At 70.7% G+C, this 55,781-nt stretch carries 65 protein-coding genes (1 of these 65 running past the window's edge); 60 read left to right on the forward strand and 5 right to left on the reverse strand.

The annotated features are described in order from the left end of the window. From OGL89_RS02315 to OGL89_RS02550, 48 genes are all read left to right on the forward strand, one after another. A partial coding sequence (locus OGL89_RS02315) for a M15 family metallopeptidase (RefSeq protein ID WP_263118235.1) occupies positions 1–579 on the forward strand: 579 nt, incomplete at its 5' end. A gap of 84 nt (positions 580–663) precedes the next feature. Beyond that, positions 664–1,101 carry an OsmC family peroxiredoxin gene (locus OGL89_RS02320; protein ID WP_263118236.1) on the forward strand — a complete coding sequence of 146 codons (438 nt, stop codon included), beginning with the start codon at positions 664–666 and terminating at the stop codon, positions 1,099–1,101. A 90-nt stretch (positions 1,102–1,191) separates the two neighbouring features. Next, positions 1,192–1,416, forward strand: coding sequence for a FeoA family protein (locus tag OGL89_RS02325; RefSeq protein WP_263118237.1), 225 nt, complete (start codon positions 1,192–1,194; stop codon positions 1,414–1,416). Further along, positions 1,413–3,311, forward strand: a complete 1,899-nt coding sequence (gene feoB, locus OGL89_RS02330; RefSeq protein WP_263118238.1) for a ferrous iron transport protein B — start codon at positions 1,413–1,415, stop codon at positions 3,309–3,311. The genes OGL89_RS02325 and feoB overlap by 4 nt, the downstream gene beginning before the upstream one ends. 4 nt (positions 3,312–3,315) lie before the next feature. Continuing rightward, entirely contained in the window at positions 3,316–3,579 is a 264-nt protein-coding gene (locus OGL89_RS02335) for a FeoC-like transcriptional regulator (protein ID WP_263118240.1), read from the forward strand. Positions 3,580–3,661: 82 nt separating this feature from the next. Beyond that, the gene (locus tag OGL89_RS02340) at positions 3,662–6,487 is read left to right on the forward strand and encodes an FAD-binding and (Fe-S)-binding domain-containing protein (protein ID WP_263118363.1); all 2,826 of its coding nucleotides are present in this window, start codon (positions 3,662–3,664) and stop codon (positions 6,485–6,487) included. Between the two features lie 13 nt (positions 6,488–6,500). Then, on the forward strand, positions 6,501–7,007 hold the full coding sequence (locus OGL89_RS02345) for a GNAT family N-acetyltransferase (RefSeq protein ID WP_263118241.1): 507 nt from the start codon (positions 6,501–6,503) through the stop codon (positions 7,005–7,007). 228 nt (positions 7,008–7,235) lie between these two features. Next, positions 7,236–7,766, forward strand: coding sequence for a 50S ribosomal protein L10 (rplJ, locus tag OGL89_RS02350; RefSeq protein ID WP_263118242.1), 531 nt, complete (start codon positions 7,236–7,238; stop codon positions 7,764–7,766). Between the two features lie 83 nt (positions 7,767–7,849). Next, a complete protein-coding gene (gene rplL, locus OGL89_RS02355; RefSeq protein ID WP_263118244.1) occupies positions 7,850–8,239 on the forward strand; it encodes a 50S ribosomal protein L7/L12 in 390 nt (129 codons plus the stop codon). A 386-nt stretch (positions 8,240–8,625) separates the two neighbouring features. Beyond that, a complete protein-coding gene (locus tag OGL89_RS02360) occupies positions 8,626–9,663 on the forward strand; it encodes a hypothetical protein (RefSeq protein ID WP_263118245.1) in 1,038 nt (345 codons plus the stop codon). A gap of 241 nt (positions 9,664–9,904) precedes the next feature. Further along, entirely contained in the window at positions 9,905–13,408 is a 3,504-nt protein-coding gene (gene rpoB / locus OGL89_RS02365; protein WP_263118246.1) for a DNA-directed RNA polymerase subunit beta, read from the forward strand. 118 nt (positions 13,409–13,526) lie between these two features. After that, entirely contained in the window at positions 13,527–17,393 is a 3,867-nt protein-coding gene (locus OGL89_RS02370) for a DNA-directed RNA polymerase subunit beta' (RefSeq protein WP_263118247.1), read from the forward strand. A 401-nt stretch (positions 17,394–17,794) separates the two neighbouring features. Then, a complete protein-coding gene (gene rpsL, locus OGL89_RS02375) occupies positions 17,795–18,163 on the forward strand; it encodes a 30S ribosomal protein S12 (protein WP_169166356.1) in 369 nt (122 codons plus the stop codon). A gap of 4 nt (positions 18,164–18,167) precedes the next feature. Continuing rightward, positions 18,168–18,638 (forward strand): 30S ribosomal protein S7, encoded by a 471-nt coding sequence (gene rpsG / locus OGL89_RS02380; RefSeq protein ID WP_263118249.1) that lies wholly within the window; start codon positions 18,168–18,170, stop codon positions 18,636–18,638. 42 nt (positions 18,639–18,680) lie between these two features. Continuing rightward, positions 18,681–20,783: an elongation factor G gene (gene fusA / locus OGL89_RS02385; RefSeq protein WP_263118250.1), complete on the forward strand. Its 2,103-nt coding sequence runs from the start codon at positions 18,681–18,683 to the stop codon at positions 20,781–20,783. A 111-nt stretch (positions 20,784–20,894) separates the two neighbouring features. Further along, the gene (gene tuf / locus OGL89_RS02390; RefSeq protein ID WP_263118251.1) at positions 20,895–22,085 is read left to right on the forward strand and encodes an elongation factor Tu; all 1,191 of its coding nucleotides are present in this window, start codon (positions 20,895–20,897) and stop codon (positions 22,083–22,085) included. A gap of 135 nt (positions 22,086–22,220) precedes the next feature. Further along, a complete protein-coding gene (locus OGL89_RS02395) occupies positions 22,221–22,901 on the forward strand; it encodes a hypothetical protein (protein WP_263118252.1) in 681 nt (226 codons plus the stop codon). A gap of 324 nt (positions 22,902–23,225) precedes the next feature. Beyond that, positions 23,226–23,534 carry a 30S ribosomal protein S10 gene (gene rpsJ / locus OGL89_RS02400; protein ID WP_012867945.1) on the forward strand — a complete coding sequence of 103 codons (309 nt, stop codon included), beginning with the start codon at positions 23,226–23,228 and terminating at the stop codon, positions 23,532–23,534. Between the two features lie 22 nt (positions 23,535–23,556). Further along, positions 23,557–24,216 carry a 50S ribosomal protein L3 gene (gene rplC / locus OGL89_RS02405; protein WP_263118254.1) on the forward strand — a complete coding sequence of 220 codons (660 nt, stop codon included), beginning with the start codon at positions 23,557–23,559 and terminating at the stop codon, positions 24,214–24,216. Positions 24,217–24,221: 5 nt separating this feature from the next. Further along, a complete protein-coding gene (rplD, locus tag OGL89_RS02410; protein WP_263118256.1) occupies positions 24,222–24,911 on the forward strand; it encodes a 50S ribosomal protein L4 in 690 nt (229 codons plus the stop codon). Then, entirely contained in the window at positions 24,908–25,210 is a 303-nt protein-coding gene (gene rplW, locus OGL89_RS02415) for a 50S ribosomal protein L23 (protein ID WP_168630714.1), read from the forward strand. The genes rplD and rplW overlap by 4 nt, the downstream gene beginning before the upstream one ends. Positions 25,211–25,243: 33 nt before the next feature. Further along, positions 25,244–26,080, forward strand: coding sequence for a 50S ribosomal protein L2 (gene rplB, locus OGL89_RS02420; RefSeq protein WP_169166348.1), 837 nt, complete (start codon positions 25,244–25,246; stop codon positions 26,078–26,080). Positions 26,081–26,095: 15 nt separating this feature from the next. Further along, complete coding sequence (gene rpsS, locus OGL89_RS02425) at positions 26,096–26,377, forward strand: 30S ribosomal protein S19 (protein ID WP_168630716.1); 282 nt, start codon at positions 26,096–26,098, stop codon at positions 26,375–26,377. 56 nt (positions 26,378–26,433) lie between these two features. Then, positions 26,434–26,799: a 50S ribosomal protein L22 gene (gene rplV, locus OGL89_RS02430; RefSeq protein WP_169166347.1), complete on the forward strand. Its 366-nt coding sequence runs from the start codon at positions 26,434–26,436 to the stop codon at positions 26,797–26,799. Positions 26,800–26,801: 2 nt separating this feature from the next. Continuing rightward, on the forward strand, positions 26,802–27,635 hold the full coding sequence (gene rpsC / locus OGL89_RS02435; protein ID WP_263118258.1) for a 30S ribosomal protein S3: 834 nt from the start codon (positions 26,802–26,804) through the stop codon (positions 27,633–27,635). A gap of 3 nt (positions 27,636–27,638) precedes the next feature. Then, entirely contained in the window at positions 27,639–28,055 is a 417-nt protein-coding gene (gene rplP / locus OGL89_RS02440) for a 50S ribosomal protein L16 (RefSeq protein WP_169166345.1), read from the forward strand. Beyond that, positions 28,055–28,294 (forward strand): 50S ribosomal protein L29, encoded by a 240-nt coding sequence (gene rpmC, locus OGL89_RS02445; protein ID WP_034625876.1) that lies wholly within the window; start codon positions 28,055–28,057, stop codon positions 28,292–28,294. The genes rplP and rpmC overlap by 1 nt, the downstream gene beginning before the upstream one ends. A gap of 7 nt (positions 28,295–28,301) precedes the next feature. After that, on the forward strand, positions 28,302–28,592 hold the full coding sequence (rpsQ, locus tag OGL89_RS02450; protein ID WP_263118261.1) for a 30S ribosomal protein S17: 291 nt from the start codon (positions 28,302–28,304) through the stop codon (positions 28,590–28,592). 83 nt (positions 28,593–28,675) lie between these two features. Continuing rightward, positions 28,676–29,044 (forward strand): 50S ribosomal protein L14, encoded by a 369-nt coding sequence (gene rplN, locus OGL89_RS02455; RefSeq protein ID WP_263118262.1) that lies wholly within the window; start codon positions 28,676–28,678, stop codon positions 29,042–29,044. Positions 29,045–29,046: 2 nt separating this feature from the next. Next, a complete protein-coding gene (gene rplX / locus OGL89_RS02460; RefSeq protein ID WP_263118263.1) occupies positions 29,047–29,394 on the forward strand; it encodes a 50S ribosomal protein L24 in 348 nt (115 codons plus the stop codon). Beyond that, positions 29,394–29,960, forward strand: coding sequence for a 50S ribosomal protein L5 (rplE, locus tag OGL89_RS02465; protein WP_263118264.1), 567 nt, complete (start codon positions 29,394–29,396; stop codon positions 29,958–29,960). Before rplX ends, rplE begins: the two co-directional genes overlap by 1 nt. Before the next feature lies 1 nt (position 29,961). Next, positions 29,962–30,147 carry a type Z 30S ribosomal protein S14 gene (locus OGL89_RS02470; protein ID WP_168630725.1) on the forward strand — a complete coding sequence of 62 codons (186 nt, stop codon included), beginning with the start codon at positions 29,962–29,964 and terminating at the stop codon, positions 30,145–30,147. Positions 30,148–30,239: 92 nt separating this feature from the next. After that, a complete protein-coding gene (gene rpsH, locus OGL89_RS02475; RefSeq protein WP_263118266.1) occupies positions 30,240–30,638 on the forward strand; it encodes a 30S ribosomal protein S8 in 399 nt (132 codons plus the stop codon). Between the two features lie 26 nt (positions 30,639–30,664). Continuing rightward, positions 30,665–31,204, forward strand: coding sequence for a 50S ribosomal protein L6 (gene rplF, locus OGL89_RS02480; RefSeq protein ID WP_263118267.1), 540 nt, complete (start codon positions 30,665–30,667; stop codon positions 31,202–31,204). A gap of 3 nt (positions 31,205–31,207) precedes the next feature. After that, positions 31,208–31,579 carry a 50S ribosomal protein L18 gene (gene rplR, locus OGL89_RS02485; protein ID WP_263118268.1) on the forward strand — a complete coding sequence of 124 codons (372 nt, stop codon included), beginning with the start codon at positions 31,208–31,210 and terminating at the stop codon, positions 31,577–31,579. Between the two features lie 37 nt (positions 31,580–31,616). Further along, positions 31,617–32,255: a 30S ribosomal protein S5 gene (gene rpsE, locus OGL89_RS02490; RefSeq protein WP_263118269.1), complete on the forward strand. Its 639-nt coding sequence runs from the start codon at positions 31,617–31,619 to the stop codon at positions 32,253–32,255. Beyond that, positions 32,255–32,437 carry a 50S ribosomal protein L30 gene (gene rpmD / locus OGL89_RS02495; RefSeq protein ID WP_168630730.1) on the forward strand — a complete coding sequence of 61 codons (183 nt, stop codon included), beginning with the start codon at positions 32,255–32,257 and terminating at the stop codon, positions 32,435–32,437. Before rpsE ends, rpmD begins: the two co-directional genes overlap by 1 nt. A 2-nt stretch (positions 32,438–32,439) precedes the next feature. Continuing rightward, on the forward strand, positions 32,440–33,102 hold the full coding sequence (gene rplO, locus OGL89_RS02500) for a 50S ribosomal protein L15 (protein WP_263118270.1): 663 nt from the start codon (positions 32,440–32,442) through the stop codon (positions 33,100–33,102). A 191-nt stretch (positions 33,103–33,293) separates the two neighbouring features. After that, positions 33,294–34,592 carry a preprotein translocase subunit SecY gene (secY, locus tag OGL89_RS02505; RefSeq protein ID WP_263118271.1) on the forward strand — a complete coding sequence of 433 codons (1,299 nt, stop codon included), beginning with the start codon at positions 33,294–33,296 and terminating at the stop codon, positions 34,590–34,592. A 55-nt stretch (positions 34,593–34,647) separates the two neighbouring features. Beyond that, positions 34,648–35,223 carry an adenylate kinase gene (locus OGL89_RS02510; RefSeq protein ID WP_263118272.1) on the forward strand — a complete coding sequence of 192 codons (576 nt, stop codon included), beginning with the start codon at positions 34,648–34,650 and terminating at the stop codon, positions 35,221–35,223. 1 nt (position 35,224) lies between these two features. Continuing rightward, positions 35,225–36,061, forward strand: a complete 837-nt coding sequence (gene map, locus OGL89_RS02515) for a type I methionyl aminopeptidase (RefSeq protein ID WP_263118273.1) — start codon at positions 35,225–35,227, stop codon at positions 36,059–36,061. A gap of 228 nt (positions 36,062–36,289) precedes the next feature. Further along, complete coding sequence (gene infA, locus OGL89_RS02520) at positions 36,290–36,511, forward strand: translation initiation factor IF-1 (RefSeq protein ID WP_013770189.1); 222 nt, start codon at positions 36,290–36,292, stop codon at positions 36,509–36,511. 69 nt (positions 36,512–36,580) lie between these two features. After that, positions 36,581–36,694: a 50S ribosomal protein L36 gene (gene rpmJ, locus OGL89_RS02525; protein ID WP_013117849.1), complete on the forward strand. Its 114-nt coding sequence runs from the start codon at positions 36,581–36,583 to the stop codon at positions 36,692–36,694. Positions 36,695–36,881: 187 nt separating this feature from the next. Beyond that, positions 36,882–37,262 carry a 30S ribosomal protein S13 gene (rpsM, locus tag OGL89_RS02530; RefSeq protein WP_263118276.1) on the forward strand — a complete coding sequence of 127 codons (381 nt, stop codon included), beginning with the start codon at positions 36,882–36,884 and terminating at the stop codon, positions 37,260–37,262. 83 nt (positions 37,263–37,345) lie between these two features. After that, entirely contained in the window at positions 37,346–37,747 is a 402-nt protein-coding gene (gene rpsK, locus OGL89_RS02535) for a 30S ribosomal protein S11 (protein ID WP_168630736.1), read from the forward strand. 134 nt (positions 37,748–37,881) lie between these two features. Further along, positions 37,882–38,892, forward strand: coding sequence for a DNA-directed RNA polymerase subunit alpha (locus OGL89_RS02540; protein ID WP_263118278.1), 1,011 nt, complete (start codon positions 37,882–37,884; stop codon positions 38,890–38,892). A 66-nt stretch (positions 38,893–38,958) separates the two neighbouring features. Continuing rightward, positions 38,959–39,486 carry a 50S ribosomal protein L17 gene (rplQ, locus tag OGL89_RS02545; RefSeq protein ID WP_263118280.1) on the forward strand — a complete coding sequence of 176 codons (528 nt, stop codon included), beginning with the start codon at positions 38,959–38,961 and terminating at the stop codon, positions 39,484–39,486. Between the two features lie 77 nt (positions 39,487–39,563). Further along, positions 39,564–40,298, forward strand: coding sequence for an alpha/beta hydrolase (locus OGL89_RS02550; protein WP_263118281.1), 735 nt, complete (start codon positions 39,564–39,566; stop codon positions 40,296–40,298). Here the strand turns inward: OGL89_RS02550 and OGL89_RS02555 are convergent. Further along, a complete protein-coding gene (locus OGL89_RS02555) occupies positions 40,258–41,028 on the reverse strand; it encodes an ROK family protein (protein WP_263118283.1) in 771 nt (256 codons plus the stop codon). The genes OGL89_RS02550 and OGL89_RS02555 overlap by 41 nt on opposite strands. 41 nt (positions 41,029–41,069) lie before the next feature. Between OGL89_RS02555 and OGL89_RS02560 the strand changes: the two genes are divergently transcribed. Both OGL89_RS02560 and truA read left to right on the forward strand, forming a co-directional pair. Next, positions 41,070–42,338 carry an ADP-ribosylglycohydrolase family protein gene (locus OGL89_RS02560; RefSeq protein WP_263118285.1) on the forward strand — a complete coding sequence of 423 codons (1,269 nt, stop codon included), beginning with the start codon at positions 41,070–41,072 and terminating at the stop codon, positions 42,336–42,338. Continuing rightward, a complete protein-coding gene (gene truA, locus OGL89_RS02565) occupies positions 42,335–43,234 on the forward strand; it encodes a tRNA pseudouridine(38-40) synthase TruA (protein WP_263118286.1) in 900 nt (299 codons plus the stop codon). Before OGL89_RS02560 ends, truA begins: the two co-directional genes overlap by 4 nt. A gap of 30 nt (positions 43,235–43,264) precedes the next feature. Here truA and OGL89_RS02570 read toward each other — a convergent pair whose 3' ends face one another. Then, entirely contained in the window at positions 43,265–43,687 is a 423-nt protein-coding gene (locus OGL89_RS02570; protein WP_263118288.1) for a DUF5709 domain-containing protein, read from the reverse strand. A gap of 89 nt (positions 43,688–43,776) precedes the next feature. Here OGL89_RS02570 and OGL89_RS02575 point away from each other — a divergent pair, with 89 nt between their 5' ends. The 7 genes from OGL89_RS02575 to OGL89_RS02605 all read left to right on the forward strand — a co-directional run bounded on the left by OGL89_RS02575 (position 43,777) and on the right by OGL89_RS02605 (position 50,497). Next, a complete protein-coding gene (locus tag OGL89_RS02575) occupies positions 43,777–45,477 on the forward strand; it encodes an ATP-binding cassette domain-containing protein (RefSeq protein ID WP_263118290.1) in 1,701 nt (566 codons plus the stop codon). A 200-nt stretch (positions 45,478–45,677) separates the two neighbouring features. Continuing rightward, positions 45,678–46,124: a 50S ribosomal protein L13 gene (gene rplM / locus OGL89_RS02580; protein ID WP_168630743.1), complete on the forward strand. Its 447-nt coding sequence runs from the start codon at positions 45,678–45,680 to the stop codon at positions 46,122–46,124. Between the two features lie 38 nt (positions 46,125–46,162). Further along, the gene (gene rpsI / locus OGL89_RS02585) at positions 46,163–46,648 is read left to right on the forward strand and encodes a 30S ribosomal protein S9 (protein ID WP_263118291.1); all 486 of its coding nucleotides are present in this window, start codon (positions 46,163–46,165) and stop codon (positions 46,646–46,648) included. A 104-nt stretch (positions 46,649–46,752) separates the two neighbouring features. Then, a complete protein-coding gene (gene glmM, locus OGL89_RS02590; RefSeq protein ID WP_263118292.1) occupies positions 46,753–48,105 on the forward strand; it encodes a phosphoglucosamine mutase in 1,353 nt (450 codons plus the stop codon). Further along, complete coding sequence (locus tag OGL89_RS02595; protein ID WP_346770661.1) at positions 48,102–48,803, forward strand: peptide deformylase; 702 nt, start codon at positions 48,102–48,104, stop codon at positions 48,801–48,803. Before glmM ends, OGL89_RS02595 begins: the two co-directional genes overlap by 4 nt. Positions 48,804–48,995: 192 nt before the next feature. Further along, positions 48,996–49,700, forward strand: coding sequence for a DedA family protein (locus OGL89_RS02600; protein ID WP_263118293.1), 705 nt, complete (start codon positions 48,996–48,998; stop codon positions 49,698–49,700). 209 nt (positions 49,701–49,909) lie between these two features. Continuing rightward, a complete protein-coding gene (locus OGL89_RS02605; protein WP_263118294.1) occupies positions 49,910–50,497 on the forward strand; it encodes a hypothetical protein in 588 nt (195 codons plus the stop codon). On the opposite strand, the gene coaA is transcribed toward OGL89_RS02605, so the two are convergent. Further along, positions 50,498–51,454 (reverse strand): type I pantothenate kinase, encoded by a 957-nt coding sequence (gene coaA / locus OGL89_RS02610; RefSeq protein ID WP_263118295.1) that lies wholly within the window; start codon positions 51,452–51,454, stop codon positions 50,498–50,500. It lies immediately after the preceding gene. 83 nt (positions 51,455–51,537) lie between these two features. Between coaA and glmS the strand changes: the two genes are divergently transcribed. From glmS to OGL89_RS02625, 3 genes are read left to right on the forward strand one after another with little or no spacing between them, the layout of a single operon-like run. After that, entirely contained in the window at positions 51,538–53,391 is a 1,854-nt protein-coding gene (glmS, locus tag OGL89_RS02615; RefSeq protein ID WP_263118296.1) for a glutamine--fructose-6-phosphate transaminase (isomerizing), read from the forward strand. Positions 53,392–53,398: 7 nt separating this feature from the next. Further along, complete coding sequence (locus OGL89_RS02620; RefSeq protein WP_263118297.1) at positions 53,399–53,761, forward strand: MazG nucleotide pyrophosphohydrolase domain-containing protein; 363 nt, start codon at positions 53,399–53,401, stop codon at positions 53,759–53,761. Continuing rightward, positions 53,758–54,111 carry a holo-ACP synthase gene (locus OGL89_RS02625; RefSeq protein ID WP_263118298.1) on the forward strand — a complete coding sequence of 118 codons (354 nt, stop codon included), beginning with the start codon at positions 53,758–53,760 and terminating at the stop codon, positions 54,109–54,111. Before OGL89_RS02620 ends, OGL89_RS02625 begins: the two co-directional genes overlap by 4 nt. A gap of 50 nt (positions 54,112–54,161) precedes the next feature. Here the strand turns inward: OGL89_RS02625 and OGL89_RS02630 are convergent, their stop codons facing one another. Beyond that, on the reverse strand, positions 54,162–54,698 hold the full coding sequence (locus OGL89_RS02630; RefSeq protein WP_263118299.1) for a hypothetical protein: 537 nt from the start codon (positions 54,696–54,698) through the stop codon (positions 54,162–54,164). 581 nt (positions 54,699–55,279) lie between these two features. Next, on the reverse strand, positions 55,280–55,781 hold the 3' portion of the coding sequence (locus OGL89_RS02635; protein ID WP_263118300.1) for an LLM class F420-dependent oxidoreductase. Its footprint extends 485 nt past the window's final position; only the last 502 of its 987 coding nucleotides appear in the window; its start codon lies off the right edge, out of view; it ends in the stop codon at positions 55,280–55,282.

A 55,781-nucleotide genomic window follows, 5' to 3' on the forward strand; every position in this document is an offset into this window, starting at 1 on the left:
GCGCGCGTCCGTGCCGCCGCCCTGGCCGTCGAGCACCGTGCCGCCGATCTCCGGGCCGCCACCGCCGCTGCCGAGGAGGCCGCCAGGGTCGCGGCGGAGGCGGAGGCCCGACGCCAGGCCGAGGAGCTCGCCGCCGCCCGGGCCGAGGCCGAGCGCAAGGCCGCCCAGGCCGCCTCGCTGGACGCCTACCCGAACGGTGAGGTCCCGGCCGAGGCACTGTGCGCACTCGGCTTCGCCCCTGGCCAGCGGCTGCGCTGCGACGCCGCCGAGGGCCTGGAGGGTCTCAACGCCGCCTACCGTGCGGAGTTCGGCACCGATCTGCCGATCACGGACTCGTACCGGTCCTACGCCGCGCAGGTCGCGTGCCTCGCCGCCAAGGGCACGCTCTGCGCGACCCCGGGCACCTCGAACCACGGCCGCGGCACCGCCGTGGACCTCGGCGGCCCGCTGTCCCGGTTCGGCAGCACCGCGCACGGCTGGCTGCTGGACCACGCCCCGGAGTTCGGCTGGGACCTGCCGTCCTGGGCCCGGGCCAACGGGTCGAAGCCGGAGCCGTGGCACTGGGAGTTCACCCCCTGACCTGCGGGTGCGATCCCGCGCGCGGCGACCTAGCGTGAGTGCGGCGGCCGGACGGTCGCCTGCGTCCCAGCGTGAGGAGTCACCATGCCCACCCGTACCGCCCGCACCGCCTGGAACGGCACCCTGAACGAGGGCTCCGGGCAGGTCGAGCTCACCAGCTCCGGCGTCGGCACCTACGACGTCTCGTTCCCCAAGCGGGCCGCCGACGACGCCCAGGGCACCACCAGCCCTGAGGAGCTGATCGCCGCCGCGCACACCTCCTGCTACGCCATGCAGCTGTCCGCCCTGATCGGCGAGGCGGGCGGCACCCCGGTCGCGCTGCACGTGACCGCCGACGTCACGCTCGGCCCGGACAGCGACGGCGGCTTCCGGATCAGCGGCATCGCGCTGACCGTCCGCGGCGAGGTCGAGGGGCTGGACGAGTCCGGCTTCCTGCAGGCCGCGCAGGCCGCGAAGGCCACCTGCCCGGTGTCCAAGGCGCTGACCGGCACCGAGATCACCCTGGACGCCGCGCTCGACTGAGCATCCCGCCCGACCGTGGCCGCGTGGTCCCGGGCCACGGTCGGGACCGGAGTCCCATGGACAGCCTCACCTCAGTTCTAGCCTCACGGCATGGACCTCGCGCAGCTCGCGCCGATGACGGACGGCCGGGTCGCCACCGTCACCCTGCCCACGTCGCAACGGCTGCGGCTGGCCGAGATGGGCCTGCGTCCCGGGGCGGTCCTGCGGGTGACGCAGCGCGCAGCCTTCGGGGGCCGGGTGGTCGCGCTGGGGGCCGAGCGGTTCGCGGTGGACGCCGCCACCTGCGCGCTGATCCAGGTCGAGGCCGCGCGATGAGCTGTCACGACGCACCGGCGCCGCGCGGGGAACTCCTCACCTCGTCCCCGGTGATCGCGCTGGTCGGCAGCCCGAACGTCGGCAAGTCCACCCTGTTCAACGCGCTCACCGGCGCCCGCCAGCGGGTGATGAACGCCCCCGGCACCACCGTCGAGCTGCAGACCGGCACCTGGCGCCAGGGGGAGAGGCGGCTGCGGCTGCTCGATCTGCCCGGCACCTACTCCCTGCTGGCGCGGTCGCCGGACGAGCAGGTGACCGCCGACGCGGTCGTCGGTGCCGGTGCCCTGGCGGCGCCGGATCTGATCGTGGTCCTGCTGGACGCCACCGCGCTGTCCCGCTCGCTGTATCTGCTCGGCCAGGTCGCCCGCACCGGTGCGCCGCTGATCGCCGCGCTCACGATGAATGACGTGGCCCGGGCCCGTGGCGTGGACGTCGACCCGGCGGTGCTGGCCGACCGGCTCGGGGTCCGGGTGGTCGCGGTGGATCCGCGGGCCGGACGGGGGCTGCGTGCCCTGGGGGAGACCGTCGCCGACGCGCTCGCCGCAGGCGTCCCCGGCGTACGCGACCTGGCGGCGGATGCCGACGCCGACCAGGTCTTCGACTGGGCCGAGGGCGTGCTCGGGAGTCTGGGCGACCGGCCGCGCACCCCGCACCGCACCCGTTCCGACCGGGTGGACCGGGTGCTGCTGGACCCGTGGTGCGGCATCCCGGTGTTCCTCGCGGTGATGTGGGCGATGTTCCAGCTCACCACCACCGTGGCCGGACCCCTGATCGACGCCGTCGACTCCGCGGTCAACGGCACGGTGGCCGACTGGGTCTCCGGCTGGCTGCCCGGACCCCCGCTGGTCGGCGCCGTCGTGGTCGACGGCGTCCTGGTCGGGGTGGGCACCGTGCTGTCCTTCGCGCCGTTGATGGCGCTGGTCTTCCTCGCCTTCGCGCTGCTGGAGGACTCCGGCTACCTGGCCCGGGCCGCGTTCGTCGCCGACCGGGCGATGCGCGCGATCGGGTTGGACGGCCGGGCGATGCTGCCGCTGGTGATCGGCTTCGGCTGCAACCTGCCCGCTCTGTCGGCCGCGCGGACCCTGCCGAACGCGCGGGGACGGCTGATGACCGGTCTGCTCATCCCGTACACCGCCTGCCCGGCCCGGTTGTGGGTGTTCATCCTGTTCGCCGGGGTGTTCTTCCCCGAGCACGCCGGCACGGTGATCTTCGCGCTGTACTGCACGTCCATCCTGCTGGTGGTGCTCGGCGGTCTGGCTCTGCGCGGGGTGCTGTTCCGCGACCTGGCCCGTGAGCCCCTGGTGCTGGCCCTGTCCGCCTATCAGCGACCCCGGCTGCGCGCCCTCCTGGTCAGCACCTGGACCCGGGTCCGCTCCTTCGTGGTCAAGGCCGGCACGGTGATCGTCGCCACCCTGGTCGTGGTGGCCGCCTTGCAGGCGGTCCCGGTCACCGGGGAGCACCCGGTCGGTGACGTCCCGGTCGAGGACAGCGCGTACGGCGCGGTGGCGGAGGCGATCGCCCCGGTGTTCGCCCCGGCCGGGTTCGACGACTGGCGGATGTCCGCGGCGCTGGTCACCGGGTTCGTCGCGAAAGAGGTCGTGGTCGGCTCGCTCGCGCAGTCGTACCACGTCGCCGAGCCCGAGGACGCGGCCGCCGCCGGGGGACTGGGCGAACAGATCCACATCACGCTGGAGCGCACGTCGGGCGGGCACGGCGCCGCGGCCGCCCTGGCGTTCATGTTGTTCGTGCTGGCCTACACCCCGTGCCTGGCGACCGTCGGCGAACAACGGCGGCTGTACGGCGGTCGGTGGGCGACCGGCGCGGTGCTGGTCCAGCTCGCGGTGGCCTGGGTGCTGGCGGTGGCCGTGTTCCAGAGCTTCCGACTGCTGTGGTGACGCGATGAGCCTGCTCACCGATGTGCTGCGCGAGTCCCGGGACGGCGCGCGTCCGGGTGCCATCGCGGCCCGGCTGGACGCGGACCTCGGTCTGGTCGAGGCGGCGATCGACCACTGGGTGCGCCTGGGGGAGATCACCACCGTCGCGGCGCTCGGGCTCGGCTGCGGCACCTGCACTCCGGGCGCCGCCTGCGGCGGCTGTGCCGGCCCGTCCGCCGGGCCGGTCCACCTGGAACTGCGCCCGGCAGGTGGACCGGACCGCCCATGACGTGTTCCGGGGTGGAACACTGACCGCCGTGTCCGCCCCCACGACCGCCAGCACGGACCTGACCCACGCCCTGCGCGCGGTGATGCGCGGTGACGTCGACAACTCGACCCGCCGACGCGCCGAGTACTCCACCGACGCCTCGAACTACCGCGTGGTGCCGCAGGTGGTCGCCTTCCCCCGCGACGTGGACGACGCCCTCGCTGCGCTGGAGACCGCACGGGGGCTCGGCATCCCGGTGACCTCACGCGGTGGCGGCACCTCGGTGGCGGGCAACGCGGTGGGCACCGGACTGGTGCTCGACTGGTCCCGGCACGTGAACCGGGTGCACAGCATCGACCCGGAGGCCGGCACCGCCCGGATCGATCCGGGCGTGGTGATGGCCATGCTCCAACGCGAGGCCGCCCCGCACGGGCTGCGCTTCGGGCCGGACCCGTCGACCCAGGCCCGCGCCACGCTCGGCGGGATGATCGGCAACAACGCCTGCGGCCCGCGCGCGGTCGCCTACGGCCGCACCGCGGACAACGTCCTGGAGCTCGACGTGGTGGACGGCCGGGGCCGTCGGTTCACCGCCGGGAAGGGCCTGGGCCCGGTGCCCGGCCTGGACGCCCTGGTCCGCGGCGAGCTGGAGCTGCTGCGCACCGAGCTCGGCCGCTTCGGCCGGCAGGTCTCCGGCTACTCCCTCGAGCATCTCCTGCCCGAGCGCGGCGCCGACCTGGCCAAGGCCCTGGTCGGCACCGAGGGCACCGTGGTGACCCTGCTCGGCGCCACCGTCCGGCTGGTGCCGATCGCGGCCGCCCCGGTCCTGGTGGTCCTCGGCTACCCGGACATGCCCGCCGCCGCGGACGCCGTGCCCGCGCTGCTCGCGCACGGCCCGTTGGCGATCGAGGGGATGGACGCCCGCCTGGTCGACGTGGTCCGCCGGGTCAAGGGCGCCGCCGCGGTCCCGCCGCTGCCCGAGGGCGCGGGGTGGCTGATGGTCGAGGTCGGCGGGGCGGATCTGACCGAGGCGATGGACCGGGCGACCGCGCTCGCGGCGGATGCCGGGACCGCCGCGGTGGGCGTCTTCCCGCCCGGACCCCAGGCCGCGGCCATGTGGCGGATCCGGGAGGACGGCGCCGGGCTGGGCGGCCGCACCCCCTCGGGCGCTCAGGCCTGGCCGGGCTTCGAGGACTCCGCGGTCCCGCCGGAACGACTGGGCGGCTACCTGCGCGAGCTGGAGGCGCTGATGGCCCGGCACCAGGTGGACGGCCTGGCCTACGGACACTTCGGCGACGGCTGCCTGCACCTGCGCCTGGACGTGCCGATGGAGCGCTCCGGCGAGGCGTTGCGCGCGTTCATGACCGACGCCGCGCACCTGGTCGCCGAGCACGGCGGCTCGTTGTCCGGCGAGCACGGCGACGGCCGGGCCCGCTCCGAGCTGCTCCCGGTGATGTACTCCGAGCGCGCCATCCGGGTGTTCGAGGCGTTCAAGGACCTGCTCGACCCGGACGACCTGCTCAACCCCGGCGTCCTGGTCCGGCCGCGTCCGCTGGACGCCGACCTGCGCCGCCCGCACGCCCACCCGCTGCCCGCGGCCTCCGGATTCGCCTTCGAGCACGACGCCGGTGACTTCACCACCGCGGTGCACCGCTGCGTGGGTGTCGGCAAGTGCCGGGCGGACTCCACCGCCACCGGTGGATTCATGTGCCCGTCCTACCTGGCCACCCGGGACGAGAAGGACTCCACCCGCGGCCGTGCCCGGGTGCTGCAGGAGATGGCCAACGGCTCGCTGGTCTCCCGGGGCTGGTCGTCGCCGGAGGTGCACCAGGCCCTCGACCTGTGCCTGTCCTGCAAGGCGTGCTCCTCGGACTGCCCGGCCGGGGTGGACATGGCGCAGTACAAGGCCGAGGTGCTGCACCGCACGTACCGCAGGCGACTGCGCCCGATGAACCACTACGCGCTGGGCTGGCTGCCCCGCTGGGCCCGGTGGGTGACCGGCGTGCCCGGACTGGCCCGGCTGGCCAACGCGGCACTGGGCGTACGGCCGCTGGCCAAGGCCGTCCTGGCCGCGGGCGGGATGGACACCCGACGGAAGATGGTCACCTTCGCCCCGACCCCGTTCCGCTCGGCGGTCCGGCGCGGCCAGGTGGACGTCACCCGGGAGCCCGCCCCGACCGGACTCACGATCGGCAGCCGGCCCCGGGTGCTGCTCTGGACCGACTCGTTCAGCGACACCCTCGCCCCCTCGGTGCCCGCCGCAGCGGTCACGGTGCTGCGGGCCGCCGGGTACGAGGTGCTGGTCCCGGACCACGACGCCTGCTGCGGTCTGACCTGGATCTCCACCGGCCAGCTCGACGGCGCCCGGGATCGGCTGCGCCACCTGCTGGAGGTGCTCGGTCCGTATGCGGTGAACGGCATCCCGATCGTCGGCCTGGAGCCGTCCTGCACCGCGGTGCTCCGCTCCGACCTGCTCGACCTGCTGCCCGGGGACCCGCGCGCGGTCGCCGTGGCCCGCTCGACCCACACCCTGGCCGAGCTGCTCACCGCCCCCGCGCCCGTCGGCCCCGGGGACCGCTGGCAGCTGCCGGACCTGTCCGACGTCACCGCCGTGGTCCAGCCGCACTGCCACCACCACGCCGTCATGACCTACACCGCGGATCGCGGGCTGCTCACCGACGCGGGCGCGACCTTCTCCACGCTGGCCGGATGCTGCGGGCTGGCCGGGAACTTCGGCATGGAGAAGGGCCACTACGACGTCTCGGTCCAGGTCGCCGAGAACTCCCTGCTGCCCGCCCTGCGCGCGGCGGCCCCGGGTGACGTCTACCTGGCCGACGGCTTCTCCTGCCGGACCCAGGCCGAGCAGCTCGCCGACGTCCGTGGGGTGCACCTGGCCGAACTGCTCGCCGATCACCTGCCCGCCCGGGCGTGACACCCTGGTGCCCATGAGTGCTGACGTCCGGCTGTTCCGCGCGGAGGACGCCGAGCCGCTCACCGCGCTGCTGCACCGGGCCTACGCCGACCTGGCGACCGACGGTCTGAACTACACCGCCGCCACCCAGGACGTCGACACCACCCGGCACCGGGTCGAGGGCGGTCGGTGCTGGGTGGTCGAGTCGGACCACACGCTGATCGCCACCCTCACCGTCTCGGTCCCGCCCGGCCACGGCATCCGGGCCCTGACCCCGGTGGCCCGGGAGCCGCACCGGGCCTGGCTCAACCAGCTGGCGGTCGACCCCGAGCACCAGGGGAACGGACTGGCCCGCTCGCTGTGGGCCGGCGCGCTCGACTGGGTGCGCGCCCAGGGCCTGACCGCGATCGGCGCCGACACCGCGATCAGCGCGGAACGCCTGGTCGGGATGTACACCCGCTGGGGCTTCGACCACGTCGACACCGTGCACTGGGCGGGCAAGTCCTACGACTCCGCGGTCCTGCTCCACCAGGCGATTTGAGTCCCGGCCCGACTTCTGCCTAGACTTCACGCGCCCAAGACCGCAGGTCGCTGGCCGCCGTTCGTTCGGCGGCCGCCCGAAGTCCCGCTCCGGCGGAGGCCCGCGCAGGTGAGGAATCGATGGTCGCACGCTCCGGCGTGCGGGATGCGAGCCCCGACCTGCGTCGGGGCTCTTCTCATGTGCGGGGTCGACGGTGACCTGCGGCACCACCATCGGAAGGATTGCCACATGGCGAGGCCGGACAAGGCAGCCGCCGTCGCAGAGCTCACGGACCAGTTCCGTGACTCGAACGCGGCCGTGCTGACCGAGTACCGCGGGCTCTCCGTCGCCCAGCTCAAGCAGCTGCGGCGGTCGCTCAGCGGCAACGCAACCTACGCCGTGGTGAAGAACACGCTGACCGCGATCGCGGCCAAGGAAGCCGGTATCGAGGGTATCGCCGACGGTCTCAAGGGCCCGTCCGCCATCGCCTTCGTCTCCGGTGACCCGGTCGAGGCCGCCAAGGGTCTGCGTGACTTCGCCAAGGCGAACCCCGCGCTGGTCATCAAGGGCGGTGTCCTCGACGGACGCGCCCTGACCGCCGAGGAGATCACCAAGCTCGCGGACCTCGAGTCCCGCGAGGTTCTGCTGGCCAAGGCGGCCGGTGCCATGAAGGCCAAGATGTTCCAGGCCGCGTACATGTTCACCGCCCCCGCCGCGCAGGCCGTGCGCACCGTCGAGGCGCTCCGCGTCAAGCAGGAGTCCGTCGACACCGCTGCCTGAGCCACCAGGGCTTCGGCGTCACTCGAACAACTCTCCCGCCGGTCGGCGTGACCGACGGGAACCGAACGGAAGGAACCGCCATCATGGCGAAGCTCAGCACCGAGGAGCTCATCGAGCAGTTCAAGGGTCTGACCCTGATCGAGCTCTCCGACTTCGTGAAGGCCTTCGAGGAGGTCTTCGAGGTCACCGCTGCCGCGCCGGCCGCCGTCGCCGTCGCCGCCCCCGCGGGTGGCGCTGGTGAGGCCGCTGCCGAGGAGGAGAAGGACGAGTTCGACGTCATCCTCGAGGCCGCTGGCTCCGGCAAGATCGCCGTCATCAAGGAGGTGCGCACCCTGACCTCCCTCGGCCTGAAGGAGGCCAAGGACCTCGTCGACGGTGCCCCGAAGCCGGTCCTCGAGGCCGTCAACAAGGAGACCGCGGAGAAGGCCAAGGCTGCCCTCGAGGGCGCCGGCGCCACCGTCACCGTCAAGTGACGCGCGCCCGGATCACTCGCTGATCCGGACCTCTCGCACGAGGCCCGTCCCGCAGCACGCGGGGCGGGCCTCGTGTCATGTCGAACCGCCTCAGCCGCAGCGTCGGGTAGCCGCCGGAGCGACGGCGCCGTCGCTCCGACCCCGCGCCCATCCCCGGTGACGTGCCGCCGCCTCCGCGTAGAGCCGAGTAGGTCGACCCGGGGTCGGGTGGTGCTGGGTGACCGTGGTGACATGGTCCGGGTGGACCCGGGTGCGGGCGAGCGGCGTCGAGTGGCGCACGTCCGGGTCGCTCGTCGGCCCGGACCCTCGTGGTGTCCTGGGTGGGGTCCACCCAGGACCACCGGGGGGCCGCTGAGTGCCGTCGGGCCGGGCTAGGTTCCCCGCTCGTGACCGACACCCGCCTGATCCTGCGCACCGGCCGCCCCGCTCTCGATGCCGCCGCGGTGTCCGCCGACGGGCTGGACCTGGTGGTGCTGGACGACTGCGGTGACCTGGTCGGGGTGGACCTCGGCACGGGGGACCAGCGGGTGCTGTGCCGGGTGGAGCTGCCGCCGCTCCGGCAGCAGCCCGGCGACCGGCGGTTCACCCCCGAGGGCGTGCGGCTGTCCGTCACCGCCGACGCCGCGCTCGCGGTGCTGGTCCGGGACGGTGGCCGGGACGGGATCGTGGTCGACCTCGCCGTCGGGACGGTGCTCCGCCGCCTGGTGAACGACGGCCACCACTGCGCCACCGTGCGGTTCGCCGCCGCGCTGACCCGGCACGGGGACCGTCGCCTGCTGGTGCACCGCACGGCCTGGAACCGGCTGGACGCCTCGGACGCGCTGACCGGCGAGCTGCTCACCGGCCGGGCACTCCCGGACGGGTCGGCCGGAAAGGACCCGGAGCACGATCTGGACTACTTCCACGGCTCGCTCGCGATCAGTCCCGGCGGTCGGTTCGTGGCGGACGGCGGCTGGATGTGGACGCCGATCGGCATCCTGCGGACCTGGTCGCTGCCGGACTGGCTGACCCGGAACCCCTGGGAGTCGGAGGACGGCCCGTCGGTGCGGCAGTCGGTGCTGAGCGACGACTGGGATCTGCCGATGACGTGGGTGACCGACGATCTGCTCGTGCTGGCCTGCCCGGGGGACTGGGACGACGAGGAGTTCGAGCAGATCCCGGCACCGCACCTGCGGCTGGTCGACCCGGCCGCACCCGAGGACGCCCCGCGACGCCGCATCCCGGTCGACCCGCTGCCCACCGCCCTGCTCACCGACGGGCGGCTGATCCTCGGCACCGTGGACGGCACCGCCACCGCCTGGGACCCGGACACCGGTGCGGTCGCCTGGCACTGGTCCGATCTCGCCCCGACCGTGATCGACCACCGGGGCCGCCGCGCGGTCCGCGTCGACGGCACCACGATCACGGTCCGCGACCTGCCCTGAGCTGCGCCGCGACGTCACCCGGCGCGCCGAGGTGACAGCTCGCGGGGGGCGCGTCTATCCTGCTCTGGACTTCCAGCGGAGTGTGGGCTACGCTAGCGCTTTGCGCTGGCCTGTGCCCGCGGCACTAGATAACCCGGACCCTCCCGACATCGTCATGGTCGAGGTCGGAAAGTCCGAGGCGGGGTGCCGTGGAACGCCGGGTCAGATCGCAGGGAACTCGATCTGCTGGGAAGGACCCCTCTTGGCTGCCTCGCGCACCCCTACTTCCATCTCCGAAGCCATCGCGAATCGTACGGCTTCCCGCCGTGTCTCCTTCGCCCGGATCGACGAGCCGCTGGAGGTCCCGCACCTCCTCGGCCTGCAGACCGAGAGCTTCGACTGGCTGCTCGGCAACGAGCGGTGGCAGGCGCGAGTCGCCGCCGCCGTCGAGGCCGGACGCCAGGACGTCCCGGAGACCGCCGGTCTGGAGGAGATCTTCGAGGAGATCTCCCCGATCGAGGACTTCGGCGGGACGATGTCCCTGTCCTTCCGTGAGCACCGCTTCGAGCCGCCGAAGTACACGGCCGAGGAGTGCAAGGAGAAGGACTTCACCTACGCCGCGCCGCTGTTCGTCACCGCGGAGTTCGTGAACTACACCACCGGTGAGATCAAGTCGCAGACCGTCTTCATGGGTGACTTCCCGCTCATGAGCGACCGCGGCACGTTCATCATCAACGGCACCGAGCGTGTCGTGGTGTCCCAGCTGGTCCGTTCCCCCGGCGTCTACTTCGAGCGCACCCCGGACAAGACCTCCGACAAGGACGTCTTCTCGGTGAAGGTCATCCCGAGCCGTGGCGCCTGGCTCGAGTTCGAGATCGACAAGCGCGACAACGTCGGCGTGCGCGTCGACCGCAAGCGCAAGCAGAACGCCACCGTGCTGCTGAAGGCTCTCGGCATGACCGAGTCGGAGATCCGCGAGGAGTTCTCCCAGTTCCCGGCCGTCATCGACACCCTGGAGAAGGACCACGTCCAGACCCAGGACGAGGCCCTGCTCGACCTGTACCGCAAGATCCGTCCGGGCGAGCCGCCCACGGTCGAGGCCGGTCGCGCGCTGATCGAGAACTTCTACTTCAACCCCAAGCGCTACGACCTCGCGAAGGTCGGCCGCTACAAGGTCAACAAGAAGCTCGGCATCGACGTCCCGCTCGCGGACTCCGTGCTGTCCAAGGACGACATCGTCGCCGCGATCAAGTACATGGCCGCCCTGCACGCCGACGTGACGACCCTCCCGGGCCGTCGCAACGGCGAGGCGGTCGAGGTCCGCGTCGAGACCGACGACATCGACCACTTCGGCAACCGCCGGATCCGCGCCGTGGGCGAGCTGATCCAGAACCAGGTCCGCACCGGCCTGTCCCGGATGGAGCGCGTCGTCCGCGAGCGGATGACCACCCAGGACGTCGAGGCGATCACGCCGCAGACCCTGATCAACATCCGCCCCGTCGTGGCCTCCATCAAGGAGTTCTTCGGGACGAGCCAGCTGTCGCAGTTCATGGACCAGAACAACCCGCTCGCCGGTCTGACGCACAAGCGTCGTCTGTCCGCGCTGGGCCCGGGTGGTCTGTCCCGCGACCGCGCCGGCATGGAGGTCCGTGACGTCCACCCGTCGCACTACGGCCGCATGTGCCCGATCGAGACCCCCGAGGGTCCGAACATCGGCCTGATCGGCTCGCTGGCGACCTTCGCGCGGATCAACCCGTTCGGCTTCGTCGAGACCCCGTACCGCAAGGTCGAGCACGGCCGGATCACCGACGACGTGCACTACCTGACCGCCGACGACGAGGACCGCTTCGTCATCGCGCAGGCCAACGCGACCATCGTCGACGGCCGGTTCGCCGACGAGACCGTGCTGGTCCGGGTCAAGGGCGGCGACACCGAGGACGTCCCGGCCGACATCGTCGACTACATCGACGTGTCCCCGCGCCAGATGGTGTCCGTCGGCACCGCGCTGATCCCGTTCCTGGAGCACGACGACGCGAACCGCGCGCTCATGGGCGCGAACATGCAGCGTCAGGCCGTGCCGCTGGTCCGCTCCGAGGCGCCGCTGGTCGGCACCGGCATGGAGTGGCGTGCGGCGGTGGACGCCGGTGACACCATCGTCGCCACCAAGGCCGGCGTGGTCACCGAGGTGTCCGCCGACCTGATCACCGTCGCCAACGACGACGCCACCACCACCACCTACCGGGTCGCGAAGTTCCGCCGCGCGAACCAGGGCACCTCCTACAACCAGCGTGTGCTGGTCGACCAGGGCGCCCGGGTCGAGGTCGGTTCAGTGCTCGCCGACGGCCCCGCCTCCGACGAGGGCGAGCTCGCCCTGGGCCGCAACCTGCTGGTCGCGCTCATGTCGTGGGAGGGCCACAACTACGAGGACGCGATCATCCTGTCGCAGCGCCTCGTGCAGGACGACGTCCTGTCCTCGATCCACATCGAGGAGCACGAGGTCGACGCCCGCGACACCAAGCTCGGCCCGGAGGAGATCACCCGGGACATCCCGAACGTCTCCGAGGACGTGCTGGCCGACCTGGACGAGCGCGGCATCATCCGCATCGGTGCCGAGGTCTCCGCCGGCGACGTGCTGGTCGGCAAGGTCACCCCGAAGGGTGAGACCGAGCTGACCCCGGAGGAGCGCCTGCTGCGCGCGATCTTCGGCGAGAAGGCCCGCGAGGTCCGCGACACCTCCCTGAAGGTGCCGCACGGCGAGTCCGGCACCGTGATCGAGGTCCGCACCTTCAACCGTGAGGACGGCGACGAGCTGCCCGCCGGCGTGAACGAGCTGGTCCGGGTGTACATCGCCCAGCGACGCAAGATCACCGACGGCGACAAGCTGGCCGGTCGTCACGGCAACAAGGGCGTCATCTCCAAGATCCTGCCGGTCGAGGACATGCCGTTCCTGCCCGATGGCACCGCGGTGGACATCATCCTGAACCCGATGGGTGTCCCCGGCCGGATGAACGTCGGCCAGGTGCTGGAGGTCCACCTCGGGTGGATCGCCAAGCAGGGCTGGAACGTCGAGCTGGCCGAGGGCGACCTGTCCTGGATCAGCCAGGTGCCGGAGATCGCGCGGGCGTCCGAGCCCGGCAACCCGGTCGCCACCCCCGTGTTCGACGGTGTGCCGGAGGAGACCCTCACCGGTCTGCTCGGCGCGACGCTGCCGAACCGTGACGGCGAGCGGATGGTCGGCACCAACGGCAAGGCGCGGCTGTTCGACGGCCGCTCCGGCGAGCCGTTCCCGGAGCCGGTGTCGGTGGGCTACATGTACATCCTGAAGCTGCACCACCTGGTCGACGACAAGATCCACGCCCGGTCCACCGGTCCGTACTCGATGATCACGCAGCAGCCGCTGGGCGGTAAGGCGCAGTTCGGTGGCCAGCGCTTCGGTGAGATGGAGGTGTGGGCCCTGGAGGCGTACGGCGCCGCCTACACGCTGCAGGAGCTGCTCACCATCAAGTCGGACGACATCCCCGGCCGCGTCAAGGTGTACGAGGCGATCGTCAAGGGCGAGAACATCCCCGACTCGGGCATCCCGGAGTCGTTCAAGGTGCTGCTCAAGGAGATGCAGTCCCTGTGCCTGAACGTCGAGGTGCTGTCCAGCGACGGCGTCTCGATCGACATGCGCGAGAACGACGACGAGGTCTACCGGGCGGCCGAGGAGCTGGGCATCGACCTGTCCCGCCGCCCGAACGCCGCGAGCTCCGTCGACGAGATCTGACGCCGAGCCCCGACGGGCCGGACCCCCACCGGTCCGGCCCGCCGGGCGCCGACACACCGACTTTGAGATTCCTCCGGGCGGGGACACCCCCACCGGAACGCGAAGGAAGTAGGACCCCTTGCTCGACGTCAACGTCTTCGACGAGCTGCGTATCGGCCTGGCCACCGCCGACGACATCCGTGCCTGGTCGCACGGCGAGGTCAAGAAGCCCGAGACCATCAACTACCGGACCCTGAAGCCGGAGAAGGATGGTCTGTTCTGCGAGAAGATCTTCGGTCCCACCCGGGACTGGGAGTGCTACTGCGGCAAGTACAAGCGCGTGCGCTTCAAGGGCATCATCTGCGAGCGCTGCGGCGTCGAGGTGACCCGTTCCAAGGTGCGCCGCGAGCGGATGGGCCACATCGAGCTCGCCGCCCCGGTCACCCACATCTGGTTCTTCAAGGGTGTGCCGTCCCGCCTCGGCTACCTGCTCGACCTCGCCCCGAAGGACCTGGAGAAGGTCATCTACTTCGCGGCCTACATGATCACGTGGGTCGACACCGAGGGCCGTCAGGAAGACCTCCCCAACCTCCAGAACGAGATCGACCTGGAGCGCAAGGAGATCTCGGACCGCCGGGACAACGACATCAACACCCGCGCGTCCAAGCTCGAGGCCGACCTGGCCGAGCTGGAGGCCGAGGGTGCCAAGGCCGACGCGCGCCGCAAGGTCCGCGACTCCGCCGAGCGCGAGATGGCGCAGCTGCGCAAGCGTGCCGACGCGGAGATCGACCGCCTGGACACCATCTGGGACCGGTTCAAGAACCTGAAGGTCGCCGACCTCGAGGGTGACGAGCTGCTCTACCGCGCCCTCCAGGACCGGTACGGCAACTACTTCGAGGGCTCGATGGGCGCCGCGGCGATCCAGAAGCGCCTGCAGAACTTCGACCTGGAGGCCGAGGCCGAGTCGCTGCGCGAGATCATCCGCACCGGCAAGGGCCAGCGCAAGACCCGCGCCCTCAAGCGCCTCAAGGTCGTCAACGCGTTCCTCACCACCACCAACTCGCCGACCGGCATGGTGCTGGACGCCGTCCCGGTCATCCCGCCGGACCTGCGTCCGATGGTGCAGCTGGACGGTGGCCGGTTCGCGACCTCCGACCTGAACGACCTGTACCGCCGCGTGATCAACCGGAACAACCGCCTCAAGCGGCTGCTCGACCTGGGCGCGCCGGAGATCATCGTCAACAACGAGAAGCGGATGCTCCAGGAGGCCGTCGACTCGCTGTTCGACAACGGCCGCCGCGGTCGTCCGGTCACCGGCCCGGGCAACCGGCCGCTGAAGTCGATCTCCGACATGCTCAAGGGCAAGCAGGGTCGATTCCGCCAGAACCTGCTGGGCAAGCGTGTCGACTACTCGGGCCGTTCGGTCATCGTGGTCGGCCCGCAGCTGAAGCTGCACCAGTGCGGTCTGCCCAAGCAGATGGCGCTCGAGCTGTTCAAGCCGTTCGTGATGAAGCGCCTGGTCGACCTGAACCACGCGCAGAACATCAAGTCCGCCAAGCGGATGGTCGAGCGTGCCCGTCCGGTCGTGTGGGACGTGCTGGAAGAGGTCATCACCGAGCACCCGGTGCTGCTGAACCGTGCGCCGACCCTGCACCGCCTGGGCATCCAGGCCTTCGAGCCGCAGCTGGTCGAGGGCAAGGCCATCCACCTGCACCCGCTGGTGTGTGGCGCCTTCAACGCGGACTTCGACGGCGACCAGATGGCCGTGCACCTGCCGCTGAGCTCCGAGGCCCAGGCCGAGGCCCGCATCCTGATGCTGTCCTCGAACAACATCCTGAAGCCGTCGGACGGCCGCCCGGTCACCATGCCCTCGCAGGACATGATCATCGGTCTGTTCCACCTGACCTCGGACCGCGAGGACCCGATCGGCGCCGGTCGCGCCTTCGGTTCCGTGGCCGAGGCGATCATGGCCTTCGACCAGGGCAGCCTGGACCTGAACGCCGTGGTCAAGATCCGGATGGACGGTCTGGTCTTCGCCGAGGGCACCGAGCCCGAGGGCTTCGTGGCCGACAAGCCGTACCTGTTCGAGACCTCCCTCGGCCGCGCGCTCTTCAACGAGCTGCTGCCGGTGGACTACCCGTACGAGAACGGCGTCGTCGACAAGAAGCGCCTGTCGGTCATCGTCAACGACCTGGCCGAGCGGTACCCGAAGGTCGAGGTCGCGGCCTCGCTGGACGCGCTGAAGGAGGCCGGCTTCCGCTGGGCCACCCGGTCCGGCGTGACCATCGCGATCTCCGACGTGGCGGCCCCGTCCGGCAAGGCGGAGATCCTGACCGAGCACGAGGCGCGTGCCGCCAAGGTGCAGGGTCAGTTCGACAAGGGTCTGATCACCGACGACGAGCGCCGTCAGGAGCTCATCGAGATCTGGACCCAGGCCACCGACAAGGTCGCCAAGGCGATGCAGGAGAACTTCTCCGCCCGGAACACCGTGTTCCGGATGGTCGGCTCCGGCGCCCGTGGTAACTGGATGCAGGTCCGTCAGATCGCCGGTATGCGTGGTCTGGTGGCCAACCCGAAGGGCGAGATCATCCCGCGCCCGATCAAGTCCAACTACCGCGAGGGCCTGTCGGTCCTGGAGTACTTCATCGCGACGCACGGTGCCCGTAAGGGTCTGGCGGACACCGCGCTGCGGACCGCCGACTCGGGGTACCTGACCCGTCGTCTGGTGGACGTCTCCCAGGACGTCATCGTCCGCGAGGACGACTGCGGCACCGAGCGTGGTCTGACCATGCCGATCGGGGTCAAGGTCGGTGACGGCTACCGCCGGCACGACAAGGTGGAGACCTCGGTCTACGCCCGCACCCTGGCCACCGACGTCGAGCTGGACGGCGAGATCGTCGGCCGCGCCGGCGAGGACGTCGGCGACGTCATGCTGGACCGCCTGATCGCGGCCGGCGTCACCGAGATCAAGGTCCGTTCCGTGCTCACCTGTGAGTCCCGGGTCGGCACCTGCGCCCGCTGCTACGGCCGCTCGCTGGCCACCGGCAAGCTGGTGGACATCGGCGAGGCCGTCGGCATCATCGCGGCGCAGTCGATCGGTGAGCCGGGCACGCAGCTGACCATGCGTACCTTCCACACCGGTGGTGTCGCCTCCGCGGAGGACATCACGCAGGGTCTGCCCCGTGTGCAGGAGCTCTTCGAGGCCCGTACCCCGAAGGGCGAGAGCCCGATCGCGGAGTTCTCCGGCCGGGTCGTCATCGACGACTCCGAGCGGATCCGCAAGATCGTGCTCACCCCGGACGACGGCTCGGAGGAGATCGCCTACCCGATCACCAAGCGGTCCCGGCTGCTGGTGAACGACGGCGACCACGTCGAGGTCGGCACCCAGCTGGTCCAGGGCGCCGTGGACCCGAAGAAGGTCCTGCGCATCCTCGGCCCGCGTGCCACCCAGAAGCACCTGGTGGACGAGGTCCAGGAGGTCTACCGCTCCCAGGGCGTGGACATCCACGACAAGCACATCGAGGTCATCGTGCGGCAGATGCTGCGGCGCGTGACCGTGCTGGACTCCGGCGAGACCGGCCTGCTCCCGGGTGAGCTGGCCGAGCGCGGCCGGTTCGAGGACGCCAACCGCAAGGCCGTGGCGGAGGGTGGCCAGCCGGCCTCCGGCCGTCCGGAGCTGATGGGCATCACCAAGGCGTCGCTGGCCACCGACTCGTGGCTGTCGGCGGCGTCCTTCCAGGAGACGACCCGCGTCCTCACCGAGGCCGCGATGTCGGGTCGCTCCGACCCGCTGCTCGGCCTGAAGGAGAACGTCATCCTCGGAAAGCTCATCCCCGCCGGCACGGGCCTGCCCCGGTACGGCGACGTGGTGGTCGAGCCCACCGAGGAGGCGAAGGCCGAGCTGTACCCGTCCTTCGGCTACGACGAGATCGACTTCCCCGCCCTGGGCCTCGGCTCGGGCGAGGCGATCCCGCTCGAGGACATCGACTTCGGCGACTTCCGCTGACTCGATGACCTGATCGCCTGACGGCAGCCGAGGGGCTCCCCACCCGCGTGGTGGGGAGCCCCTCGAGCATGTCCGGCGGTCGACGAGCCGGTGACGACGACGTGGCCCGGACCTGCGCAGTCGGCCCACAGCCGAACTGCTTTGATTCTGCGGTCAGGCGCGGGTAACGTAGGACACCGTGCCCGCGCCGTCGGGCTCTCGCGCGCGCTCGCGCAATCGATCGGTTCCTCGCAGGATCGGTCGAGTGTGGAGCACCGGACGACACGCCCGGGCGCGGGGGTCGGTGGCGGGACGCAAGACCACTCCGGGGTAGCTGCACGACGGGCAGCGATCCGGGACGAGCCGGCCGTCCAGGGTGACGGGTGCCGGTCAGACCAACTCATCAACAAGACGGAGACGTAGTGCCTACGATCCAGCAGCTGGTCCGCAAGGGCCGGCAGGCCAAGACCAAGAAGTCGAAGACGCCTGCTCTGAAGAGCTCCCCGCAGCGTCGTGGCGTGTGCACCCGCGTGTACACCACCACCCCCCGTAAGCCGAACTCTGCCCTGCGGAAGGTCGCCCGTGTGCGCCTCTCGACCGGCATCGAGGTCACCGCTTACATCCCCGGCGAGGGCCACAACCTGCAGGAGCACTCCATCGTGCTCGTGCGCGGCGGCGGCGTGAAGGACCTCCCCGGTGTGCGTTACCAGATCATCCGTGGTGCCCTGGACGCTCAGGGCGTGAAGAACCGTAAGCAGGCTCGTAGCCGCTACGGCGCGAAGAAGGGCTGAACCGATGCCTCGTAAGGGTCCGGCCCCTCGTCGGCCGCTGATCGTCGACCCCGTCTACGGGTCCCCGGTCGTCACGCAGCTCATCAACAAGATCCTCCTGGACGGCAAGAAGTCCGTCGCGGAGGCCATCGTCTACGCCGCCCTCGAGGGCGTGCGTGAGAAGACCCAGTCCGACCCGGTGGTCGTGCTGAAGCGTGCGCTGGACAACGTCCGGCCGTCGCTCGAGGTCCGCTCCCGCCGCGTCGGTGGCGCCACCTACCAGGTCCCGGTCGAGGTCCGCCCGGTCCGCCAGACCACTCTGGCGCTCCGCTGGCTGACCGACTTCTCCCGCGCCCGTCGTGAGAAGACGATGACCGAGCGCCTGATGAACGAGATCCTCGACGCCTCCAACGGCCTGGGTGCCGCGGTGAAGCGTCGCGAGGACATGCACAAGATGGCCGAGTCCAACAAGGCGTTCGCCCACTACCGCTGGTAATCCCAGCGGCTGAGCGAGCTCGATAATCGAGGGGCTGAACCTGTGGCACTGGACGTGCTGACGGACCTGAACAAGGTCCGCAACATCGGCATCATGGCGCACATCGATGCTGGCAAGACCACCACCACCGAGCGGATCCTGTTCTACACCGGGGTCAACTACAAGATCGGTGAGACGCACGACGGCGCGTCGACGATGGACTGGATGGAGCAGGAGCAGGAGCGCGGCATCACGATCACGTCGGCCGCGACGACCTGTTACTGGAAGAACAACCAGATCAACATCATCGACACCCCGGGCCACGTGGACTTCACGGTCGAGGTGGAGCGCTCGCTCCGCGTCCTCGACGGTGCGGTCGCGGTGTTCGACGGCAAGGAGGGCGTGGAGCCCCAGTCGGAGACCGTGTGGCGGCAGGCGGACAAGTACGACGTCCCGCGCATCTGCTTCGTCAACAAGATGGACAAGCTCGGTGCGGACTTCTACTTCACCGTGCAGACCATCAAGGACCGTCTCAAGGCCAAGCCGCTGGTCATCCAGCTGCCGATCGGTGCCGAGAACGACTTCATCGGCGTCGTCGACCTGATCGAGCAGCGCGCTCTGGTCTGGCGCGGCGAGACCGCCCTGGGCGAGAAGTACGAGATCGAGGAGATCCCGGCCGACCTGGTCGAGAAGGCGGAGCAGTACCGCGCCGAGCTCCTCGAGTCGGTCGCCGAGGCGGACGAGGAGCTGCTGGAGAAGTACCTGGGTGGGGAGGAGCTCACGGTCGCCGAGATCAAGTCCGGCATCCGCAAGCTCGTCATCGCCACCGAGGCCTTCCCGGTGCTCTGCGGCTCGGCGTTCAAGAACAAGGGCGTGCAGCCCATGCTCGACGCCGTGATCGACTACCTGCCGACCCCGCTGGACGTCCCGGCCGTCGACGGTCACGACCCGAAGGACGAGGAGAAGGTCCTGCAGCGTCACCCCGACGCCTCCGAGCCGTTCTCCGCGCTGGCCTTCAAGGTCGCCGTGCACCCGTTCTTCGGTCGCCTGACCTACGTCCGGGTCTACTCCGGCAAGGTCGCCCAGGGCGACATGGTCCTCAACGCGACCAAGGGCAAGAAGGAGCGCATCGGGAAGCTCTTCCAGATGCACTCCAACAAGGAGAACCCGGTCGACTCGGCGCACGCCGGTCACATCTACGCGTTCATCGGCCTGAAGGACACCACCACCGGTGACACCCTGGCCGCCCAGGACGCGCCGATCGTGCTCGAGTCGATGACCTTCCCCGAGCCCGTGATCGACGTGGCCATCGAGCCGAAGACCAAGGGCGACCAGGAGAAGCTCTCCACCGCCATCCAGAAGCTGTCCGAGGAGGACCCGACCTTCCGGGTCCGTCTGGACGACGAGACCGGCCAGACCGTCATCGGCGGTATGGGCGAGCTCCACCTGGACGTGCTGGTCGACCGGATGCGCCGTGAGTTCAAGGTCGAGGCCAACGTGGGCAAGCCCCAGGTGGCCTACCGCGAGACCATCCGCCGCAAGGTGGACAAGATCGACTACACGCACAAGAAGCAGACCGGTGGTTCCGGCCAGTTCGCCAAGGTGCAGATGTCCTTCGAGCCGCTGGTGTCGGACGAGGGCGAGATGTACCAGTTCGTGAACGCCGTCACCGGTGGTCGCATCCCGCGTGAGTACATCCCCTCCGTCGACGCCGGTATCCAGTCGGCGATGGAGCAGGGCGTGCTGGCCGGCTTCCCGCTGGTCGGGGTCAAGGCCACGCTGCTCGACGGCGCCTACCACGACGTCGACTCCTCGGAGATGGCGTTCAAGATCGCGGGTTCCATGGTCCTGAAGGAGGCGGCCCGCAAGGCGGACCCCGCGCTCCTCGAACCGATCATGGCCGTCGAGGTCCGTACGCCCGAGGAGTACATGGGCGACGTCATCGGCGACATCAACTCGCGTCGCGGCATGATCCAGTCCATGGAGGACGCGACGGGCGTGAAGGTCATTCGCGCCCAGGTGCCGCTCTCGGAGATGTTCGGGTACGTCGGGGACCTGCGGTCGAAGACCCAGGGCCGCGCCGTGTACTCGATGCAGTTCGACAGCTATGCCGAGGTTCCTCGGAATGTTGCCGACGAGATCATCAAGAAGACCCGGGGCGAGTAGTCCCACAGGTCGTCATTACCATCAACAACCCGACCCGTAGGACCGTTCGTCCGTGGGGCCACCAGCCCCACGTCGACCGGCAATCTCTACACCAGTCCTGAGGAGGACACAGTGGGCAAGGCCAAGTTCGAGCGGACCAAGCCGCACGTCAACATCGGGACCATCGGTCACGTCGACCACGGCAAGACGACGCTGACCGCTGCGATCTCGAAGGTGCTGCACGACAAGTACCCGGACCTGAACCCCTTCACGCCGTTCGACGAGATCGACAAGGCGCCGGAGGAGAAGCAGCGCGGTATCACGATCAACATCGCGCACGTCGAGTACGAGACCGAGAAGCGCCACTACGCGCACGTCGACGCTCCGGGTCACGCTGACTACATCAAGAACATGATCACCGGTGCCGCCCAGATGGACGGCGCGATCCTGGTGGTCGCCGCGACCGACGGTCCGATGGCCCAGACCCGCGAGCACGTGCTGCTCGCGCGTCAGGTCGGCGTGCCCTACCTGCTCGTGGCGCTGAACAAGTCCGACATGGTCGACGACGAGGAGATCCTCGAGCTCGTCGAGATGGAGGTCCGTGAGCTGCTGTCCTCGCAGGGCTTCGACGGCGACAACGCCCCCGTGGTGCGCGTCTCCGGCCTGAAGGCCCTCGAGGGCGACGCCGAGTGGGTCAAGTCGGTCGAGGACCTGCTGGACGCCGTGGACGAGTCCGTCCCGGAGCCGGTCCGTGACATGGACAAGCCGTTCCTCATGCCGATCGAGGACGTCTTCACCATCACCGGTCGTGGCACCGTCGTCACCGGCAAGGTCGACCGCGGCAAGCTCGCGATCAACTCCGAGGTCGAGATCGTCGGTATCCGTCCGGCGCAGAAGACCACGGTCACCGGTATCGAGATGTTCCACAAGCAGATGGACGAGGCGTGGGCCGGCGAGAACTGTGGCCTCCTGCTCCGCGGCACCAAGCGTGAGGACGTCGAGCGCGGTCAGGTCGTCGTGAAGCCGGGTTCGATCACCCCGCACACCGACTTCGAGGGCCAGGTCTACATCCTGACCAAGGACGAGGGTGGGCGTCACAACCCGTTCTTCTCCAACTACCGTCCGCAGTTCTACTTCCGGACCACCGACGTCACCGGCGTCATCACGCTGCCCGAGGGCACCGAGATGGTCATGCCGGGCGACAACTCGGAGATCAGCGTCGAGCTGATCCAGCCGATCGCCATGGAGGAGGGCCTCGGCTTCGCCATCCGCGAGGGTGGCCGCACCGTGGGCTCCGGCCGGGTCACCAAGATCGTCAAGTGATCCCGCGCCCCTAGGGCACACCGTCTGACCCGAGAGGGCCCGGACATCCGTCGAGGATGTCCGGGCCCTCTCGCCGTACGTCCATCTGGCGTACAGCGGGCGCACCAGGGTCTCTGTGTATGCCACGCTTCGCCCATGAAGATGTCGCTCGAGGAGTTCCGCCGGATCGCCGTGGTCCCGCGCAAGGTGGCCGGGTTCGCGACCGTGGTCGGCGGCATCCTGCTGCTGTTGCTGCTGAACAACGCCCGCTCGGCCTGGGAGTCGATGGACCGGAACCCGGGGGCCTCGTTCTGGGACCTGTTCTGGACCACGACCGGCACCGCCGGGAAGACCGACCCGATCCTGATCGCCCTGGTCTGGGGGCCGGTGGTGCTGCTGCCGATCATCCTGGTGCTGGTCGTCGTCGACCTGCTGACCCACGAGGGCCGGGTCGACAAGGCGTACCAGCGGTATCTGCAGGACGGGTGGCTGGCCGAGCAGATCCCGACCGGGCTGACCGTGAAGGCGGGCCGGGCGCAGATCGAGGTCGTGGTGCTCTCCGGCCCCGGGCAACCCGCCTCCGGATTGGCCGAGGGCGTCGCACGGGTGGGGGCCCGGGTCTCGGCGATGGACAAGAAGCAGCGACGGGCGTGGGACGCCGCGGTCGCCGGGCGGGTGCAGACGGGGTTCGCGGTGGGGGAGCTGATGCCCGAGCTGCCGCCGATGGTCTTCGCCTGCGCGCGGCAGGGCAAGACGCCGCACGCGATCGTGATCGGTGGCGCGGACGGCCTGACGATCCTGGCCGTCAAGGAGACCCCGGCGGTCGCCCCGGCCTGAGCGCGGGACGGGCCGCCCGGAGTGTGACGAAGGACCGGATTGGCTTGATCACGGGGGATCTGGCACACTAGACAAGTTGCCCGAGGACGGGACTGTCTGTGTGCATGCGCACGGACCGGTCAACCGCGGCGGGCAGGGACGCGTTGTGAGTTCGAGAGGGGCCGGGGTCACCCGGTACCGGGCTCCCACATCACCATCGATCCCATCAGAGTGTGTCGCCCCCGGGCGCCGCTGTGACCAGCGCAAAGGTACGTCGCTAACGCGACACGCCCGAGTGCGGGGGTCGGACAGAAGCAGTTCGAAGAGAGAGAAGTAGACGACGCCATGGCGGGACAGAAGATCCGCATCCGGCTCAAGTCCTACGACCACGAGGTCATCGACAGCTCGGCGCGCAAGATCGTCGACACGGTGACTCGCGCTGGTGCGACGGTCGTGGGCCCGGTGCCGCTGCCGACGGAGAAGAACGTCTTCTGCGTCATCCGGTCGCCTCACAAGTACAAGGACAGCCGTGAGCACTTCGAGATGCGCACGCACAAGCGGCTGATCGACATCATCGATCCCACGCCGAAGGCGGTGGATTCGCTCATGCGTCTCGACCTGCCCGCGGACGTGAACATCGAGATCAAGCTCTGACGCTGGGAAGGAACTGATCTTCATGGTTACCCAGCAGAACGCGCGCCCCGTGACGGCGGTGCTCGGGACCAAGCTCGGCATGACTCAGGTGTGGGACGCCGAAGGGCGTCTCGTCCCGGTCACGGTCGTGCAGGTCGGCAGCAACGTCGTCACCCAGGTGCGCTCCGCTGAGGCTGATGGCTACTCCGCGGTCCAGCTGGCCTTCGGCCAGATCGACCCGCGCAAGGTCACCAAGCCGCTCAAGGGCCACTTCGAGAAGGCCGGGGTCACCCCGCGCCGTCACGTGGCCGAGATCCGCACGACGAACGCGGCCGAGTTCACCCTCGGTCAGGAGATCACTGCCGAGGTCTTCGAGGCCGGGCAGCTGGTCGACGTGATCGGCACCACCAAGGGCAAGGGCACCGCCGGTGTCATGAAGCGCCACGGGTTCTCCGGTGTGGGCGCCTCGCACGGTGCGCACCGGAACCACCGCAAGCCCGGTTCGATCGGTGGCGCCTCCACCCCGTCGCGCGTCTTCAAGGGTCTGCGCATGGCCGGCCGCATGGGCCACGTCCAGCAGACCACTCAGAACCTGACCGTCCACGCGGTCGACGCCGAGAAGGGCCTGCTGCTGCTCAAGGGCGCAGTTCCCGGCCCCAAGCGCGGCGTCGTCGTCGTGCGTACCGCCGTGAAGGGGGCATGACCGTCATGACCACCCAGACTGTCGACGTGCTCGACACCACGGGCAAGAAGGCCGGCACCGCCGACCTTCCCTCCGAGGTGTTCGACGCGCAGACGAACATCCCGCTGATCCACCAGGTCGTCGTGGCGCAGCTCGCCGCGGCTCGCCAGGGGACCCACTCCACGAAGACTCGTGGCGAGGTCCGCGGTGGCGGCAAGAAGCCGTACAAGCAGAAGGGCACCGGCCGCGCCCGTCAGGGTTCGACCCGTGCGCCGCAGTTCGCCGGTGGTGGGACCGTCCACGGTCCGCAGCCGCGTGACTACTCGCAGCGGACCCCCAAGAAGATGAAGGCCGCGGCGCTCCGCGGTGCTCTGTCCGACCGGGCCCGTGCGGGTCGCGTCCACGTCGTCACCGGTTTCGGTATCGACCAGGCGCCGTCCACCAAGGCCGCTCTGGCCGTGCTCGGGCAGCTGTCCGAGCGCAAGCACATCCTGGTCGTGGTGGAGCGTCAGGACGAGCTCGCCCTGAAGTCGCTGCGCAACGTCGAGCGGGTCCACCTGCTCGTCGCCGACCAGCTCAACACCTACGACGTGCTCGTCTCGGACGACGTCGTGTTCACCCAGGGTGCGCTCGACACGTTCCTGGCCGGCCCCGCCAAGGGCAAGTCGGTCACGGCCGTGGCGTCGTCCGCTGAGGTCGAGGAGGACACCAAGTGACCACGGTCGCCAAGGACCCGCGCGACATCCTGATCGCGCCGGTCGTCTCCGAGAAGAGCTACGGCCTGATCGACGAGGGCAAGTACACGTTCATCGTGGACCCCCGCGCCAACAAGACCGAGATCAAGATCGCCGTGGAGCAGATCTTCGGCGTGAAGGTCTCCTCGGTGAACACCGCCAACCGGAAGGGCAAGGCGCGTCGGACGAAGTTCGGCATCGGTCGTCGTAAGGACACCAAGCGCGCCATCGTCACCCTCCGCGAGGGCACGATCGACATCTTCGGCGGGCCGGTCGGCTGACCGGGCCTGAGAGCAGAACGAGGACAGATCCCCATGGGAATCCGTAAGTACAAGCCGACGACGCCGGGCCGCCGCGGTTCGTCCGTCGCCGACTTCGTCGAGATCACGCGCTCGGAGCCGGAGAAGTCGCTGGTCCGCCCGCTGCACAAGACGGGTGGTCGCAACTCGACCGGCCGCGTCACCGTGCGGCACCACGGCGGTGGCCACAAGCGCGCCTACCGAGTCATCGACTTCCGTCGCCACGACAAGGACGGCGTGCCGGCCAAGGTCGCTCACATCGAGTACGACCCCAACCGCACCGCTCGCATCGCCCTCCTGCACTACGCGGACGGCGAGAAGCGCTACATCATCGCCCCGAACAAGCTGTCTCAGGGCGACATCGTCGAGGCCGGTCCCGGCGCCGACATCAAGCCCGGCAACAACCTGCCGCTGCGCAACATCCCGACCGGTACGGTCATCCACGCGATCGAGCTGCGGCCCGGTGGCGGTGCGAAGATCGCCCGTTCGGCCGGTGTCTCCGTGCAGCTGGTGGCGAAGGACGGGCCCTACGCGCAGCTGCGCATGCCCTCCGGCGAGATCCGCAACGTCGACCTGCGCTGCCGCGCCACGGTCGGCGAGGTGGGCAACGCCGAGCAGTCGAACATCAACTGGGGCAAGGCCGGCCGCATGCGGTGGAAGGGCAAGCGCCCGACCGTCCGTGGTGTGGCGATGAACCCGATCGACCACCCGCACGGTGGTGGTGAGGGCAAGACCTCCGGTGGTCGCCACCCGGTCAGCCCGTGGGGCCAGCCCGAGGGTCGTACTCGCCGGCCGAACAAGCCGAGCGACAAGCTCATCGTCCGTCGCCGTCGCACCGGCAAGAAGCGCTGATAGGAGCCGGGAGACATGCCTCGCAGCTTGAAGAAGGGGCCCTTCGTCGACGGGCACCTGCAGAAGAAGGTCGACGCGCAGAATGCGGCCGGCTCCAAGAACGTCATCAAGACCTGGTCCCGTCGTTCGGTCATCACGCCGGACTTCCTGGGCCACACGTTCGCGGTGCACGACGGTCGTAAGCACACGCCGGTGTTCGTGACGGAGGCGATGGTCGGGCACAAGCTCGGCGAGTTCGCCCCCACGCGGACGTTCCGCGGCCACGAGAAGGACGACCGGAAGGGCCGTCGCCGCTGACCCCCGGGTCAGTGAAGCGACAGCCTGGACGGCTGAGACAAGAAGGCAGGACAGCAATGGAAGCCAAGGCGAAGGCGCGGTTCGTCCGCGTCACGCCCCAGAAGGCCCGGCGCGTCGTGGACCTCATCCGTGGCAAGCAGGCCGGCGAGGCCGTGCAGGTGCTGAAGTTCGCACCGCAGGCCGCGGGTGAGACGGTCCTCAAGGTCGTCGAGTCCGCGATCGCCAACGCCCGTGAGCTCGCGAAGCGGGACGGGGAGCGATTCGACGAGGGCACCTTGTACGTCGCAGAGGCGTTCGTCGACGAGGGTCCGACCCTCAAGCGGTTCCGCCCCCGGGCACAGGGCCGCGCGAGCCAGATCCTCAAGCGGACGAGCCACATCACCGTGGTCGTCGCTGAGCGTGAGACGAAGGGAAGGGCCTGACAGTGGGACAGAAGGTCAACCCGCTCGGGTACCGCCTGGGCATCACGACCGACCACCGTTCGCGGTGGTTCGCCGACTCGACCAAGCCGGGTCAGCGGTACCGCGACTACGTCCGCGAGGACGTCCAGATCCGGAAGCTCATGAGCACCGGCCTGGAGCGCGCGGGCATCGCCAAGGTGGAGATCGAGCGCACCCGTGACCGGGTTCGCGTCGACATCCACACCGCGCGTCCGGGCATCGTCATCGGTCGCCGCGGCGCCGAGGCGGACCGCATCCGCGGCGAGCTGGAGAAGCTCACCGGCAAGCAGGTGCAGCTGAACATCCTCGAGGTGAAGAACGCCGAGATCGAGGCTCAGCTGGTCGCCCAGGGCATCGCGGAGCAGCTCGCTTCCCGTGTGTCCTTCCGCCGTGCGATGCGCAAGGGCATGCAGTCCGCGCAGCGCGCCGGTGCCAAGGGCATCCGGGTGCAGGTCTCCGGCCGCCTCGGCGGCGCGGAGATGAGCCGTACCGAGTTCTACCGCGAGGGGCGCGTGCCGCTGCACACCCTCCGCGCGAACATCGACTACGGCTTCTACGAGGCCCGCACCACCTTCGGCCGGATCGGCGTGAAGGTCTGGGTCTACAAGGGCGACATGACCGAGCGCGAGTTCGCTCGCGAGCAGGCGTCGCAGGCACCGCGTTCCCAGGGCCGTGGCCGTGGCGAGCGCAGCGACCGCGGCGGCGACCGTGGCCCGCGTGGCGGTGGCCGTCGCACCGAGCGTTCCGACGCTCCGCGCGCGGCGCAGTCCGAGGCCCCGGCCGAGACCGCCGCTCCTGAGACCGGAACGGAGGCCTGAGCCGTGCTGATCCCGCGTCGGCTGAAGCACCGCAAGCAGCACCACCCGAAGCGCTCCGGCGCTGCCACGGGTGGCACCACGATCGCGTTCGGCGACTTCGGCATCCAGGCTCTCGAGCCCGCCTACGTCACCAACCGGCAGATCGAGGCTGCTCGTATCGCCATGACCCGCCACATCAAGCGTGGCGGAAAGGTCTGGATCAACATCTACCCGGACCGTCCGCTCACCAAGAAGCCCGCCGAGACCCGCATGGGTTCCGGTAAGGGTTCCCCGGAGTGGTGGATCGCCAACGTCAAGCCCGGTCGAGTGATGTTCGAGCTCGCCGGTGTCCCGGAGCCGCTGGCTCGCGAGGCTATGCGCCGCGCGCAGCACAAGCTCCCGATGAAGACCCGTTTCGTGGTTCGCGAGGGTGGTAACTGATGGCTATCGGCACCAAGGACCTGGCTCCCAGCGAGCTGGACGCCTTTGACGACGAGCGCCTCGTGGCCGAGCTGAAGAAGGCCAAGGAGGAGCTGTTCAACCTGCGGTTCCAGTCGGCCACCGGTCAGCTCGAGAGCCACGGGCGCCTCAAGGCCGTGCGTCGCGACATCGCCCGGATCTACACGATCCTGCGCGAGCGTGAGCTCGGCATCCGGACCGCCCCGAGTGCGAGCGAGTGAGGACTCGATGAGCGAGAACAGCAACGAGACCACTGCCGCCGTCGAGGCGCGCCCGTACCGCAAGACGCGGCGCGGCTACGTGGTCAGCGACAAGATGGACAAGACCGTCGTGGTCGAGGTCGAGGACCGGGTCAAGCACCCGCTCTACGGCAAGGTCATCCGGCGGACCAGCAAGGTCAAGGTCCACGACGAGGCCTCGCAGGCCGGCATCGGTGACCTGGTCGTGATCATGGAGACCCGCCCGCTGTCCGCCACCAAGCGGTGGCGTCTGGTGGAGATCCTCGAGAAGGCGAAGTAGGCCTTCCCTCTTCTCCCCCCTTATCCGTTCGGCCAGGCTCGCGCCTCGCGGCGTGAGAACCGGCAGACGACAGGAGTTAGTCAATGATTCAGCAGGAGTCGCGACTTCGGGTCGCCGACAACACGGGTGCCAAGGAGATTCTCTGCATCCGCGTTCTCGGTGGATCCGGTCGTCGCTACGCCGGTATCGGTGACGTCATCGTCGCCACCGTCAAGGACGCGATCCCGGGCGGCAACGTGAAGAAGGGCGACGTCGTCAAGGCTGTCGTCGTGCGCACCCGCAAGGAGCGCCGGCGCCAGGACGGCTCGTACATCAAGTTCGACGAGAACGCCGCGGTGATCCTCAAGAACGACGGCGAGCCGCGCGGCACTCGTATCTTCGGCCCGGTGGGCCGCGAGCTGCGCGACAAGAAGTTCATGAAGATCATCTCGCTGGCTCCGGAGGTGATCTGATCATGGCGAAGATCAAGAAGGGCGATCTGGTGGTCGTCATCTCGGGTTCGCGCAAGGACCGTGGCAAGCAGGGCCGTGTGCTCGAGGTGCTGACGGACCGGGACCGCGTGCTCGTCGAGGGCATCCACCGCGTCACGAAGCACGTCAAGGTCGGTCAGTCGCAGCGCGGCTCCCGCACCGGTGGCATCGAGACGGTCGAGGCGCCCATCCACATCAGCAACGTGATGCTGGTCGACCCCGAGACCAAGCGTGGTACCCGGGTCGGCTACCGCACCGAGCAGGTCGAGCGTGACGGCCGGACCCGCAGCGTGCGGGTCCGCGTCGCCAAGCGCTCCGGTAAGGACATCTGATGACCGCCGAGACCACCTACCCGACGCCGCGTCTGAAGACCCGGTACAACGAGGAGATCCGCTCGACGCTCCGCTCCGAGTTCAGCCACGAGAACATCAACCAGGTCGCGCGCCTGGTGAAGGTTGTCGTGAACATGGGCGTGGGCGACGCGGCGAAGGACTCGAAGCTGATCGAGGGCGCGATCCGCGACCTCCAGCAGATCACCGGTCAGAAGCCGCAGGTGACCAAGGCCCGCAAGTCCATCGCGCAGTTCAAGCTGCGCGAGGGCATGCCGATCGGCGCCCACGTGACGCTGCGCGGCGACCGTGCCTGGGAGTTCCTGGACCGCCTGCTGTCCACCGCGCTGCCCCGCATCCGCGACTTCCGCGGGCTGTCGGCCAAGCAGTTCGACGGGCACGGCAACTACACCTTCGGTCTCACGGAGCAGTCGATGTTCCACGAGATCGACCAGGACAAGATCGACCGTGTCCGCGGTATGGACATCACGGTCGTCACCACCGCGACCACTGATGAGGAGGGCCGGGCGCTGCTGAAGCACCTGGGCTTCCCCTTCAAGGAGGACTGACATGGCGAAGACCGCCCTGAAGAACAAGGCCGCGGGCAAGCAGAAGTTCGCCGTGCGGGCCTACACCCGGTGCCAGCGGTGCGGTCGTCCGCACTCGGTGTACCGCAAGTTCGGGCTGTGCCGGATCTGCCTGCGGGAGATGGCCCACGCCGGCCAGCTCCCCGGTGTGACCAAGAGCAGCTGGTAACCAACGACGTCGCAGGTCCGCGGCGGGACCCGGCTCCCCACTAGGGAGCCGGTCCGCCGCGGATACCACGGCGAGGAAGGGCAAACGCCCCCATGACGATGACCGACCCGATCGCAGACTTCCTGACCCGTCTGCGGAACGCGAACTCGGCGCACCACGACGAGGTCACGATTCCGTACTCGAAGCTGAAGTCCCACATCGCGGAGATCCTCCAGGCCGAGGGTTACATCTCCGGCTGGACCGTCGAGGACGCCCGCGTGGGCAAGAACCTCGTGATCTCCCTGAAGTACGGCCCGAACCGCGAGCGTGCGCTCGTCGGTATCAAGCGGGTCTCGAAGCCCGGTCTCCGGGTGTATTCGAAGTCCACCACTCTGCCCAAGGTGCTCGGCGGCCTGGGCGTGGCGATCCTGTCCACGTCCTCCGGTCTCCTCACCGACAAGCAGGCCGCCAAGAAGGGCGTGGGTGGGGAAGTCCTCGCCTACGTCTGGTAAGTCCGAGACGGAAAGGAAGTCAAGCAATGTCTCGAATCGGCAGACTCCCCGTCCCGGTCCCGACCGGCGTGGACGTCAACATCTCTGGTGCCGTGGTGACGGTCAAGGGCCCGAAGGGCACCCTGACGCACACCGTGGCCACCCCGATCCAGGTCGCTCGCGATGAGGACGGTGCCCTCGTGGTCACCCGTCCGAACGACGAGCGCCTGTCCCGCTCGCTGCACGGTCTCACCCGGACCCTGATCTCCAACCTGGTGGTCGGCGTCACGGACGGCTACGAGAAGAAGCTCGAGATCGTCGGCACCGGTTACCGCGTGACCGCCAAGGGCTCGGACCTCGAGTTCGCCCTGGGCTTCAGCCACCCGGTGGTCGTGACCGCCCCCGAGGGCATCACCTTCGCCGTCGAGTCCCCGACCAAGTTCTCGGTCGCGGGCATCGACAAGCAGCAGGTGGGCGAGGTCGCCGCCAACATCCGCAAGATCCGCAAGCCCGAGCCGTACAAGGGCAAGGGCGTGCGCTACGCCGGCGAGAACGTCCGCCGCAAGGTCGGAAAGGCTGGTAAGTGAGCCATGGCGATCATCGTTAAGGGCAAGGGCAAGTTCATCGCCCGTAAGCGCCGCCACCTGCGTCTGCGCAAGAAGATCGCGGGCACCTCGACTCGTCCCCGTCTGGTCGTGACCCGGTCCAACCGGAACATCGTCGCCCAGATCGTCGACGACGGCGTGGGCCGCACCCTGGTGTCGGCCTCGACGCTCGAGGTCGACCTGCGCGGTGCCGAGGGCGACAAGAGCGCCAAGGCCAAGCGGGTCGGCGAGCTGATCGCCGAGCGCGCCAAGGCCGCCGGCATCGACGCGGTGGTCTTCGACCGCGGCGGTAACAAGTACCACGGCCGGGTGGCCGCGGTCGCCGACGCCGCCCGCGAGGGTGGGCTGGCCCTGTGACCACGACCATTCCCGCATCGAAGGTGAGGAACCACTGATGGCTGCTCCTCAGCGCAGCAACACGGGCGCACCGCAGGGTGGTGGCGACCGTCGCGACGGCGGCCGCCGCGACAACCGCCGCGGGGACGCCCAGGAGAAGAGCGCGTTCCTGGAGCGCGTCGTCTCGATCAACCGCGTCGCCAAGGTCGTCAAGGGTGGTCGTCGCTTCAGCTTCACCGCCCTGGTGGTCGTGGGCGACGGCGACGGCACCGTGGGTGTCGGCTACGGCAAGGCCAAGGAGGTGCCCGCGGCGATCGCCAAGGGTGTCGAGGAGGCGAAGAAGAACTTCTTCCGCGTCCCCCGCATCCAGGGCACCATCACCCACCCCATCCAGGGTGAGGCCGCTGCCGGAGTCGTCTTCCTGCGCCCCGCGTCCCCGGGTACCGGTGTGATCGCCGGTGGTCCGGTGCGTGCGGTGCTCGAGTGCGCCGGCGTGCACGACATCCTGTCCAAGTCCCTGGGCTCCTCCAACGCCATCAACATCGTGCACGCCACGGTGGCGGCGCTGCAGGGCCTGGAGGAGCCGGCCGCCGTGGCCGCGCGCCGTGGCAAGACCCTCGAGGAGGTCGCTCCGGCGGCCCTCCTGCGGGCCCAGGCCGCCGGTCGTCCGGACAAGGCCGAGAAGGTGGGTGCCTGATGGCTCGCCTGAAGGTGACCCAGACCAAGTCCGCCATCGGCGGTAAGCAGAACCAGCGCGACACGCTGCGCACCCTGGGCCTCAAGCGGATCGGCGACGTCGTCGTCAAGGAGGACCGTCCCGAGATCCGCGGCATGGTCAACACGGTGACGCACCTGGTCGCGGTCGAGGAGGTGGAGTGACGATGGCTGACGAGAAGAAGGCTGCCGAGACCACTCCGGAGGAGACCCCGGCCAAGGCTCCGAAGGCGACCAAGGCGAAGGCTGCTGCCACTGAGGCCGCTGCCGAGAAGCCCGCCGCCAAGAAGCCGGCTGCCAAGAAGCCCGCCGCCGAGAAGGCCCCCGCGGCCAAGGCGGCGCCCAAGGACGAAGGGGCCAAGACCGCTGTGTCGTCGGTGGGTGCCGGCGGCACGCTCAAGGTCCACCACCTCCGTCCGGCCCCGGGCGCCAAGACCGCCAAGACCCGCGTGGGTCGTGGTGAGGCGTCGAAGGGTAAGACGGCCGGTCGCGGTACCAAGGGCACCAAGGCCCGGTACCAGGTTCCGGAGCGCTTCGAGGGTGGACAGATGCCGCTGCACATGCGGCTTCCGAAGCTCCGTGGCTTCAAGAACCCGTTCCGGGTCGAGTACCAGGTCGTGAACCTGGAGAAGCTCGCGTCGCTCTACCCCGACGGTGGCGAGGTCACCGTCGAGGACCTGGTGGCCAAGGGCGCGGTCCGCAAGGGCCAGCCGGTCAAGGTTCTCGGTGCGGGTGAGCTCACCGTGAAGCTGTCCGTCGCGGTGGACGCGCTGTCCGGTTCGGCCAAGGACAAGATCCTGGCCGCCGGCGGCAGCATCGCGCAGGACTGAGCCAGACGACAGGGCCGGTGGGGTTCCCCACCGGCCCTGTCGCCGTCTCCACCCGGACCCGCTTGCTGCGGCGACGTGCCTGTGCGCCGTGAGTTGTCGGTTAGGGTTCGACACAGACATCTGAGCCGAGCTGTGCCCGGATCGGATCGAGACCACACACAACCCGCCGATCGGCGGAAGCAGGAGGACAGGTGCTAGGCGCATTCGTGCGGGCCTTCAGGACCCCCGATCTGCGGCGCAAGCTGCTGTTCACGATCGGCATCATGGTCGTGTTCCGGGCCGGTTCCTTCCTGCCCACCCCGGGAGTCTCGTACTCCAACGTGCAGGTCTGCATCGAGCAGTCCGGCTCGGACACCGGTGTCCTGGGCCTGGTGAACCTGTTCAGCGGCGGGGCGCTGCTCCAGCTGTCCGTCTTCGCGCTGGGGATCATGCCGTACATCACGGCGAGCATCATCATCCAGCTGCTGCGCGTGGTCATCCCGCGCTTCGAGGCCCTGCACAAGGAGGGCCAGTCCGGCACCGCGAAGCTGACCCAGTACACCCGGTACCTGACCATCGGCCTGGCCGTGCTGCAGTCGACCACGGTGATCATCACGGCCCGCAACGGTCAGCTGTTCACCGGCTGCTCGGTGGACGTGATCCCGGACGGGTCGATCCTGACCACCGGCCTGATGATCCTCACCATGACCGCCGGTACCGGCCTGATCATGTGGCTCGGTGAGCTGATCACCGAGCGCGGCGTCGGCAACGGCATGTCGCTGCTGATCTTCACCTCGATCGCCGCCTCGTTCCCGAGCGCCATGTGGTCGATCGCGGGTGGTTCCGGGGGCATCGGCGCCTTCGCGATCATCCTGCTGATCATCGTCCTGGTGATCGGCCTGGTCGTGTTCGTGGAGCAGTCGCAGCGCCGGGTGCCGGTGCAGTACGCCAAGCGGATGGTGGGACGCCGGACCTACGGCGGGTCGAGCACCTACATCCCGATCAAGATCAACATGGCCGGCGTGATCCCGGTGATCTTCGCGTCCTCGCTGCTGCAGGTGCCGTCGCTGCTCGCCGGCTTCGGCGACCAGACCGCGGGCTGGAAGCAGTGGGTGGCGACCCACCTGGCCAACCCGGGTGCGCCGCTGCACATCGGGCTGTACGTCCTGCTGATCATCTTCTTCTGCTACTTCTACACCGCCATCACGTTCAACCCGGACGAGGTCGCGGACAACATGAAGAAGTACGGCGGCTTCATCCCGGGCATCCGCGCCGGGCGGCCGACCGCCGAGTACCTGGACTTCGTGATCACCCGGATCACGGCGCCGGGATCGATCTACCTGGCCGCGGTCGCGCTGATCCCGACCATCGCGTTCATCGTGCTCGGCGTCGGGACCTCGATCCCGTTCGGCGGCTCGTCGGTGCTGATCGTGGTCGGTGTCGGTCTGGAGACCGTCAAGCAGATCGAGTCCCAGCTGCAGCAGCGGCACTACGAAGGGTTCCTGCGCTGATGGCACCCCACGACGTCGCTCGCTACGCTCCCGACCTCGAGGGGACCCCCACAGCATGAGTGCACGTCTGATCCTCCTGGGCGCCCCCGGCGCCGGGAAGGGCACCCAGGCCGTCAAGCTCGCCGAGCGGCTCGGCGTGCCGGCGATCTCCACCGGCGACATCTTCCGCGCGAACATCAAGGGCGGCACCGCGCTGGGCAAGCTCGCGCAGGAGTACAGCTCCCGCGGCGAGCTGGTCCCGGACGAGGTCACCGATTCGATGGTGCGTGACCGGCTGGCCGAGCCGGACGCCGCACAGGGCTTCCTGCTGGACGGCTACCCGCGGAACGCCGCGCAGGTGGCCGCCCTGGACGCCACGCTGACCGAGGCCGGCGCGGCGCTGGACGTCGCCCTGGAGCTGACGGTCGACCCGGAGGTCGTCGTGCCGCGCCTGCTCAAGCGGGCCGAGATCGAGGGCCGTGAGGACGACACCGAGCCGGTGATCCGCCGGCGCCTGGACGTCTACGCCGAGGAGACCGCGCCGATCTCCGGCCTGTACGCCGCCCGCGGGCTGCTGGTCCAGGTGGACGGGCTGGGCGAGGTCGACCAGGTGACCGAGCGTCTGCTCGCCGCGATCGACTCCCGGATCTGACATGGCGTTCGGCCGCGACAAGATCGAGCTCAAGACCCCGGACCAGATCCGTCTGATGCGCCGGGCCGGGCTGGTCGTGGCCGACGCCCTGGCCGCGGCCCGCGCCGCCGCACGCCCCGGCGCCACCACCGCCGACCTGGACGCGGCCGCCGCCGCGGTGATCGCCGGAGGGGGCGCGACGCCGTCGTTCCTCGGCTACTACGACTACCCGGCGACGATCTGCACCTCGGTCAACGACGAGGTCGTGCACGGCATCCCGGGGGACCGGGTGCTGGAACCGGGCGACCTGGTGTCGATCGACTGCGGCGCCATCGTCGAGGGCTGGCACGGCGACTCCGCGTTGTCCCTGGTGCTGGACGACGCCGACCCGGCGGACCTGGCGCTCAGCGCCGTGACCGAGCGGGCGCTGTGGGACGGGATCGCCGCGCTGTGGGCCGGTGACGGCCTGGCCGACCGGCTCAACGTGGTCGGCAATGCGGTCGAGGACGCGGTGGACGCCTCCGGCATCGGCTACGGCATCGTCGAGGAGTACGTCGGGCACGGCATCGGCACCCAGATGCACCTGCCTCCGGACGTGCTGAACTACCGGGTGCGGGACCGCCTACCCCGGCTCAGGCCGGGCATGTGCCTGGCGGTCGAGCCGATGATCACCCGAGGCACCATCGCCACCGAGACCCTCGCCGACGAGTGGACCGTCATCACCGCCGACGGCTCCCGTGCCGCGCACTGGGAACACACCGTCGCGCTGTTCGAGGACGGTCTGTGGGTGCTCACCGCAGTCGACGGCGGTGCCGCCGAGCTCGGCGCCCGGGGCGTCCCGGTCTCCGCCCTCGACTGAGGCACGTCGGGGCACATGGTCCCGTTTCCCGGACTCGGCCGGATGGCGTATGCTTGTCCGTTGGGTGTGCGCCCTCTTGCTGTCGCACGCTCGTCCACGAGGTGGCCGAAGAATCGGCGTGGCTCGTGCGCGGGTGCGTCGGGGTGGGGGATCCCGCACGCGCACCGAGTCGCTCCGTTCGCCGGAGGGGCCCGGGTCGGAAGTGAAGCACAACAGTTAGCGGAGGACATGGCGAAGAAGGACGGTGTCATCGAGATCGAGGGCAGCGTGGTCGAGGCTCTGCCGAACGCGATGTTCCGCGTGGAGCTGACGAACGGTCACAAGGTTCTCGCCCACATCTCGGGCAAGATGCGCCAGCACTACATCCGGATCCTCCCCGAGGACCGGGTGGTGGTCGAGCTCAGCCCGTACGACCTGTCCCGCGGGCGCATCGTCTACCGCTACAAGTAAATCGACCGATCGAGCATCGCCGTCGGCCCGGCTGAGAAGTCGGGCGCATCGGCGGCGGAGGAACAGGCCATGAAGGTCAAGCCCAGCGTCAAGAAGATCTGCGACAAGTGCAAGGTGATCCGCCGGCACGGTCGTGTCCAGGTGATCTGCGAGAACCTGCGTCACAAGCAGCGTCAGGGCTGAATCAGCCCGGACGCATCGTGGATCTGAACGACCCCCTGGTGACCCGCTAGCGGTCACCGTCAGCGCATCGCCGCACCGCGCCACTCCTGGTGGCCGGTGAACCCCCGGTCCGGAGGCCGGGGCCCGCAGCCAGGCGGGAGGACGATGTGGAAGACCTTCGGATGAAGTCACAGGAGCCGTCAGGCACATGGCACGTCTTATCGGCGTCGACCTCCCCCGCGAGAAGCGGCTGGAGATCGCGCTCACCTACATCTACGGCGTGGGTCGCACCCGCGCCAAGGCCACGCTCGAGGCGACCGGCATCAGCCCGGACGTCCGGGTCAAGGACCTGGACGACGCTCAGCTGGTCGCACTGCGCGACCACCTGGAGGGCAACTTCAAGCTCGAGGGTGACCTCCGCCGTGAGGTCGCCGCCGACATCCGCCGCAAGGTCGAGATCGGTTGCTACGAGGGTCTGCGTCACCGTCGCGGCCTCCCGGTGCGTGGTCAGCGCACCAAGACCAACGCTCGTACCCGCAAGGGCCCGAAGCGCACCGTCGCCGGCAAGAAGAAGGCCGGCCGCAAGTAAGCCGCTCTGGCCCGCGTGCTGAGCTCAGCACCGCTGGGCCGACGGCCATCCGCGACCTGTAGACCCGTAGAGAGAACGAGCGAATGCCTCCCAAGACCCGTACTGGTGTGCGCAAGCCGCGCCGCAAGGAGAAGAAGAACATCTCCGTGGGGCAGGCCCACATCAAGAGCACCTTCAACAACACGATCGTCTCGATCACCGACCCGAGCGGTGCGGTGATCTCCTGGGCCTCCGGCGGCGACGTCGGCTTCAAGGGCTCCCGCAAGTCGACCCCGTACGCCGCCGGCATGGCCGCCGAGGCCGCTGCCCGCAAGGCGCAGGAGCACGGGATGAAGAAGGTCGACGTCTTCGTCAAGGGCCCGGGCTCGGGCCGTGAGACCGCGATCCGGTCGCTGACCGCCGCCGGTCTCGAGGTGGGCTCCATCCAGGACGTGACGCCCCAGGCGCACAACGGCTGCCGCCCCCCGAAGCGTCGCCGCGTCTGATCCGTCGTCGAGACGCCGTGCCCTGATCGGGGCACGGCGTCTCGGCCGGTCGTCCGGGTGGACCGAGACCCGCGCGACCCTTTGCGTACCTGCGCTGCGTCATATGGCGGACGCACGCTGAGAGGAACACCGAAGTGCTCATCGCACAGCGCCCCACCCTGACCGAAGAGGTCATCTCGGAGAACCGTTCGCGGTTCTCCATCGAGCCGCTCGAGCCCGGCTTCGGCTACACGCTGGGCAACTCCCTGCGTCGCACGCTGCTGTCGTCCATCCCGGGCGCCGCCGTGACCAGCATCCGGATCGACGGTGTGCTGCACGAGTTCAGCACCGTCCCCGGGGTCAAGGAGGATGTCACCGAGATCATCCTCAACATCAAGAACCTGGTCGTCTCCTCGGAGAACGACGAGCCGGTCGTGATGTACCTGCGCAAGCAGGGTGCCGGTGACGTGACCGCCGCCGACATCGTGCCCCCGGCCGGTGTCGAGGTGCACAACAGCGACCTGCACCTGGCCACGCTGAACGAGAAGGGCAAGCTCGAGATCGAGCTGACCGTCGAGCGCGGGCGTGGTTACGTGTCGGCCAACCAGAACAAGGCCTTCGAGGCCGAGATCGGCCGGATCCCGGTCGACTCGATCTACTCGCCGGTCCTCAAGGTCACCTACAAGGTCGAGGCGACCCGTGTCGAGCAGCGCACCGACTTCGACAAGCTGATCGTCGACGTCGAGACCAAGGCGGCCATCTCCCCGCGGGATGCGCTGGCCTCGGCCGGCAAGACCCTGGTGGAGCTGTTCGGCCTGGCCCGTGAGCTGAACGTCGAGGCCGAGGGCATCGAGATCGGCCCGTCCCCGACGGACCAGGCCCTGGCCGCCGATCTGGCGCTGCCGATCGAGGACCTGCAGCTGACCATCCGGTCGTACAACTGCCTCAAGCGCGAGGGCATCCACACGGTGGGCGAGCTCGTGGCGCGTTCCGAGGCCGACCTGCTCGACATCCGCAACTTCGGTGCGAAGTCGATCACCGAGGTCAAGGAGAAGCTGGCCGAGCTCAACCTGTCCCTCAAGGACAGCCCGCTCGACTTCGACCCGACCAGCGCCGCGTACTACGACGGCGACGAGGGCGACTTCACCGAGGACGAGCAGTACTGACGCCGGGGGTAGAGCGGGGCTGCGGCCCGCGCTCTCGTCCCATCATTGGAACCAAGGAGTAACGACATGCCTACGCCCACCAAGGGTCCCCGGCTCGGTGGCGGTCCGGCGCACGAGCGGCTGATCCTGGCCAACCTGGCCACGGCGCTGTTCGAGCACAAGCGGATCACCACCACGGAGACCAAGGCCAAGCGCCTTCGCCCGCTGGCCGAGCGTCTGGTCACCTTCGCCAAGCGCGGGGACCTGCACGCCCGTCGTCGCGTCATGACCGTGATCCGCGACAAGTCCGTCGTGCACACGCTGTTCGCGGAGATCGCCCCGGCCGTGGCCGAGCGTCAGGGTGGCTACACCCGGATCACCAAGATCGGCCCCCGCAAGGGCGACAACGCGCCGATGGCCGTGATCGAGCTCGTGCTCGAGCCGCTGTCCCCGAAGCAGTCCGTGGTCCGCGAGGCCACCAAGGCTGCCGAGAAGGCCGCGCCGGCGCAGGAGGCTCCCGTCGAGGAGACCACCACCGACGAGGTGACCGAGGCGACCGAGGCTCCGGCCGAGGAGACCGCCGCGGAGACCACGGACGAGGCCGACAAGGCCTGAGCACCGTTCTCGCACGCACGAGGCCCGGTCCGCCCGCGAGGGTGGGCCGGGCCTCGTCGTGTCGGTAGCGTCGGGGGATGACCCCGGTGCTGTTCGTGCACGGCCTGCGGACCTCCCGGACCATGTGGCGGTTCCAGGAGGAGGCGCTGACCCGGTTCGGCCGCCCGACGCTGGCCGTCGATCTCCCCGGGCACGGGCAGCTCCGCGGTGAGCGGTTCGACCTGGACGGCGCGGTCCGGGCGGTCGCGGACGGCGTCGACCGGTTGGGCGGCCGGGCGCTGGTGGTCGGGCTCTCGCTCGGCGGGTACGTGGGGATCGCGCACGCGGCGCGGCATCCGGCGCAGGTCGCCGGTCTGGTGGCGGCGAGCTGCTGCACCCGCCCGCTGCGCCTGCTGGTCGACGGCTGGTCGGTGCTGGCCCGGGGGATCGCCCGACTGCCGGACCACGGCGCGGGCTTGAACCAGCGGTCGGTGGACGCGGTGCTCTCCGCGCAGGCGGCGACCGATGTGGCGGCGGGCGGCTTCGCGCTGGACGTGATGGACGACGTGCTGAGCGCGATGCGAGCCGCCGACCCGGTGGGCGACCTGCGCCGGGTGACCGCGCCGGTGTGGCTGGTGAACGGCCGCTACGACCACTTCCGGGGCGAGGAACGCCGGTTCCTCTCGGCCTGCGCGGACGGCCGGCTGGTGATCCTGCCGCGGGCGACCCACCTCGCGAGCCTGAGCGCGCCGATGGCGTTCACCCGGGTGCTGCTCGACGTGGTGGCCGAGCTCAGTCCGTCTGGAGCTGCCACGCCCGGACGCCACCGGTGATCCCGGCCTGGTTCGGCACGATCACCACGTCGTCACCCAGCCGGGCCAGCGAGGTCGCCGTGATCGCCCGGGAGTTCCCGCCGCCCAGGTAGAGCCGGTCCCAGCGGAACACCGGCCGCAGGCCGTCGATCATCCGGCGCACCCGCCGGGACCACATCGCGTCGCCGAGCCGGGCCCGCTGGATCTGACCGATGTACTCGTCGTAGGTCGTGCCGCGGTGGATCGGGGCGTGCGACCACTCCAGGTGCGGCGCCAGGCGGCCGCCGTCGAACAGGGCGGAGCCCAGCCCGGTGCCGAGGGTGAGGACCAGCTCGACCCCGGAGCCGGAGACCACGCCCGCTCCGTGCACCTCGGCGTCGTTGAGCACCAGGGTCGGCACACCGAGCCGGCCCTCGAACGCCGCGCGGACGTCGCAGCCCGCCCAGGCCTCGACCAGTTCGGGGTCGACCCGGGTGTGCGGGCCGGAGCGTGTCACGTAGTGCGGGGTGGCGACCACCACGCCGTGCCGGAGCATGCCGGGCATCCCGACGGTGGCCCGGTCGGCGTGCGGCAGCTGGGCGGCGATGTCGGCGATGGTGTCGACCAGCCGCTCCGGCGGCAGCGGGTAGGGCGTGGGCACCCGGACGGCGGGGGCGTGCAGCGTGCCGGAGGAGTCCAGCACCGACGCCTTGATCCCTCCTCCGCCGCAGTCGACGGCGAGCGTGTACGGACTCGGGGAGGGTGTGGGCACCGGACCACGGTAGAGCAGCGCGCGGGCCGTAGGCTCATCGGGTGCTCGACCTCCCTCTGGACCGCGGTGTGCTGGAGCGCGCCACCGGCGTCCTGCTCGGGCAGGCGCTCGGCGACGCGCTCGGCGTGCCCTACGAGTTCGCCGCCCCGCCCGGCCCCGACGACCTGCCCGAGCTGCGCGGCGGCGGGCTCGGGCCGTACGCGCCGGGGGAGTGGAGCGACGACACCCAGATGACCGCCTGTGTGGCGCGGGTGGCGCTCGGTGGCGGCGGGCTGCGCTCCGAGGAGGAGCTGGACGCGATCGCCGAGGGCTTCCTGGCCTGGCGCACCGGCGGGGCGAGCGACGTCGGGGTGCAGACCGCGGCGGTGCTGGACCGGTCCGTGGGCCTGCCCGGCCGTCCGGCGGACCGGCTCCGGGCGGCCGCCTGGCAGGTCTACGCGGACACCGGGCGGGCCGCGGGCAACGGCGCCCTGATGCGGACGGCGGTGGTCGGGCTCGTGGCACTGGACGACCGGTCGGCCACCGCGGTCGCGGCCCGGGCGGTCGCGGAGCTGACCCATGCCGACCCACTGGCCGCCGAGTCCTGTGTGCTGTGGTCCGAGGCGGTGCGGCGGGCGGTGGTCGAGCGGCGGCTGGATCTGCGCGGCGGGCTGGACCTGCTGGCTCCCGAGCGTGCCGCGGCCTGGTCGGCGTGGATCGACGACGCCGAACGGGACGTCCCGGCCGCCGACCTGACGGCGAACGGCTTCACGGTGATCGCGGTGCAGGCGGCGTGGCACGTGCTGCACGACCTGCCGTCCCGGCCCGCCGAGGACGAGGTGGTCGCACGACTGGCCGCGGCGATCCGGATCGGTGGGGACACCGACACCGTCGCGGCGATCGCCGGCGGACTGCTCGGCGGCTTCCTCGGTGCCTGGACGATCCCCCGGGAGCTGCTCCGGCAGGTGCACGGGTGGCCCGGCCTGGACGCGCGCCGGCTCGGTGGCTGGGCCCGGGTGATCGCGCAGGGTGGTCCCGGTCGCCCCGGGGCCCAGACCTGCCCGCTGTGCGGGGTCCGGGGTGTGCCGACCCCGCGCTATCCGGACCACGTCTGCGCGTGGTGCTCGATCTGGGTGACCGACGAGGACGGCCGACCGGTGGAGCTGTCCAACGTGTCCCTCTCCGGCGGCTACACCGGGCGGTACCTGGACGGCAGTCCGGCGTCCGCGGAGGTGGTGTCGGGTCGGGTGTGGATCGGCGGGGAGCCGCTGCGGGCCGGGGAGGCCCGGTTCGGCGGGATCGTGGTGCAGCGGCCGGAGGAGGAACGATGAGCGTGCGGGTCCGGATCGACCTGGCCTACGACGGCACCGACTTCGCCGGATGGGCCCGGCAGCCTGGGCTGCGCACGGTGCAGGCCGTCGTCGAGGACGCGCTCGCGCTGGTGCTGCGGTCCGAACGCCGGGGGCACCCGCTGCCCCGGGTGACGGTCGCCGGTCGCACCGACGCCGGGGTGCACGCGCGGGGCCAGGTGCTGCACGTGGACGTCCCGGCGGAGGCCTGGGCCGACCTGCCCGGCCGCTCGGGCCGGGACTCGGCGTCGGAGCTGGTGACCCGGCTGAACGGGGTGCTGCCCGCCGATGCCGTCGTCCACCGGGCGCGGCTCGCGGCGGCGGGATTCGACGCGCGGTTCTCCGCGGTGGCCCGGCGCTACGTCTACCGGGTGTGCGACGACCCCGCGCTGCTCGACCCGCTGCGGCGCAGCCACGTGCTCTGGAACCGGCGTCCGCTGGACGTGGCGGCGATGCACGAGGCCGCGCAGCGGGTGCTGGGCCGGCACGACTTCGCCGCCTACTGCAAGCCCCGGGAGGGTGCGACCACGATCCGCACCCTGGACGAGCTCAGCTGGCGACGGCCCGCCGACGGGCCGGATGCCGGACTGGTGGTCGCCACGGTCCGGGCCGACGCGTTCTGCCACTCGATGGTCCGCGCGCTGGTCGGCGCGAGCCTGGCGGTGGGCGAGCACCGACGTGGGACGCAGTGGCCCGCGGAAGTCCTGGTCGGCGGGCGCCGGGATCCCGGGAACACGGTCTCCCCGGCGCGCGGGCTCACGCTCGAGGAGGTGCTGTACCCGCCGGACGAGGAGCTCGCCGCGCGGGCGGTGCGCACCCGGGCCACCCGGTCCGCGGAGGACGTACACCCGGCGCCGCTGCCCCGGCCCGGCGGCTGACCGGGACGGGAGCGGCGGAAGAGTCGGGGATCAGACCTCGTCGTCCTCGTCCAGGACGTGCACGGCGGCCTCCTCGGCCGAGGCAGCGCCGCCGCTGATGCCGGAGTCGACGGCGAACTGGTCGTTCCCCCCGGCCCGCACCGCGTCGTCGTCCTCGGCCAGCCGCCCCGCGCGGTCCGGCTGGCGGGCCGGATCGACCGGGCCGTCCGACTCCCAGACCTCCGGCTCCTCCTCGGCCACCCGCTGGTCCAGCGTCTCGCCCCGGGACTCCTCCCACGCGGTCTCACCCCAGTGCGAGACCTCCGGGCGGGGGCGGTCGGGCGGGGAGTAGCCCTCGTCCAGCAGGTCGTCGACGCCGCGGTCGACCAGGGTGTCCTCCTCGGGCAGCTGGTCGGCGTCGCCCTCGGCGCCGGTGGCGGGATCTGTGCTGGTGGCGGGGGTGTCCTCGGTCATGCGTCCACGGTGTCACCGGGCGGGTCGGGTCGCCAGCGGAGGGGTAAAGGTTTCGCCCACGGCGGTGCCGGCAGGGCATCCTGGGCCGCATGGGCCACCTCGACGTCAACGGTGTCGGCCATGTCCTCCCGGACGGCCGCCCCCTCCTGCACGACGTGCACCTGCGCGTCGGAGAGGGCAGCCGGACCGCGCTGATCGGTCCGAACGGCGCCGGGAAGTCCACGCTGCTGCGGATCATCACGGGTGAGCTGACCCCGGTCACCGGGACCGTGACCCGCTCGGGCGGGCTGGGCGTGATGCGCCAGGACGTGGGCCGGATCGCCGACGACCGCTCGGTGCGCGACCTGCTGGCCGCGCTCACCCCGGGCGCGGTGGGCGCCGCGGCGGTGGAGCTGTCCGCGGCCGAACTGGCCATGATGGAGGCCGACGACGAGCCTGCGCAGATGCGCTATGCCCAGGCGCTCGCGGACTGGGCGGACGTCGGCGGCTACGAGGTCGAGGCCGACTGGGACCGGGTGACCGACGCGGTGCTGTCCATCCCGTTCGACCGCGCGCAGCACCGCACGGTGCGCACCCTGTCCGGCGGGGAGCAGAAGCGACTCGTGCTGGAGGCGCTGCTGCGCGGCCCGCAGGAGGTGCTGCTGCTGGACGAGCCGGACAACGCGCTGGACGTCCCGACCAAGCGCTGGCTCGAGCAGCGGCTGATCGACTCGGAGAAGACCGTGCTGCTGGTCAGCCACGACCGCGAGCTGCTCAGCCGGGTGCCCACCGCGATCGCGACCCTGGAGCCACGACCGGCCGGTGCCGGGATCTGGCTGCACGGCGGCGGCTTCGCCGGGTACCCCGAGGCCCGGGCCGAGCGGATGGCCCGTCAGGAGGAGCTGCTGCGCCGCTGGGAAGAGGAGCGGGCCCAGCTCAAGGCCCTGGTGCTGATGTACAAGCAGAAGGCGAAGTACAACTCCGACATGGCCAGCCGGTACCAGTCCGCCCAGACCCGGCTGCGCCGGTTCGAGGAGGACGGGCCGCCGGAGCAGCTCGCCCGGGAGCAGCACGTCCGGGTCCGGCTGCGCGGTGGGCGGACCGCCAAACGCGCCGTGGTGGCCAAGGACCTGGAGCTGACCGGGCTGATGCGGCCCTTCGACCTCGAGCTCTGGTTCGGCGAGCGGGTGGCCGTGCTCGGGTCGAACGGCTCCGGGAAGTCGCACTTCCTGCGGCTGCTGGCGGCGGGCGGCTCGGATCCCGGGCCGGAGCACCGGCCGGTGGACCCGCTGCCGATCGACCCGGTGCGGCACACCGGGGTGGTGACGCTCGGGTCCCGGGTGCTGCCGGGCTTCTTCGCCCAGAACCGCCAGCACGCCCAGGACGCCGCGGACGCTGCCTTCGCGGACCGCACGCTGCTGGAGATCCTGCATGCGGGCGACGGCCGGCGCAGCGGGATGGGCCGGGAGCCGGCGAGCCGGGCCCTGGACCGGTACGAGCTGGTCGGGTCGGCGGAGCAGCGGTACGGGACGCTGTCCGGTGGGCAGCAGGCGCGGTTCCACATCCTGCTGCTCGAACTCGGCGGCGCCACGCTGCTGCTGCTGGACGAGCCGACCGACAACCTCGACCTGCACTCGGCGGAGGCCTTGGAGGCCGGGCTGGAGGCGTTCGAGGGCACCGTGGTGGCGGTGACCCACGACCGGTGGTTCGCCCGCGGTTTCGACCGGTTCCTGGTGTTCGGGGCGGACGGCGCGGTGGTCGAGACGCCGGAGGCGGTGTGGGACGCCGGCCGGGTCGAGCGGGTCCGCTGAGCGGGTGACCCAGCTGACTTTGACCGCCCGGGGGAGCGGCGGCTACCCTGGTGAGTCGTTGTGCGCTCACCCGTGGAGCATTGGTGCGATCCCACTCGCCCGTTCCCGGCTCTGACGTGCGGCGGACCATTCATCGGCTGGACCCGGCTTCTACGGGCTGCCGTGGACACAGTCAGATAGAAGAGACGAAGGCTACGACCGTGCGCACGTACACCCCGAAGCCCGGCGACGTCCAGCGGAACTGGTACGTCATCGACGCGACCGATGTTGTCCTGGGCCGCCTGGCCACCCACGTGGCGACTCTGCTGCGCGGCAAGCACAAGGCGACTTTTGCCCCCCACGTGGACGGCGGTGACTTCGTCATCGTCATCAACGCGGAGAAGGTCGCCCTGACCGGCAACAAGCGTGAGACCAAGCTCGCCTACCGCCACTCCGGTTACCCGGGTGGTCTGCGGGCGACCCCGTACTCCGAGCTGCTCGAGAAGCACCCGGAGCGCGCGATCGAGAAGGCTGTCCGGGGCATGCTCCCGAAGAGCTCGCTCGCTCGCCAGCAGCTGTCGAAGCTGAAGGTCTACGCAGGTGCCGAGCACCCGCATGCTGCCCAGCAGCCCCAGCCCTTCGAGATCACCCAGGTCGCGCAGGGCTGACGCCCGCGACGCGAGAAGACAGGACGCGAGGAATACCAGTGGCCGAGACCACGGTCGACTTTGACCTTGAGGGCGAGACCCCCAGCAGCTACACCTCCGAGAGTGCCGCTCCGGCCGGTCGCGGGCAGAGCCTGACCGCCCCGGGCGCCGCCAAGGGCCGCCGCAAGGAGGCCATCGCCCGCGTGCGCCTGGTGCCCGGCACCGGCCAGTGGACGATCAACGGCCGCACCCTCGAGGGTTACTTCCCGAACAAGGTGCACCAGCAGCTCGTCAACTCCCCGCTGAAGCTGGTGGAGGTCGAGGGCCGCTTCGACGTCATCGCCCGCATCTCCGGCGGCGGCGTCTCCGGCCAGGCCGGCGCGCTGCGCCTGGGCATCGCCCGTGCGCTGAACGAGATCGACGCCGAGAGCAACCGCCCGGCGCTGAAGAAGGCCGGCTTCCTGACCCGCGACGCCCGCGTCGTGGAGCGCAAGAAGGCCGGTCTGAAGAAGGCCCGCAAGGCCCCGCAGTACTCCAAGCGCTGATCCCAGCGCACGCGGCCGATGGCCCCGAGGGTCCGACCCTCGGGGCCATCGGCCGTTTTTGATGCCGCGTGCGACGATGACGCGTTGAGGGAAGGGTCCGTGTGATGGGACGACTGTTCGGCACCGACGGGGTGCGTGGCCTGGCCAACCGGGATGTCACCGCGGAGGTGGCACTGGACCTGTCCGTGGCCGCCGCGCACGTGCTCGGCTCCCGTGGCGAGTTCGCCGGGCACCGACCGCGAGCCGTGGTAGGCCGTGACCCGCGCGCGTCGGGCGAGTTCCTGTCCGCCGCCGTGGCCGCCGGCCTCGCCTCGGCCGGAGTCGACGTGATCAACGTCGGCGTGCTGCCCACCCCCGCCGTCGCGCACCTGACGGGTGCGCTCGGGGTGGACCTGGGGGTCGTGCTGTCCGCCTCCCACAATCCGATGCCGGACAACGGGATCAAGTTCCTGTCCCGCGGCGGCCTGAAGCTGGACGACGACCTGGAACAGGCGATCGAGGCCCGGCTCCGCGAGGACTGGGAGCGCCCGGTCGGCGCCGACGTCGGCCGGATCCGCACCGATACCGGACAGGCCGGTGAGCGGTACGTCGCGCACCTGGTGCAGACCATCGGCGGCACCTCGCTGGCCGGACTGCGGATCGCGGTGGACTGCGCGAACGGCGCCGCGAGCGAGGTCGGCCCCGCCGCCCTGCGCGAGGCCGGTGCCGACGTGGTCGTGATCAACGCCTCGCCGGACGGCCGCAACATCAACGAGGGCTGCGGGTCGACCCACCCCGAGCAGCTGCAGGCCGCCGTGGTGGCCTCCGGCGCGGACCTGGGGGTCGCCTTCGACGGGGACGCCGACCGCTGCCTGGCCGTGGACCACACCGGCGCGCTGGTCGACGGCGACCAGATCATGGGCGTGCTGGCCCTCGCGATGCGCGAGCAGGGCACCCTGACGCAGGACACCCTGGTCGTCACCGTGATGAGCAACCTCGGGCTGCGGCTGGCCATGCAGGCCGCAGGGGTGCGCACCGTGGAGACCGCCGTCGGCGACCGGTACGTGCTGGAGGAGATGCGCGCGCACGGGTACTCCCTGGGCGGCGAGCAGTCCGGCCACGTGATCATGGCCGACCACGCCACCACCGGTGACGGCACCCTGACCGCGCTGCACCTGGCGGCACGGGTGGCCCGGACCGGGCAGACCCTGCGGGACCTGGCCGGCGTGGTCCGGCGTCTGCCGCAGACCCTGATCAACGTCTCCGGCGTTGACCGCACCCGGGTGCAAGCCGACGAGCCGCTGCAGGCCGCGGTCTCGGCCGCCGCCGCCGAACTGGGACAGACCGGCCGGGTCCTGCTGCGTCCGTCCGGCACCGAGCCGCTGGTCCGGGTGATGGTCGAGGCCGCCACCCAGGACGACGCGGACCGGGTCGCCGGAGGGCTGGCCGACGTGGTGAAGGCCCGGCTGGCGTTGTGAGCACCTGGCCCGCGGCGCCCGGCTCGGCTCAGGCACGCCAGGCGACCTGGCCGGACGACCTGGTGCGCGAACAGGTCGCCGCGGTGCTGGCCGCCGCGGCGCAGGACCCCAGCGGCACGGTGCCGATCGTGCAGGCGGGTCATCCGGCCCTGCGGATGCGCGCGGTGCCGCTGACCGGGCAGCTCGAACCGGACACATTCGCCGAGCTGATCGCGGTGATGCGCCGGACCATGCACGCCGCTCCGGGGGTCGGTCTCGCCGCGCCGCAGATCGGGCTGCCGATCGCGCTGGCCGTGATCGCCGACCCGGGTGCCGGTGACCCGGAGGTCGAGCAGGTGCGCGAGCGACCGGAGCTGCCGTTCCGCGTCCTGGTGAACCCGCGCTACACGCCGGTGCCGGACGAGGACCCGGAGCCGGTGTCCTTCTACGAGGGCTGCCTGAGCGTCGACGGCTACCAGGCCGTGGTGCCCCGGCTCCGCCGCCTCCGGCTCCTCTGCCTCGACGAGCACGGCACACCGGTCGACGAGGTGCTGCAGGGCTGGCCCGCGCGGATCGTCCAGCACGAGACCGACCACCTGGACGGGGTGCTGTACCTGGACCGCGCGCTGACCCGGTCGTTGTCCGCCGGCGACGACTTCGGCGCGCACTGGGCCGGTGAGCCCCGACCGGAGGACGCCGCACGGGTGCTCGGCTTCTGAGCGTCATCCCTCAGGGGGAGCGGGGCATCGGCCCATCTACGCCGACGGGCCGATGTCCCGGCAGGAACCCCGAGGCACGATGGGGGGAACACCGGGGAGATGTGGGGGCGTTCCCCCATGCCGGCCCGGCCGCCCGGCGCCCTACCGTTGCCAGCGGTGGCGGGGGGCGACGACAGGGGAGGCGGAGGACAGGTGCTGCACGACTGGATCACGGTGATCGAGGGGTGGATCCCCGCGATGGCCGGGTCTCCGTGGGCCTATCCCGCGCTGGCCCTGTTCGCGATGGTCGACGGGTTCTTCCCGCCGATCCCGTCCGAGTCGGTGGTGATCGCCCTCGCCTCGCTGTCGGTGTCCCAGGGACAGCCGAACCTGCTGCTGATCGCGCTGGCGGGCGCCGTCGGGGCCTGGCTCGGCGACCAGATCGCCTATCAGATCGGGTCCAAGGTCGACCTGCACCGGATCCGGCTGTTCCGCGGGCCGCGCGGAGCCAAGGCGTTGGCGTGGGCGGAGCACGCGCTGTCGCACCGGGGGTCGTCGTTCATCCTGGCCGCCCGCTACATCCCGATCGGCCGAGTGGCGGTCAACATGACCGCCGGGGCGCTGGGCTACCCGCGCAAGCGGTTCATGGCGTTGACCGCTCTGGCCGGGGCGACCTGGGCCGCCTACGGCACGCTGATCGGCCTGGGCGCCGGAGTGTGGCTGGAGGACCACCCGCTGATCGCGGTGGTGGTCGGCGTGGTCGTCGGCACGGTGGTCGGGCTGGCGATCGACTGGCTGCTGCGCCGGTTCACCCGGGTCAGCGAGGTGCCGCTGGCGACCGTCGACGCCGTGCTCGCCGAGCGGGAGGCGGCCGCCGTCGACGTGGCCCCCGAGCCGAAGCCGCACCCCGTGGTCTGACCCCGCGGTCCGACCCCCGGTGACCTGGCTCACCCGGGCGGTCACGGCCAGGCAACGATCCTCGCGCCGGGCGTCACGATCCGGCATCGCCGGGCCGGTTCACCCGAACGGCTGCCTACCCTCGTCCGGGGCCACAGTGCTGTCGCCCCACTGTGCCCCGTCGGGGTGCGGTCGATCGGGGCGACGGCGAGGGACTCAGCGTGGGACGGATGCGGGCGGTGACGATGGCGGCGGTCTGCGTCGTCCTCGTCGGCGGCTGCGCCGTCCGGGCGACCCCCTCGATCACCGCGGTCCCGACCGCCTCCCCGTCCACCGCGACCGCGCGCGCGGCCGCCGGCCCGGACTGCCTGGCCCCGCAGGTGCTCGGCGCCCTGGGCTTCGACCGGGACGAGCGGGCCCGCGCCGGGCAGCACCCGGACGCCCCGGACGCCGGTCCGGTGCCGGGCGACTTCGTCCCGGTGCTGGTGGTGGAGTGCTCGACAGGAGAGACCCTCAGCGACAGCGCCGGCCAGTGGGCGGCGGTCACCGCCACCCGCCGGGAGGGCGATCTGGACGCGCTGATGGCCGCCCTGGCCGACGGGGTCACGCCGTCCCCGACGGTGACCTGCGCCCCCGGCGGTCAGCGCTCCGACCTGTGGGTGGTGGACAGCATGGGTGACGCGATCCGGGTCGCCGTGCCCGGGTCGGTCTGCGGTCGGCTGCCCGCGGTGGTGCGGTCCGCGCTGGACGGACTGGACGGCGTCGACACCGAGCACTACCCGGTGCACCTGGTGGCACCCCGGGAGACCGCGGGCTGATCAGAGCTTGCGCAGCCGCACCCGCCGGACCGCGTGGTCGCGGCCCTTGGTCAGCACCAGGGTCGCCCGGCTGCGGGTGGGCAGGATGTTCTCCACCAGGTTCGGTGCGTTGATCGAGTCCCAGATGCTCTCCGCCCGGGCGACCGCCTCGTCGTCGCTCAGGCTCGCGTACCGGTGGAAGTACGACTCGGGCCGGCTGAACGCGGTCGAGCGCAGGGACAGGAACCGGTCGACGTACCACTGCCGGGCGTCCTCGGTCCGGGCGTCCACGTAGATGGAGAAGTCGAAGAAGTCGCTGACCGCCAGGTTGCTGGTGCTGCCCGCGACCGCCGGACGGGCGGGCTGCAGAACGTTCAGGCCCTCCACGATCAGCACGTCCGGGCGGCGGACCACCACCTCCGCGCCGGGCACGATGTCGTAGGTCAGGTGGTCGTACACCGGGGCGCGGACCTCGGCGTGCCCGGCCTTCACCTGGGAGACGAAATGCAGCAGCTTGCGCCGGTCGTAACTCTCCGGGAAGCCCTTGCGCTCCATCAGTCCGCGGCGGCGCAGCTCGGCGTTCGGGTACAGGAAGCCGTCGGTGGTCATCAGCGCCACGTTCGGCGTCGCGGGCCAGCGGGCGATCAGCTCGCGCAGCAGCCGGGCGGTGGTCGACTTGCCGACCGCCACCGACCCCGCGACCCCGATCACGTAGGGCGTGCGCGGGGTGTCCTCGCGCAGGAAGGTCGACGACGCGGCGTGCAGTCGCCGGGTCGCGGTGATGTAGAGGTCGAGCAGCCGGGACAGCGGACGGTAGATCGCGTCCACCTCGGCCAGGTCGATCGGGTCCCCCAGCCCGCGCAGCCGCGTGACGTCGTCGTCGCCCAGGGGGAGCGGGGTGGACTCCGACAGCCGGACCCACGCCTCGCGGTCCAGGTCGACGAACGGGGAGGAGCTGACGGCGGTGTCGGATCGCACCCGACGATTCTGCCTGATGCCGGACGGTGGCGCGGGCCACAGCCCGTCCGGTGGGACGATCCCCAGCGTCTAGACTCCCGCCCATGTGTGGAATCGTCGGATACGTCGGAGCGCACCAGCCGGATGAGCAGCCGCTGGAGGTCGCCCTCGAGGGTCTGCGCCGGCTGGAGTACCGGGGGTACGACTCCGCCGGTGTCGCCCTGGTCACCGCAGAGGGTCTGGCCACCGCCAAGAAGGCCGGCAAGCTGGCCAACCTGATCGGCGAGTTGGAGAGCCACCCGCTGCCCCCGTCGACGGCCGCGATCGGGCACACCCGGTGGGCCACCCACGGCGGGCCGACAGACGTCAACGCGCACCCGCACGTGGCCGGCCGGGTCGCGCTGATCCACAACGGGATCATCGAGAACTTCGCCCCGCTGAAGGAGGCGCTGCTCGCCGAGGGCGCGCAGCTGCTCTCCGAGACCGACACCGAGGTGGTCGCGCACCTGCTGGCCGCCGCCTACGACGAGTCCGGCGACCTGGCCGAGGCGATGCGGACCGTCGTGCGCCGGCTGCACGGCACCTTCACCCTGCTGGCCGTGCACGCCGACCACCCGGACACCGTGGTCGGCGCCCGGCACGACAGCCCCCTGGTGGTCGGCCTCGGCGACGGCGCGAACTACCTGGGCTCGGACGTCGCGGCGTTCATCGCCCGCACCGACCGCGCGCTGGAGCTGGCGCAGGACCAGGTCGTCACCATCACCCCGGACGCGGTCGTCGTGACCGACTTCGACGGGAACGCCGCCGAGGGCCGTGAGTACACCGTCGACTGGGACGCCGCCGCCGCGGAGAAGGGCGGCTTCCGCTCCTTCATGGACAAGGAGATCGCCGACCAGCCCCAGGCGGTCGCCGACACCCTGCTCGGCCGCACCGACACCTCCGGCAGGCTGATCCTGGACGATCTGCGGATCGACGAGTCCGTGCTGCGGTCGGTGGACAAGATCATCGTGATCGCCTGCGGCACCGCCGCCTACGCCGGGCACGTGGCCAAGTACGCGATCGAGCACTGGTGCCGGATCCCGGTCGAGGTCGAGCTCGCGCACGAGTTCCGCTACCGGGACCCGATCGTCGACGCCCGCACCCTGGTGGTCGCGATCTCCCAGTCCGGCGAGACCATGGACACCCTGATGGCGATCCGGCACGCCCGGGAGCAGGGCGCCCAGGTGCTGGCGATCTGCAACACCCACGGGTCGACCATCCCGCGCGAGTCCGACGCGGTGCTCTACACCCACGCCGGTCCCGAGGTCGCGGTCGCGTCGACCAAGGCCTTCCTGGCGCAGATCACCGCCGCCTACCTGCTCGGCCTGTACCTGGCCCAGCTGCGCGGCAACAAGTACGCCGACGAGATCGGCGAGATCCTCACCGACCTGCGCGCCATGCCCGGCAAGATCCAGGAGGTCCTGGACCGGTCCGACCGGGTGCGCGAGATCGCCCGCTGGATGGCCGACACCTCCTCGGTGCTGTTCCTGGGCCGGCACGTCGGCTTCCCGGTCGCGATGGAGGGCGCGCTCAAGCTCAAGGAGCTCGCCTACATCCATGCCGAGGGCTTCGCCGCCGGTGAGCTCAAGCACGGCCCGATCGCGCTGATCGAGCCTGGGCAGCCGGTGTTCGTGATCGTGCCGTCCCCGCGCGGCCGCGACTCGCTGCACTCCAAGGTCGTCTCCAACATCCAGGAGATCCGGGCCCGTGGCGCCCGCACCCTGGTGATCGCGGAGGAGGGCGACGAGGCGGTCCGCGCGTACTCGGACGAGGTGTTCTACGTCCCGCAGTCGCCGACTCTGCTCGCGCCGCTGCTGTCCGTGGTGCCGCTGCAGATCTTCGCCTGCGAGCTGGCCACCGCCCGCGGCCTGGACGTGGACCAGCCGCGCAACCTGGCCAAGTCGGTCACGGTCGAGTAGTCCACCGGTGGAGCTGCGCGCAGCACAGACCGAGGTCGAGGCGATCTCCCGCGCCTACGCGCGGATCCACGGCATCGATCGGACCGACGACTGGCTGCTGCTCAAACTCGGCGAGGAGATCGGCGAGCTGACCCAGGCCTACCTCGCGCAGACCGGACGGTCCCGGCGCTCGGCCACGGAGGCCGACGTGACGGACGAGCTCGCCGACGTCCTGGCGCACGTGCTGCTGATCGCCGAGCGGCGCGGGGTCGACCTGTCGAGCGCGCTGGAGTCGAAGTGGGGCCAGTGGCGGCACCTGGTGATCGAGCAGGACCGCTCCGGTCCCGCGCGGTCGCCGGGCGTGGGGACCGCGGAGGGGGACCGGTCATGATCGTCGGTGTCGGCATCGACGTGGTGGACGTCGCGCGCTTCATCGCGACCGTGGAGCGGGTCCCCGCGCTGCGCACCCGCCTGTTCACCCCCGAGGAGCGGGACCTGCCCGACGCGTCGCTCGCGGCCCGGTTCGCCGCGAAGGAGGCGATCGCGAAGGCCCTCGGCGCACCCGCCGGCATGCGCTGGCAGGACGCGACCGTCCGTCGCGTGGTCGGTCAGCAGCCCGTGGTCGAGGTCACCGGCACCGTCCGCGCCCGCGCCGACGAGCTCGGCGTCGCCCGCTTCCACCTCTCCCTGTCCCACGACGCGGGCATCGCCAGCGCGATGTGCGTCGCCGAACGCGACTGACCCGCCCGGGCCGCTGCCCGTCGAGAGTGCACGAAGGCAGGACTCCGGGCTCACGAGGTCTGCATGCGTGCACTCTCGACCAACGCGTGGCGCAGTGCGGACAGGGCGGACTCGGGGTGCCGCAGGTCTTCGGCCGTCCAGGTGATCGTGCGCCAGCCGAGCGCGTCGAGTGCACGTCGACGAGCGATGTCGCGCTGCCAGGTCGCACGATCGACGCGATGGATGTCCCCGTCGTACTCGACGGCGATCCGCGCTGACGGGTAGGACAGGTCGGCGCGGGCGACGATCCGTGCGCCGCGGTCCAGGACGGGCCGGTTGACCGCTGGGCTCGGCAGACCCGCGGAGAGCAGCAGCAGCCGGAGGCGGGTCTCCATGCAGGAGTCCGTCCCGGCGCGCAGTTGGCCGATCGCCGCGCGCAACCTCGCGGCGCCGCGGGCACCCCGGGGAAGGGCCTCCACCACGGCACGCAACCGATCCGGTGTGCACAGGGGGAACCGCCGCCGCACCAGGGCGTCCCCCGCCACGACGAGCTCGGCGACCTCCAGCTGAGCGGCGAGCTGAGTCCAGACCGTCTCGACCGTCGGCACCGGGAGCCGGTAGCGGCGGACGACCTCGATCGGAGCGCACGTGCGGTGACCGACCGCCCCCCGGGCGTCGCGGCGGTGCGTGCGGCTCCGAGACCAGGACGTGCAGCGCATCCGGTCGGTCGAGGCCCCGGGGCGGGTCGGCGTCCCACAGCCGCCATGCCGTGGCGTGACTGAACACGGCGTCCGCGGGCAGGACCGTCCGGAGTTCCTCGCAGCGTCCGACGAGGTCGGAGGCCGGCCGAGGCGAGCGCATGCCGTGCCAGGGTGCGGGAACGTCGGCCAGCCGTGAGCGTGACACCCCCTGCTCGCGAGCGCCCCGAGCGGTGAAGGGCCTTCCGGCGAGCTCCGGCGGCAGCGGGCGAGCGCGTGAGGACATCACCGCGGCGTGCAGGCCGCGCCCCCTCGACCGCACCCCCACACCCAGCGACCTGTGCACGACGCCCCGGATCCATCCCCTGTGGACAACCAGAACCCGCCCACCGCCGGGCCGAGAGTGCACGAAGGCAGGGTTCAGGAGCCCTCAGGCCTGCCTTCGTGCACTCTCGGCGGCGGGCGCCGCGCGCAGGGAGGGACGTGCTGGGTCAGCGGAGGGCGGGGGCCACTTCGCGCTCGAAGAGCTCGATGCTGCTGCGGTCGTAGGCGGCGTCGATGAAGTAGCAGATCGCGTAGGTCATGCCGAGAGCGCGCAGCTCGGTGAGCTTCTCGACGATCTGCTCGGGGGTGCCGACCAGCGGGCCGTTGCGGAAGTCCTCCGCGATCCCGGGGGCCTTCTCCGGGAGCGTGTGTGCGTAGTGCTCCTCGATCCAGGCGATCTTGTCGTCCACCTCGGACTCGGTGGCGGCGATCACCACGTTGTAGTTGGCGGACCGGGTGATCTCGTCGTAGTCGCGGCCGATCGCGGCGCAGTGCTGCTGCAGGACCGCCGACTTGTGGGCGAAACCGTCGGGGCTGCCGTCGAAGTTGGTGAACCGGGCGTGCTGGGCGGCGATGCGGAGGGTCTTCTTCTCGCCGCCGCCGGCGATCCAGAGCGGGGGACCGTCGGTCTGGATCGGCAGCGGGGCCAGCTGCGCACCGTCGACCTGG

Origin of the sequence: Cellulomonas sp. RIT-PI-Y, from assembly GCF_025642745.1 — a bacterium.
In the GTDB taxonomy this organism is placed as follows: Bacteria; Actinomycetota; Actinomycetes; order Actinomycetales; family Cellulomonadaceae; genus Cellulomonas.

Coding starts and splice junctions, on each gene's coding strand:
- OGL89_RS02510 (WP_263118272.1), top strand. CDS start 34,648: ATGAGTGCACGTCTGATCCTCCTGGGCGCCCCCGGCGCCGGGAAGGGC.
- rplB (WP_169166348.1), top strand. CDS start 25,244: ATGGGAATCCGTAAGTACAAGCCGACGACGCCGGGCCGCCGCGGTTCG.
- rplD (WP_263118256.1), top strand. CDS start 24,222: ATGACCACCCAGACTGTCGACGTGCTCGACACCACGGGCAAGAAGGCC.
- OGL89_RS02335 (WP_263118240.1), top strand. CDS start 3,316: ATGAGCCTGCTCACCGATGTGCTGCGCGAGTCCCGGGACGGCGCGCGT.
- OGL89_RS02625 (WP_263118298.1), top strand. CDS start 53,758: ATGATCGTCGGTGTCGGCATCGACGTGGTGGACGTCGCGCGCTTCATC.
- rpmC (WP_034625876.1), top strand. CDS start 28,055: ATGGCTATCGGCACCAAGGACCTGGCTCCCAGCGAGCTGGACGCCTTT.
- OGL89_RS02550 (WP_263118281.1), top strand. CDS start 39,564: ATGACCCCGGTGCTGTTCGTGCACGGCCTGCGGACCTCCCGGACCATG.
- OGL89_RS02575 (WP_263118290.1), top strand. CDS start 43,777: ATGGGCCACCTCGACGTCAACGGTGTCGGCCATGTCCTCCCGGACGGC.
- map (WP_263118273.1), top strand. CDS start 35,225: ATGGCGTTCGGCCGCGACAAGATCGAGCTCAAGACCCCGGACCAGATC.
- OGL89_RS02395 (WP_263118252.1), top strand. CDS start 22,221: ATGAAGATGTCGCTCGAGGAGTTCCGCCGGATCGCCGTGGTCCCGCGC.
- OGL89_RS02345 (WP_263118241.1), top strand. CDS start 6,501: ATGAGTGCTGACGTCCGGCTGTTCCGCGCGGAGGACGCCGAGCCGCTC.
- rpsS (WP_168630716.1), top strand. CDS start 26,096: ATGCCTCGCAGCTTGAAGAAGGGGCCCTTCGTCGACGGGCACCTGCAG.
- rplE (WP_263118264.1), top strand. CDS start 29,394: ATGACCGCCGAGACCACCTACCCGACGCCGCGTCTGAAGACCCGGTAC.
- rplV (WP_169166347.1), top strand. CDS start 26,434: ATGGAAGCCAAGGCGAAGGCGCGGTTCGTCCGCGTCACGCCCCAGAAG.
- rplR (WP_263118268.1), top strand. CDS start 31,208: ATGGCGATCATCGTTAAGGGCAAGGGCAAGTTCATCGCCCGTAAGCGC.
- rplO (WP_263118270.1), top strand. CDS start 32,440: ATGGCTGACGAGAAGAAGGCTGCCGAGACCACTCCGGAGGAGACCCCG.
- rpsQ (WP_263118261.1), top strand. CDS start 28,302: ATGAGCGAGAACAGCAACGAGACCACTGCCGCCGTCGAGGCGCGCCCG.
- infA (WP_013770189.1), top strand. CDS start 36,290: ATGGCGAAGAAGGACGGTGTCATCGAGATCGAGGGCAGCGTGGTCGAG.
- glmS (WP_263118296.1), top strand. CDS start 51,538: ATGTGTGGAATCGTCGGATACGTCGGAGCGCACCAGCCGGATGAGCAG.
- rplL (WP_263118244.1), top strand. CDS start 7,850: ATGGCGAAGCTCAGCACCGAGGAGCTCATCGAGCAGTTCAAGGGTCTG.
- rpmD (WP_168630730.1), top strand. CDS start 32,255: ATGGCTCGCCTGAAGGTGACCCAGACCAAGTCCGCCATCGGCGGTAAG.
- OGL89_RS02570 (WP_263118288.1), bottom strand. CDS start 43,687: ATGACCGAGGACACCCCCGCCACCAGCACAGATCCCGCCACCGGCGCC.
- OGL89_RS02605 (WP_263118294.1), top strand. CDS start 49,910: ATGCGGGCGGTGACGATGGCGGCGGTCTGCGTCGTCCTCGTCGGCGGC.
- rplQ (WP_263118280.1), top strand. CDS start 38,959: ATGCCTACGCCCACCAAGGGTCCCCGGCTCGGTGGCGGTCCGGCGCAC.
- OGL89_RS02340 (WP_263118363.1), top strand. CDS start 3,662: ATGCGCGGTGACGTCGACAACTCGACCCGCCGACGCGCCGAGTACTCC.
- rpmJ (WP_013117849.1), top strand. CDS start 36,581: ATGAAGGTCAAGCCCAGCGTCAAGAAGATCTGCGACAAGTGCAAGGTG.
- rpsG (WP_263118249.1), top strand. CDS start 18,168: ATGCCTCGTAAGGGTCCGGCCCCTCGTCGGCCGCTGATCGTCGACCCC.
- rpsK (WP_168630736.1), top strand. CDS start 37,346: ATGCCTCCCAAGACCCGTACTGGTGTGCGCAAGCCGCGCCGCAAGGAG.
- rplC (WP_263118254.1), top strand. CDS start 23,557: ATGGTTACCCAGCAGAACGCGCGCCCCGTGACGGCGGTGCTCGGGACC.
- rpsE (WP_263118269.1), top strand. CDS start 31,617: ATGGCTGCTCCTCAGCGCAGCAACACGGGCGCACCGCAGGGTGGTGGC.
- OGL89_RS02470 (WP_168630725.1), top strand. CDS start 29,962: ATGGCGAAGACCGCCCTGAAGAACAAGGCCGCGGGCAAGCAGAAGTTC.
- glmM (WP_263118292.1), top strand. CDS start 46,753: ATGGGACGACTGTTCGGCACCGACGGGGTGCGTGGCCTGGCCAACCGG.
- rplJ (WP_263118242.1), top strand. CDS start 7,236: ATGGCGAGGCCGGACAAGGCAGCCGCCGTCGCAGAGCTCACGGACCAG.
- OGL89_RS02320 (WP_263118236.1), top strand. CDS start 664: ATGCCCACCCGTACCGCCCGCACCGCCTGGAACGGCACCCTGAACGAG.
- rplF (WP_263118267.1), top strand. CDS start 30,665: ATGTCTCGAATCGGCAGACTCCCCGTCCCGGTCCCGACCGGCGTGGAC.
- rplX (WP_263118263.1), top strand. CDS start 29,047: ATGGCGAAGATCAAGAAGGGCGATCTGGTGGTCGTCATCTCGGGTTCG.
- rpsJ (WP_012867945.1), top strand. CDS start 23,226: ATGGCGGGACAGAAGATCCGCATCCGGCTCAAGTCCTACGACCACGAG.
- rpsM (WP_263118276.1), top strand. CDS start 36,882: ATGGCACGTCTTATCGGCGTCGACCTCCCCCGCGAGAAGCGGCTGGAG.
- feoB (WP_263118238.1), top strand. CDS start 1,413: ATGAGCTGTCACGACGCACCGGCGCCGCGCGGGGAACTCCTCACCTCG.
- rpsH (WP_263118266.1), top strand. CDS start 30,240: ATGACGATGACCGACCCGATCGCAGACTTCCTGACCCGTCTGCGGAAC.
- OGL89_RS02325 (WP_263118237.1), top strand. CDS start 1,192: ATGGACCTCGCGCAGCTCGCGCCGATGACGGACGGCCGGGTCGCCACC.
- truA (WP_263118286.1), top strand. CDS start 42,335: ATGAGCGTGCGGGTCCGGATCGACCTGGCCTACGACGGCACCGACTTC.
- rplN (WP_263118262.1), top strand. CDS start 28,676: ATGATTCAGCAGGAGTCGCGACTTCGGGTCGCCGACAACACGGGTGCC.